Origin of the sequence: Synechococcus sp. J7-Johnson, assembly GCF_024345795.1 — a bacterium.
GTDB lineage: Bacteria > Cyanobacteriota > Cyanobacteriia > PCC-6307 > Cyanobiaceae > Regnicoccus_A.
Genome location: NZ_JAGQBU010000007.1, coordinates 54461 through 109876 on the forward strand (window position 1 = coordinate 54461; position 55416 = coordinate 109876).

Here is a 55416-nt window from a genome sequence, read left to right on the forward strand (position 1 = left end):
GTGCTCGCTCACGAAGCTGATCGGCACCACCACCAACTCCTGGACCCCCTCCTCACCCAGCCGCACCAAGGCTTCATCGGTGTAGGGCTTGAGCCATTCCACAGGGCCCACCCGGCTCTGGTAGGCCAGGGTGTAGGGATTGCCATGGCCAAGCAGTTGCTCCAGTTTGGCCATCACCAGCCTGGAGCAGGCCTCGATCTCCTGCTGATATGGGTCACCGGCATCCTCCACATAGGTCTTGGGCACGCCGTGGGCGCTGAAGAACACGTGGGCGGCGGCTGGTTCCTGGCAGCTGCGCACCCCAGCGGCGATCAGCTCCGCCATCGCCAGCACATAACCGGGATGGTCGTACCAGCTGCGGATGCAGCGGATCGGCAACTTGCTGAAGGCGGGATCGGCCTGGCGCAGGCGCTGCAGTTCACGGAAGCTCGAACCACTGGTGCTGATCGAGAAGTGGGGATATAGCGGCAGCACAACCACCTCATCCACGGCATCAGCCTTGATGTCGCCCACAGCCGATTCGGTGAATGGATGCCAGTAGCGCATCGCCACATAGGTGGTGGCCTGGACGCCCCGCTGGCGCAGCTCACTCTGGAGCTCGCGTGCCTGCTGCTCGGTGATGCGGCGCAGGGGGGAGCCGCCGCCGATGGCGCGGTAGGCCTCCTTGGACTTGTTGCTGCGCAGGGTGCTGATCAACCAGGCCAGGGGTTTCTGCAGCAGGGGCGTGGGCAGCCGGATGATCTCCGGATCAGCGAAAAGGTTGTAGAGAAAGGGGCCAACATCTTCGATCCGCTCAGGCCCGCCGAGGTTCAGCAGCAAGACGCCGACCCTGGCCATAGCTGAACTGATCCACTGAGTGGTTTAGAGCGTAACCCTGCTGGTGCCCGCTGGCGGTAGCCCGAGCTGATCGATATCGTCGGCGCGCCCATCACTGGCTCCAACTCCTCTGACCCAATCCCTTGCCGCGATCGATGCGGAGCTGAGCCAGGAGAACGCCCGACTGGCGGCCAGCGGCCTGGCCCTGCGGCTGGAGCGGCGGGGGGGACGGCTGGCCCTGCGCGGTCCCCTGCCATGCCCGCGGGGCGGTCCCCTGCGGGTGCAGCGCCTGAGCCTGGGCCTGGAAGCCAGTCCCACTGGCCTGATCCAGGCCAGGCGAGAACTGAAACGGGTGAACCAGGCCCTGCGCCAGCAACGCTTCGACTGGGGCGACTGGGGCCGACCCTGCGCAGCGACGTCGGCGCTGGAGCGGCTGAAGGCCTTCGAACAAGCCTTTTTCGCCGATCCCCGCCGGCGGCGCAATCCCGCCGGCAGCCGCACCACCTGGAGCGCCGCCTATCAGCCTTACCTGCGCAAGCTGCGCGACCGGCTGGAGCAGGGGGAGCTTCTTGACAGCGCGCAACTGGTGGAAGTGCTGGAGGCTTACCCCCCCTCCAGCCGCAGCCGTCAGCAGTGCGGCACCGCCCTTGCGGCCCTGGCCCGGCATTTGGAGCTGCCCCTTCCCGATGACTGGCGCGAACGGGCTGCCGGCTATGGCCTGCACCAGGCCCAGTACCGGCGCCTGCCCAACGATGCCCAGTTGCTGGAATGGGTGGAGCGCATTCCAAACCCCCGCTGGCGGCTGGTCTACGGCCTGATGGCCACCTACGGCCTGCGCAACCACGAGGTGTTCTTCGCCGATCTCTCCGCTCTTGCCCCGGGGGGTGACCGGGTGATCCGGGTGCTGCCCACCACCAAGACAGGTGAGCATCAGGTCTGGCCCTTCCAGCCCGAGTGGGTGGACCGCTTCGATCTGGCCATCCTCGGGGAGCACAACGACCGGCTCCCTGCGGTCTGCACCGACCTGAGGCGTACCACCCTGCAGCAGGTGGGCCGGCGGGTGGCGGAGCAGTTCCGCCGTTACGAGCTGCCGTGCACCCCCTACGACCTGCGCCATGCCTGGGCCGTGCGCACCATCCACATCGGCCTGCCCGACACGGTGGCGGCCCGGATGATGGGTCACTCGGTGGCGATCCACACCCGCACATACCACCACTGGATCACCCGCCGCGACCAGCAGCAGGCGGTGGATGCGGCCCTGGCCCGCCAGCGGCTGACCCTCTGAGGCGGCCTGCGCGCCAGAGTGGCCAGCGGTTGTCGCCTTCAGCGTCCATGTCCAACTCTGCTGCGGTCGACCCGCTCGATCAGGTGGCCGCTGAGCTCGGTCCCGGTGGGGACCTCGCCCCTGAGCGTGACGCCGAGGCCTACCGCCGCCGGATGCAACGCCGCCGGGAGGTGCAGCAGCAGCGGGTGGGGGAACGCAGCCTCGAAAAGGGGCTGGTCCTGGTTTTCACAGGCGATGGCAAGGGCAAGACCACGGCCGCCCTGGGGCTGGTGCTGCGCACCCTGGGACATGGCGAGGGGGTGGCGGTGGTGCAGTTCATCAAGGGTGGCTGGCAGCCAGGGGAGGCCCGGGCACTGCAGCTCTTCGGCGATGACCTGGCCTGGCATGCTCTCGGGGAAGGCTTCACCTGGGAGACCCAGGACCGAGAGCGGGACCGGCAGCTGGTCCAGCAGGCCTGGCAACGCTCTCTGGTGTACCTGGCGGATCCCGCCCGCAAGCTGGTGGTGCTCGATGAGGTCAACGTGGCCCTCAAGCTGGGCTATCTCGAGCTGGATCAGGTACTGGAGGGCCTCGATCGCCGCCCGGAGCTCTCCCACGTGGCCCTCACGGGGCGGGGGGCACCCCAGGGCCTGGTAGACCGTGCCGATCTGGTCACCGAGATGAAGCTGGTGCGCCATCCCTTCCGTGAGCAGGGGGTGAAAGCCCAGGCCGGCATCGAGTTCTGAACCGCGTGGCTGGCGCTTCTGCGCTTGCGGGCGCTGTTGCTACTGTGCCGCCGACTGTGTTCGCCGTGCGCTCAATTCCGATGGCTTACCAGCGCGTTCTGCTCAAACTCAGTGGCGAGGCGCTGATGGGGGAGCAGGGCTACGGCATCGATCCCGCCATCGTCCAGGCCATTGCGGCGGATGTTTCGGCTGTGGTGAACGCCGGCAAGGAACTCGCCATCGTGGTGGGGGGAGGCAACATCTTTCGAGGCCTCAAGGGTTCTTCAGCCGGCATGGACCGGGCCACCGCCGACTATGTAGGCATGTTGGCCACTGTGATGAACGCCATCACCCTTCAGGACGCCCTGGAGCGGGTGGGGGTGGCCACCCGGGTTCAGACCGCCATCGCCATGCAGGAGATCGCCGAGCCCTATATCCGGCGCCGCGCCATCCGTCATCTGGAGAAGGGCCGGGTGGTGGTGTTCGGCGCTGGCTGCGGTAATCCCTTCTTCACCACCGACACCACCGCCGCCCTGCGGGCCGCCGAGATCAACGCCGACGTGGTGCTCAAGGCCACCAAGGTGGACGGGGTTTATGACAAGGACCCGGCCCGCCACAGCGACGCCATCCGCTACGACCAGCTCACCTTCCAGGACGTCCTCAGCGGTGAGCTGGCCGTGATGGACAGCACCGCCATCGCGCTGTGCAAGGACAACGCCATCCCGATCGTGGTCTTCGACCTGTTCGGGCCTGGCAACATCGGCCGGGCCATCGCCGGCGAGCCGATCGGCACCCGCATCGTTCCTGCCGGCTGACGCCGCACTATCCCCGCACCGCCCATGGATCTCGACGCCAGCATGCGCAAGTCGCTGGAAGCCACCCAGCGCACCTTCAACACCATCCGCACCGGCCGGGCCAATCCTTCCCTGCTCGACAAGATCACCATCGAGTACTACGGCACCGAAACGCCCCTGCGCTCGGTGGCCAGTCTCTCCACCCCCGATTCCCAGACAATCCAGATCCAGCCTTTCGACACCGCAGCGATGGCGGCCATCGAAAAAGCAATTTCCATGAGTGATCTGGGCCTCACTCCCAACAACGACGGCCGTCTGATCCGCATCAACATTCCTCCACTGACGGCCGAGCGGCGCAAGGAGTTCTGCAAACTCGCCGCCCGCTATGCCGAAGACGGCAAAGTGGCCCTGCGCAACATCCGCCGCGACGCGATCGACAAGGTCAAGAAGCAGGAAAAAGACGGGGAGCTCTCCGAAGATCAGAGCCGTGATGAACAGGAGAAGGTGCAGAAGCTCACCGAGCGCTACATCGTCGAACTGGAGAAAAGCCTCGCAGACAAGGAAGCCGACATCCTCAAGGTGTGAGCGTGGCCAGCGCTGCACCCCGGCCAGCCTGTGATGCCGACGTGGTCGTGGTGGGTGCCGGGGCGGCCGGGGCGGCAACCGCTTACCACCTCGCTGCGCGGGGCTGGCGCGTCAGGATCCTGGATGCTGGCAGTCTGCCCCGGCCGAAACCCTGTGGCGGCGGTATGGCCGCCTCCGTGCAGCGCCTGTTCCCCTTCGATCTCAGTCCTGCCGTCGATCGGGTGATCACCAAGGTGCGTTTCACCTGGTGCCTGGAGGATCCCGTGATCGCCGAGCTGCCTGGGGAGGCACCCTTCTGGATCGTGCGCCGTTCCCGTCTGGATCATCTTCTGGCGGAGCAGGCGGTGGGTTGTGGTGCCGATCTGCTGGAGGCCACCGCCGTGGAGAGAATCACACGGGAAGGGGATCACTGGCGCGTGCACAACTCGGCGGGCGGTTGGATCAGCTGCAGGGCGGTGGTGATCGCCGATGGGGCTCGCTCGGCCTTCGGCCAGCCGCTGGGCCTGGGGTCACCCCAGCCCCGCTACGCCTCCGCAGTGGCGGTGGAGGTGGACGCTGAAGTGCTTGAGCCCAGCACGGCCCATTTCGAATTCGGCCTGGTGCGCCATGGCTTCAGCTGGATTTTCCCGCGCCAGGGTGGCCTCAGCATTGGGGTGGGCAGCTTCATCGGCCGCGAGCCCCTCGAGAGCGAGGCCGTGCTGGCCCGCTTGCTGCCCAGCTTCGGGCTGCCACCCGACAGTGGCGAACGGCGGGTGTCTCCCCTGCGGGTCTGGGACGGGCATCACCGGCTCCACCACGATGCCGGCGTCCTGGTGGTCGGAGACGCGGCCTCACTGGTGGATCCCTTTCTGGCGGAAGGACTGCGTCCCGCGCTACTCAGCGGCACCCGCGCAGCCGAGGCCCTCGACCGCTGGCTGCGCGGTGAGGCCGGCGCTCTGGCTGGCTACAGCGAGCGCATGCGCAGTGAGTGGGGCCAGTCGATGGCCTGGGGACGACGCATCGCCCAGGTGTTCTACCGGTTGCCCCGTGTTGGATATCAACTGGGGGTGAAGCGGCCCACCGCTCCTAGGCGCATCGCCCAGATTCTCTCCGGGGAGATGGGCTACGGCGACATCGCCCAGCGGGTAATCCGCCGACTGATGTTCAACCGCAGTCAGAGCTAGCGGAGGCAATCCTTCAGTTGGCGCAGACGCTGGTCGATCGAACTCAGTAGCTCGATGGCGAACATCGGCGATTCCTGAACGGCGAACAGGAACTTTTCCCGGTTCATCACCAGGATCCTGCAGGGGCTGATGGCCCTGGCATTGCCGAAACGGCGGTGATCAGGGGTGACCAGCGCTCCTGCGCCGAAGACATCGCCTTCCTTGATCTCCTCATGGCCGGCATCACCGTTCCAGCTGAGTTGCACGCTGCCCTGCAGCAATCCGAACATGCAATCGCCGGATTCTCCGGCCTTGAAGATCAGATCGCCGGGTTCATAGTCACGCACCTCGCCCTGGGTGGCCAGGGCACGAAGGGTGTCAAGAGCATTCATGGATCAGGCACCGGCGGCCGTGAGGGCCAGGGGGGCTCCCAGGCCACCACGCACGTCTTCGGGCACCAGCTTGCCGTCATGGTCGGTGTCGAGAGCATCGAAGACCGCATCGCTGCCCAACCATTCCTCCCTGGTGATGCAGCCGTCGCCATCCATGTCGTTGAGCAGGAAGATTTCCTGGGCAGCGTGGGCGAAGGCGGCCTCCCCCTCCAGCTCGGCAAGGCGATGGGCCAACTGGGCCTCAAGGGTCTCAATCGCTTTGCTGAAGCCGCGGATGCCCTCATCGAGCTTTTCGCTGGCCATCCGATCAGCCGCCATGGCGGCGGCATAACTGGAGCTATCCATGCTGAAGCGAGCCTCGGTGGGCGCAGGGTTGAGGGGATCAAGCTTGCGCGGCAGGGGCGCTTCGGTCTGGCGAAGCTGATCGAGAAGCTTGGGAGAGATCGTGAGCAGATCGCAGCCGGCCAGCTCGATGATCTCCTCGATGTTGCGGAAACTGGCCCCCATAACTTCCGTGCGGTAGCCGTAGGTTTTGTAGTAATTGAAGATCTTGGTGACGGAGATCACACCGGGGTCCTCTGGCCCGGGATAGTGATCGCGGCCGGTGTCTTGCTTGTACCAATCGAGGATGCGACCCACGAAGGGGGAGATCAGGGTTACGCCCGCCTCGGCGCAGGCCACGGCCTGGGTGAAGCTGAACAGCAGGGTGAGGTTGCAGTGAATGCCCTCCTTTTCCAGCTCTTCAGCTGCCTTGATGCCCTCCCAGGTGGAAGCGATCTTGATCAGCACCCGCTCCTTGCCGATACCGGCCTCGTGATAAAGGCCAATCAATTTGCGCGCCTTCTCGATCGTGGCCCCGGTGTCGTAACTGAGCCTGGCATCCACCTCAGTGGACACCCGCCCTGGAACGATCTGAAGGATCTCCTTGCCGAAGGTGACGCAGATTTCATCAAGTGCTTCCAGCACCACCTCTTCGGCGGGTGCGGCGGGCCCGATCACCTTCCTGGATGCCTTGAGGGATTCATCGATCAGCCCCTGATACAGCGGTATCTGGGCGGCCGCCAGGATCAGGGAGGGATTGGTGGTGGCGTCGCGAGGGGTGAACTGCTTGATCGCTTCCAGTTCACCGGTGTCAGCGACGACAACCGTCATGGCAGCGAGTTGATCGAGCAGGTTGGGCATGTCCCCATGCATCAGCATCTGCCAGGAGGCTAGCCAGGCTCAGCCGAGCCCACCCGGAGCGTCCTCAACCCCGCACCGTTGGCTGGCTGGCTGGCTTCTTGCCGGAGCTGGGGGGCACTTTCTCCAGCACGAGCAGAGCTTCGATGATCTCCTTGGCTACCGGAACCGCCACGGTGGAGCCGTAGGCACTGCCCCCCTGGGGCTCATCCACCACCACCAGCACCACATAGCGTGGATCGTCAATCGGCAGATGGGCCACAAAGCTGGTGATCCGTGCTCCCGGGATGTAGACCCCATTGAGGGCTTTCTGGGCGGTGCCGGTCTTGCCTCCGATGCGGTAGCCCGGTACCTGAACGCCCTTGCCACTGCCCTTGTCCACCACAGATTCCAGCCAGGCCATCACCTGCCTAGTGACGGAGGGTTGCAACACCTGAAGGCCATTGGCGGCAGGAGCTTGGGCCAAGCTGTCGCCGGAGCGCAGGCCGCGGGTGATGTGGGGGCTCACCAGTCGCCCTCCATTGGCAATCATGGCGTGCAGCTGAAGCAGCTTCAGAGGCGTGAGCGAGAAGCCCTGGCCGAAGGCGGCCGTGGCCGGCTCGATCGGTTGGGTGGTGAACTGCTCGCGGGTCTTGAGCTCGCCAGCCACGGCTCCCGGCAGGTCGGTGTCAGGGACAGTGTCGATGCCGATGCGGCGCATCCACTCCCAGTAGGTGGAGGGCTTGAGGTGACGCATGGCCTGCACCATGCCCACATTGCTCGAGACCTGCAGAACAGTGGCGAAATCCAGAGTGCCGTTGGCCCGCCGGTCGTGGTTGAAGATCGGCCAGCCTCCGATCGTGAGCTGGCCCACGTCGTTGACGGTGCCGTTGGGCTGGATGGCCTTCTCCTGCAGGGCGATCGCCAGATTGATCGGCTTGAAGGTGGAGCCAGGCTCGTAGAGATCCTGCACCGACCACTCGCGGAACAACCCGGGGGAGAACTTCCAGAACCGGTTGGGCTCATAGCTGGGACTGGAGGTGAGCGCCAGCATTTCGCCGTTGCGCACATCCATCACCATGGCGGACCCGCGCTTGGCCTTCCACTGCTTCAGCTGTCTGGCGAGGGCCTGCTGGGCCACTTGCTGCAGACGGGCGTCGAGGGTCAGCTGCAGCCGCAGATCATCGGTGTAGAGAACACCGGACTGGAGGCCGTCGGGCAGGGGCGTGCCGTCGGCGCCGCGGCGCAACTGACGGATGCTTTCCTGGCGGCGCAGGTCTTTGTCGCGACTCTGCTCCAAGCCCGCCTGTGCGACCCGCTCCAGATTTAGGAAGCCAACCACATTGGCGAACAGCTGACCCTGGGGATAGATGCGCTGGGGGTAGGGCTCGAGGTCAAGGCCACTGATGCCAAGTTCGCGCAGGCGACGAGCGGTTTCTGGATCGAGATCAGTGGCGAGTTTGACCCCGGTTTTGCGGCCGTCGATCGTGCTCATCAGATCGGAGGCAGGCACCAACAGCACCTTGGCGAGCTTCTGGGCCGTCTCGGAGCTGCTGCGGATCAGGTTGGGATCGTCACCGGGAAAGTTGAAGTAGCGGGGGTGGGCCCAGAGGGTGAAGCGTTCCTCGTCGATGGCCACCAACCGGCCGTTGCGGTCGACGATCGGCCGACGCTTGCCGATCGGCTTCGTCTTCTGGGTCTGGATTGCCCGGGCCCGCTGTTGCAGCCGATCGCCCTCTTTCACCTGAAGCCAGGCAAGACGTCCGGCCAGACCGACCATGGCCAGGCAGAGGGTGAGATAGACAATGAGCAAACGGCCAGCTGGCACGGGTTGCAGCTGGATCACCCGACGCCGGCTGCTGCGCGGAGTATCTGACTCAGTGGAGCTGGGTCCCCCTCGATGCAGGGGTATGGGGGGTGACCCAGTGGCGGAGCGACGCACCACCCTCAATACCCAGCCCGAACAATCTGGGGGTCGAGGCTGATCCGGCTCAGTTCCCCGCCGAGCGAGCGGGGATCAAGGGATTGAAGGTTGAAAGGCTGGGGCTGAGAAGGGCTCTGATACGGGCCGGCAATGGAGTTTGGCCGGCTCTCCGACACCCTGGCGCTGGGAGAGGGCAGATGGATAAGGCGCTGAAGGCTGGTGGGCACCAGCAGGCCAGGACGGCGGGCCATCTCCAGATGGTGTTGCTCCAGGACCGCCGTGGATTCCTGCAGGCGGTGTTCGAGAACCTGGGTCGACTCCAATCGCTCAAAACTGGTGGTCCACTGTCCCTGCCAGTGCAGGGTGAGGACGGTGAGGCCAAGCATCGAGAGGCCGAGGGCCACTAGCAGGCCATCAGAGGCCCTGTGCAGACCAGCCAGCCAGGGGGCCTGGCGCACCACACGCCTGGCGGAGAAAGAGCCCTGGATCAGCTCAAGAGAACGGCGCCTGAAGAAGGGCTGGGGCGACGGAACGGCGACCACCGGAACCTGACGAATCTCCGCAAGTGAACCATGGGGCGCAAGGGGCAGCAAGGCAACGATCAGCGAGCCAGCAACAGCAGGTTGGTGAAGGTGAGTCCGTTCCAGAGAGCATGTAGCCCCACACAGGTGCTCAGGCGTCCGCTGCTCAGGCGCAGCCAGCCCAGGCCCAGGCCCAGGGTGAACAGGGGAGGAAACTCTCCGAGGCTGAGGTGGGCGATGCCGAAAACCGCGCTGCTGAGCAACACCGCGGACAGGGGGCCGAGCTCCCGTCCCAGCACCGGCAGCAAAACCCCCCGGAAGATGGTTTCCTCGAACAGAGGGGCCAGCACGATCGCCGTGAAGGCGAAACAGGCCAGGGTCAGGCCGTTACCGCTGCGCAGCACCAGCTCCAGCAGAGGATTGCTCCCGCCGATATCGCTCCAGACGAGCTGCTGCAGCCAGCCGACCAACGCAACCAGGGGCAGCACGATCAGCAGATACTTCAGCGACTTGCGCAGGGCTGAACCCAGAGGCCGCCAGCGGAACTGCAGCCAGCCCCCCTGCGGGGCCTCGCCCCTCGAGCGCAGCAGCCAGAAGAGCATCAGCAGCGGCGCGGCCATCAGGCCGAGGTACATGGCGAGAACCGTGACGCCATCAGCGAGGGGAGGCTTGATGGCCAGTGCGGAGAGAGAGGCCTGCAGCAGGGGGCTCAGCAGCACGGGCGTGAGGACTTCCCCCAGCAGCACGAACCCTCCGGCGATCAGCAGGACCACATCGATCACCCCCAGGTCGGGGCCGACCAGCCCAGGCAGCGGTGGTTGCTTGCCGCGCCAGCGCAGCCAGCCTTCCCGCAGCAGCAGCACAAGCCCAACCAGCAGGGCCAGGGCAGGCAGCAGGTTGATGCCCAGGAGCTGGAGCAGGGCGCGCCGCTCGGCGGCAGGCTCGGCGCAGTCGCTGGTGTTCGCCAGCACCTGGCAGCTCAGCCGCCGCACCAGAGGGTCCTCAAGCATGCCCAGCGCCTCGGCGGGCATGGTGCCGGCTTGGGGCAGCATCAGCAGCTGCTCGATCAGGGCCTGATCTTCGGCGCTGGCAAGCCGTTGCAATTGCAGCAGCAGGGGGCGGGCGGCCGCCGGTTGTCCCTGGCGCAACTGCAGCAGCGCCCGCTCCAGCAGGCTGATCCTGGCCTCCCGTTCACCGGAAGCCTGAACGGCCGCTGATGCCGTTGTGCTGTCGCCGCCCTCCTTCGCCTGCTTCTCAAGCTCAGCCAGCAACAGGCCGCCCGAGTCAACGCCCACCAGGAGCGGCTGCAGCGAGGGCGGAATCGCCGGTGCGGCCAGCGCACTCAGCTCCAGTTGCCGCCTGGACAGGTCGTTACCCACCGATGGGCGCTCCAGACTCTCCAGCAGACCGTTGAGCCAGAGCAGCAGGCTCAGCACCAGGCTGACCATGGCCAGCCCCACTTTCAGGGACCCGGCCCGTCCTCGCCCCGCTGTTGCCACCCCAACTCCTCGCACTGGCCCGATTCTCCCTTGAGCCCGACAGGAAGCCGTTAGCGCAGGCAACGATCAACCTCGCAGGAATCCCTCCCATACGATGACGGCGCTTCCAGCTCCAGACCCCGTGCCCCTTCGGCTCCTGCTCGTCCGCCATGGACTCAGCAGCTTCAACACCGAGCGCCGCATCCAGGGCCGGGATGATCTCTCCTCCCTCACCGACGAGGGCCAACGCCAGGCCCGCCTCACTGGCGCAGCGTTGGCGGACCTTCGCCTCGATGCCGTCTACAGCTCCCCCTTGAGCCGTGCCGCCAACACAGCCGTCCAGCTGCTGGAAGCCCATGGGGGTGGGCTCAGCGCCGAGTTTGACGACGACCTGCTGGAGGTGGATCTGGCCCCCTGGTGCGGCCTGCTGGGAAGTGAGGTGAAAGAGCGCTTTCCCGAGGCCTACCGCCTCTGGAGGGAAGCTCCCGATCAGCTGGAGCTGGAACGCTCCGATGGCAGCAGATACCGGCCGATTCCAGAGCTGATGGACCAGGCCCGCCGCTGGCTGGATCGCCTTGAGCGTGAGCATCTGGATCAGCCTGATCAGGCGGGAGAAGATCTGAACACGGTGCTGGTGGTGGCCCACAGCGCCATCCTGCGCTGCCTGGTGCTGCAGTTGCTGGGGCTCCCCGCCAGCCGCTTCCAGGGGCTGCGTCTCGAGAATGCCTCCCTTTCGGTGTTCAACCTGCAGCGTCAGGCCAGCGGCGTGCAGGTGCAGATCGAATCGCTCAATGTCACCGCTCACCTGGGCACCCAACTGCCGCCAAAGGGACCAGGAGCACGCCTGCTGCTGGTGCGCCACGGCGAAACCGACTGGAACCGCCAGGGTCGCTTCCAGGGTCAGATCGACATCCCCCTCAACAACACTGGTCTGGCCCAGGCACGCTCCGCGGCCGACTTCCTCAGCGCCGTGCCGATCCAGAAGGCCTTCACCAGCTCGATGGCCCGGCCCCGCCAGACCGCTGAAGCCATCCTCACCGCCCATCCCGAGGTGACGCTCCACAGCCAGGAGGGCCTGGTGGAGATCGGTCACGGCCGATGGGAGGGGCGCCTGGAGCAGGAGATCTCCCAGGAATGGGGGGAGTTGCTGCAGCAGTGGAAAGACGCTCCCCACACCGTGCAGATGCCCGAAGGTGAGAATCTGCAGGAGGTCTGGGACCGCTCGCTGTCGTGCTGGAGTTCTCTCGCCGCTGGTTTGGAGGCGGGGGAGACCGCCCTGGTAGTGGCCCATGACGCCGTCAACAAAACGATCCTCTGTGCCCTGCTGGGCCTGACCCCAGCCGACATCTGGATGGTCAAGCAGGGCAACGGCGGGGTGAGTGTGATCGACTGGCCGCCGCCGGACAGTGCTGGCGGAACCCTGCCGGTGGTTACCTGCTTGAACCTCACCACCCACCTCGGTGGCGTGATCGACCGCACCGCCACCGGCGCCCTCTGATGACTGCCCACCTGCTGCAGGATGTCCAGCTGCTGCAGGGGCCCGACCAGCCTCTTCTGCGCAGCGATGTGCTGCTCGAGCAGGGGGTGATCACGGCGATTGGCGCCAGCTCGTGGGACGGGGCGGCACGCCTGGGGCTCACCCCCCTGCCAGCTGGCTCCTGGCTGTTGGCGCCGGCCTTGGTGGATCCCCACAGCTTTCTGGAGGAACCCGAAGACGGCCGCGCCGAAACCCTTGAAAGCCTGGTCCGCTCAGCCGCAGCAGCTGGCTACGGCACCGTGGCACTGCTGCCGCGGGCCCGCAACTGGCGTGATCGCCCCGAATGCCTGCGCCTGGCGGTTGAGCCCCCGTTCGAACTGTGTCTTTGGGGGGGGTTCAGCCTCGGTGGCCGCGGCGAAGATCTCTCGGCCCACGCCGATCTGCTGGCCGCCGGTGCCCTCGGACTGGCGGAGGAAGGGGAGCTGCCGCGGCTGCCCCTGCTGGAACGCGGGCTCAGCATCGGCGAATGCGCTGATCGCCCTGTGCTGCTGACACCGCGGAGCGCCAGTCTTGATCATGGTGGCTTCGTGCGCGAGGGGGTGGAAGCCCTGCGGGCCGGCTGGCCCATGGATCCTCCCCTGAGTGAAATCATCCCCCTGCAGAACCTGCTGGCCCTTGGGGCCTTCCTGCCCCAGGTGCGCCTGCGCCTGGCGAATCTCTCCACCGCCGCTGGCGTGAAGCTGCTGCGGGAGGCCGATCCGGCACCGATGGCCACGGTCTGCTGGTGGCATCTGGTAGCCGACAGCGGCAGCCTTGATCCGGTGGCCGAAGGCTGGCGGCTGGTGCCCTCGCTGGGCACTCCTGAAGACCGCCGTGCTCTGGTGGCTGCCCTGGCTGATGGGGTGATATGCGCGGTGGCGGTTCACCATCAACCGCTTGACCCAGAAGAGCAACTGCTGCCTCTGGATCAGCGCCGGCCTGGTCTGGCGGGTCACCGCTACGTGCTGCCGCTGTTGTGGCACCAGTTGGTGCGGGAGCAGGGTTGGAGCCCCGAAGCGCTCTGGCGCGCCCTGTGCTGGGGACCGGCCCGGCTGCTCGATCTGGAGGAACCAGTGCTCCAGTGCGGTTCCAGGCGCTGGATCCTCTTCGACCCGGAGCTGGAGTGGATCCCCAGTGACGATGGCTATGCCTCCAAGGCGGCCAACCAGCCCCTGGGGGGAGAGCTGCTCAGGGGGCGGGTATTGGCGACTGGGCTGCTGCCCCAGCTTTGGCTGGGTCCCCGCTGAGGGGATCCGGATCCCCCAGAGGGCCAATGCGATCCAGCGGCCAAAAGCGGTAGAAGGCCCTGCCGATGATCTCCTTGCGGGGCAGGAAGGGACCACCGGGCCAGAAGCGTCCATCCCAGCTGTTGGCGCGGTTGTCGCCGAGGGCCAGCACGGCTCCAGGGGGCACCACGGTGTCGAGGGTGCGGCAGGGGCTGGTGCCCTGGCTGTCGATCGGGCAGAAGTTCTGGACGTAGGTCTCGCGGATGGTCTGGCCATTGATGCTCAGCTGCCCGCGGGGGTTTACCACCACCCGGTCACCGGGGATAGCCACCACCCGTTTGATGTAGGCATCGCATGCCAGCTCCTGCAGGCCGGGGATCGAGCCGATCAGGGGCAGATTCACCAGCAGGCAGCCCAGGGGGCTGGGACGTCGATTGGCCTGGAGTGCGGGATCGAAGTTGAAGGGGGAGTGGAAGACCACAATTTCGCCCCGCTGGGGGGCACGGCTGCGAAACGAGATCTTCTCCACCAGAAGACGGTCCTGGATCTGCAGGCCGGGCAGCATGGAGCCCGACGGGATGAAGCGGGCCTCCAACAGAAACTGTCGGATTCCCAGGGCCACCGCCAGGGTGAGCAGCACGCTGCGCCAGAAGGCCCAGGCGCTTTCCGTGCTGTGGACCGACTGCTTGTCTTGCTGAGGCCCCTTCTGCGGCTCGGGTTCAGGTGTCCCTGCAGGTGTGTTCGGTGATGGGGAGTCCTCGGCGCTCAATGCTCTCCTGCTGGAGCCGGTCACCTTAGGGCTCCGGAGCCGGGCAATCCCCCTCTCTACCCTTGGTCGATCGACGCTGTTCTCCATGGTGCGGCCACGCTGGCATCTGAGGTCCTCGACAGGCAGCAACCGCCTCGGGCACCACTGGGATCAGTTCGTGGCCCTCTGGGCGGCCCTGAATCTGCTCTGGGTCTGCTTCGACATCACCTACGTGCCCCTGCGCACGTTCTGGCTGCAGCGCAACCTCTATCCCCTGCCCTCGGCGCCACTGGTGCTGCGTCTTGGATTCCTGCCCGACATCACGCCCTTCTACGACCCGGTGAAGGGGATCGAACCCCACCGGGAGACCCAGGCCTATCTTAACGCCTTCGATCAGATGGACCACGCCCTGCTGGCGGGTTCCCCAGCCAGCGACCTGCGCCAGCGACAGGTTGCGCTCACCGATCAGATGATCGATGACAACCCCTTCCTGGCTTCGGGTGGCTCCGGCACGCTGGAGAAGATCAAGAACCGCCTGCGCGAGCGCGCCGACCAGGACTCGGCCAAGCAATCGGCTGAGCTGCTGCTTGGAGACGACTGGCTGAGGCGCCAGCCCTGGAGCGAGGAGCGACTCTTCTGGCAGCAGCAGGTGCTGCCGCTGGTGGCCACCAACTACTGGCGCTCAATCGATGAGAACGGACGTCCAACCGACCAGTTCTGGCGGATTGATCTTCTGCTTTTCCAGAGCGTCTTTCTGGCGGACATCCTGCTGAGGGCAGCACGGCTGCGCCGCCGCCTGCCTGGCCTGAGCTGGGGGGATGCCCTGCTGCGGCGCTGGACCGATCTGCCCCTGCTGCTGCCGTTCTGGCGCTGGCTGCGCCTCATACCGGTGGTGGAAAGGCTGCAGACCAGTGGCCTGGTGAACATGGAGCCCCTGCGAGCCGTTATCAGCCGGGCGGTGGTGGCCCTCCTGGCCGTGGAACTGTTCGAGGTGCTGGCCCTGCAGCTCATGGACGGGGCCCAGGGGTTGATCCGCTCCTCTCAGTGGCCCCAGCGGATCCGCCGCCTGCGCAGCCATCAGAGCGTCTCGATCAATGACGAACGCGAGCTGGTTGAACTGTTGCGCATCTGGGGGCCCCTGCTCCTCAACGAAGTGGGTCCTCGGCTGGCACCCCAGTTCCAGGCCGTGCTGGCCCATGCCCTGCAGCAGACGCTTCAGTCAATGGTGGTGCCACCGGGGCTGCGCCAGCTGCAACTGCTGATGGAGGTGGAGCAGCAGCTGACTCAGCAGCTCGCCTCCGGCATGGTGGACAGCGTGATGGAGCTCTCGCGGGGAGCCGGCGCAAGGCTGCAGCGGCGGGACAACCGTCAGATCGATCTCCTGCGCGACTGTGTCGATCGCTTCTGGGACGAGCTGGCCGAAGCCCTCGAAAGTGGTCCGGTGCTGGAACGCAGCCAGCAACTGGTCTGTGCCCTGCTGGAGGAACTCAAGCTCACCTACCTGGCCCAGATCAACCGCACAGGGATCGATGCTCTGATCCGTGAGCTGGATCAGCTCACGGTGCCGCCGGCTACGGCAGCTGAGAACCAGCCGATGGGAGCAGAGGCTTCAGGACCTGCTTCCACACCTCGGGATCAAAGCCCGTGAGCACCGCAACCCCTTCCGCCAGCAGAAGGGGTCGGCGGATCAACCTGCCATCGGCCGCAAGGGCCGTGATGGCTTCGGAGGGAGACATCGCCTTGACATGGGCGGCGCCGAGGGCTCGGTAGCTGGCACCGCTGGTGTTGAACAGCCGGCGAGGATCAGGCAGGCCGGCCCAGATCTGCTCAAGCTGCTCCCGGGTTGGGGGGGAGAGGGTGATATCCACCAGATCCACCTCAAGGCCCTCCTCTGCTAGCCATTTCAGGGCCCGGCGACAGGTGGAGCACTTCGGGTAGCTGTACAGCCTTGGGCGTCCTTCGCTGAAGGAACCGTCCAGGCTCACTTCAGGCCGACAAGCGATTTCAGGGCGCCCACCAGGCTGTTGGAGCCCTTGCCCACGGCGGCTTCCGGACGGGTTCGGATCGTCACGTCGCCGTTGACGCTGGTGCGGCAGCTGAGGCGGAAGTTGGCAGGGCGATCTGACAGGTAGACCTGCTCGACATCGCTGCGGGGCGAAAGATTCTGGGCGCCCTCAAGCACTTCGACGACGCAGGTGCCGCACTGGCCAAGGCCACCGCAGTTGTTGAGGTTGTTCAAGCCCTTGTAGGGGTTGATGCCGGCATCAAGTGCCACCTGGCGCAGGTTGGCCCCCTCGATGCAACCAACCTTCTGGTCTTCATTATCGAAGCGAATGGTGGGCACTGGTCGCAGCGGCTACTGGCGCGAACCAACTTACCGTCCGGCGGGTCTTGGACGACCAGCCTTGCAATGGATGTTGGCCCGGGCGGTGTGGCGTCGCTGCCTACGATCCATGGGAGCGCGCACAGGTCCATGGCTGCAGCGAACAGCGGCGAACTCTCCGGGTACGACCTGGTGGTGCAGGGCCTGATCCCTGGATACGCCAGCCTCGCCCGGCTCGGTGTGGCCCTGCTGGCGGCTTCCCCCCTGGCCGGCCAGCAAGGAGCTGAGGTGCTGGTGGCCGGTTGCGGCACCGGCGCAGAGCTGGTGGAGGCCATTGCCCAGCGCCCTGACTGGCGCCTGAGCGCGATCGATCCCTCCCAGGCGATGCTCAGCGCCGCCCAGCAGCGGCTGGGCAAGGCGGCGGCAGGCCTCAACTGGCGGCAGAGCACCGTGGAAGACCTGGATCTGGAGGCCGGCTTCGATGGGGCGCTCTCGGTGCTGGTGCTGCAGGCCCTCCCCGATGACGGCAGCAAGCTGGCGTTTCTTTCAGCCCTGGCCCGCTGCCTCCGGCCTGGGGGCCAACTGGTGCTGGTGGATCTGATGCGCCCGGCCCTTCCACTGCTGGAGGACCAGATGGCTGAGGCATGGCTCGGTTTCCAGCGGGCCTCTCAGCTGGAGGCACCCCTTGAACTGCTCGAACCTCTCACGCACGGAGCCCATCCTGTGGGCGTGGCACGGCTCACGGCCCTTGTCAACGCCGCTGGCTTCGGAGATCCGGCACGGGTGTTCCAGGCCCTCGATTACGAGGGCTTCCTGCTGCAGCGCTCCTCCTGATCGGCGCGAGCGGCCTGGATACAGCGCTCCACGAGGGCAGGCACGGCAGGGGCGTCCTCCCAGCCGATGATCTCGACCGCCCGCCCCTCCAGATTTTTGTAGGTGCGAAAAAACTCGGCCACGTCTTCGAGCTGGTTGGCAGCGATCTGACGGATGCTGCGCAGGGCAATCTGTCGGCCGTCGGCCTCGGGCACGCATAACAGCTTCCCGTCACGGGCGCCGCAGTCGATCATGTCGAGATAGCCGATCGGTCGGGCAGTGATCAGGCAGCCGGCGAAGGTGGGCTCTTCCATGATCACCATCGCGTCGAGGGGAGCGCCGTCCTCGGCAAGGGTGTTGGGAACGAAGCCGTAGTCGAAGGGATAGCGGACAGAGGAATGGAGTACCCGATCAAGAGCCATCAGGCCCGCCGCACTGTTGTACTCGTATTTGTTTCGGCTACCGGCGGGAATCTCCACCACCAGGTTCACCAATCCCAGGGATGGCGAGGGGGACAGGCTGCTGATGTCCACGGCTGATGGGAATGGAAAAGCGGGGGTCAGTCCGGAAAGAGCCGCGCTCAAGCAGAACGGCAGCCACTGGAACGATCAGAGCAAGCAGGGCAATCGTGGCCCCCAGCAGCGGTGATCCAGGGTCCAGGAGTCCGTCTGGGCTGTAGGACTCATCCTTGGAGCCTTCGCTGGCTGCGCTTGGAGCCTGCCCTGACTCATCAGCGGCAGTGGTCAGGAGGCTGGGGAGAGCGGCCGGCGCAGTAGCTGAGGAAGTGACTGTGGAGGTGACAGTCGTAGTGCCAGTTGAGGTTGGAGTGGCCGTGGCCGGGCCGGTTCGTGGAGGTTCGGAATCCATGGATAGGGATGAGGGACCAGCTTCAGGGAGCAGCGTTGGATCGGCACTCAGACCGTTCAGAGCGCATGTCCAGGAAGCAGCAGCGGCCGTTCTGCCGGGACGAGAATCACCCCTTGGAAAGTCCGTTACCGAATTCAATATGACACCTTCTGCTTCCTTCTGCCCGAGCCGCTGACGAACCGCTCAGGCAGCGGGGCGCGACTGCTCCAACTGATCCCTCTTGGTGCTGAGCACCGCCGGTGCCTGATCCAATCCCTGCAGGCTGAGCCGAATGGCCTGAAGTTCCTGGAGGATTGAGCTCAGCAGCTGCTGTGAAGCCGTGGAGGGTGAATTGAGCACCTCGACGGTCACCTCCTTGATCCGCAGCACATCACGGGCGAAACGGGCCACCTCGTTGGGGTGAAACAGCAGTGCCTCCTTCTGATCGGTGCGGTATTCCGGGTTGAGCTTGCGCGAGTTGAAGGCTGGGTTGAGGTTGCGGGGATCAGTGTTGGTGTAGCGGTAGACCGAAGCCCTTGAACGGTTGAGCGCCTTCTGCACCTCGTCGATGCCGATCAGACCTTCACCCGATTCGGTGCTGGGATCGGGAAGGCCTGCAGGCCAGGAGGGTGGCACGGTCGGTGGAAGCTCTCCGTTGGAGCCGGCCGTTGGTGCAACCATAAGACTTATCTTGGACGGCTGGGAATTCATGCCGACGCTAGCAGAGGAAGCCTGAACAGCCAGATCGCTGCAGCGACCCGCCCGGTGGCGTGATTAAACCGGCCCAGGCCCCGGTCGGCAAGACCAGCACCGGTTCCCATCTGCCCTGAAAAACCATGGCCCATGCGGTGATAGGTTCCCGGGCTGCTCAGCTTGTGTCTTCCATGCGCGTCTCCCGCCTGATGCTGGTGACGCTGCGGGACGACCCGGCGGAAGCCGAGATCCCGTCCCACAAACTGCTGCTCCGCGGCGGCTACATGCGCCGGGTGGCCTCGGGTGTGTACGCCTATCTGCCCCTGCTCTGGCGGGTGCTCACCAAGATCTCGGCGATCGTGCGCCAGGAGATGGACGCCACCGGCGCCCTGGAAACCCTCCTCCCCGCCCTGCAGCCCGCCAGCCTCTGGGAACGCAGCGGCCGCTGGCAGGGCTACACCGCCGGGGAAGGAATCATGTTTCACCTGGTCGACCGCCAGGAGCGCTCCATGGGGCTCGGTCCGACCCATGAAGAAGTGATCACGGCCCTGGCCGCAGACCTGCTCCGCTCCTATCGGCAACTGCCGGTAAGCCTGTACCAGATCCAGACCAAATTCAGGGATGAGATCAGGCCCCGCTTCGGCCTGATGCGCGGGCGCGAATTCATCATGAAGGATGCCTATTCCTTCCATGCTGACGAGGCCGATCTCAGGCTCACCTATCAGCGCATGGACGAGGCCTACCGTCGCATCTTCAGCCGCTGTGGCCTGCGCACAGTGGCAGTGGAGGCCGACAGCGGCGCCATCGGAGGCTCTGCTAGTCAGGAGTTCATGGTCACCGCCGATGCCGGAGAGGATCTGATCCTCAGCAGTGCGGATGGACGTTATGCCGCCAATCAGGAGCGGGCCTGCTCGTTGCCGGAGCCGGCGGTGCCCCTGGTCACCCCCGGCTCCGGCACGGTGGAGCTCCACACACCAGGGCAGCACAGCATCGAGGCCCTCTGCGCTGCCCAAGGCTTCGAGCCCAGCCAGACGGTGAAGGTGCTGCTCCTGCTGGCCCGCTGCGCCGAAGCAAAACCACAGCCCGTGCTGGTGAGCCTGCGCGGCGATCAGCAGCTCAACCCCACCAAGCTGGCCAACGCCGTCGGCGCGTCGCTGGGGGAAGGGGCCGGGGCCCTGTTGGACCTGGAGCCGATCATGCCGGAGCAGATCCGCTCCGAGGGGCTGCCTGACTGGCCTCTGGGCTGCCTGGGTCCCCATCTTGGCGATGAACTGCTGGCGGGAGCGCGCAGCTGGCAAACCTCGTTTCTGCGCCTGGCGGATGCCACCGCAGCGGAGCTCGAAGCCTTCGTCTGTGGGGCCAACCGCCCGGACACTCACCTGGTGGGAGCACGCTGGTCAGCGATGGTGGGCGGGCGGCCGAGAGTGGCCGACCTGCGCTCAGCCCAGCCGGGGGAGCGCTGCCTGCAGGACCCCAGCCAGCGGCTTGAGGCCAGCCGCGGCATCGAGGTGGGTCACATCTTCCAGCTCGGGCGCAAGTATTCCCAGGCCCTGGAGGCCACCTTCACCAATGAACAGGGTCTGGATGAACCCTTGTGGATGGGCTGCTACGGCATCGGGGTGTCCCGGCTGGCCCAGGCGGCCGTTGAGCAGCACCACGATCACCTGGGCATTCGCTGGCCCGTGGCGATCGCCCCATTCGAGGTGATCGTGGTGGTGGCCAGCGCGCAGGACCCCGTTCAGGTGGCTCTCGGGGAACGGCTTCACGACGAGCTCGAGCGGGCTGGCCTTGAGGTGCTGCTCGATGACCGCGGCGAGCGGGCTGGGGTGAAGTTCAAGGATGCCGATCTAATCGGAATTCCCTGGCGGGTGGTGGTGGGGCGCGGTGCAGCCTCTGGCCATGTGGAGCTGGTGGAGCGCGCTGGCGGAGCCAAGCGAGACGTGGCCGCCCAGCAGGTGGTGACCCTGCTGCAGGAGCACATCGGCGCCGCACGCCTGGGACTGGCGACGGGGAGCTCGTAAGATCGGCCATCGACACGCAGAGACGCTGATGACTGTTGTCTGGAGGTTCTTCTTCCGTTCGACTGGGCCAGCCCTCAGCGCAGCTCTCCAGGCCTGCTCGGCCATGCTGTTCTCCCCGAGCTGGTGGAGCCGCACGCTGACCCCTCTGCTGGCCATCGCGCTCGGACTGAGTCTCACGCTAACCAGCTGCGGCAGTGCCAGCAACAGCCTCAGCGGTTCCTACGTCGAGGACACCATGACGGTGGCTGAATCATTGCTGGGAACGATTGCCCTCAGCCAGGATGATCCGGCCCGCCCCGAGGCTGAAAGCCAGGCCCGCGTCCTGATCAACGACTACATGGCCCTCTACAGGCCGAAAGGGCGGGTGAACGGACTGCCCTCCTTCACCACCATGCAGACCGCCATTAACTCCTTGGCCGGGCACTACACCAGTTACGCCAACCGCCCCCTGCCTGACGCGCTCAAGACCCGCCTGGAAAAAGAATTGAAAAAAGCCGAAACCACCGTTGTCCGGGGCACCTGATTTCCCTCAGGTCCAACGGGCCGGAACTCTCCAGCGCCCAGCCAGCTTGCTTTCAGGCCCCAGGGCTTTGACGAAAGGGCTGGTCATCTGAGACTCTTGACCCTTGTGCTTAGAAGCGGCTACGGGCCGCTGTGTCCTTGGCCAATGTTGTCGTCATCGGTGCACAGTGGGGCGACGAGGGGAAAGGCAAGATCACCGATCTGCTGAGCCGATCCGCCGATGTGGTGGTTCGTTATCAGGGAGGTGTCAATGCCGGCCACACGATCGTGGTCGACGACAAGGTGCTGAAACTTCACCTCATTCCCTCCGGAATTCTCTACCCCGACACCATCTGCCTGATCGGTTCGGGCACGGTGGTCGACCCACGCATCATGCTCGAAGAACTCGACATGCTCGGGGACTACGGCATCGACATCTCCGGACTGAAGCTGGCCTCCACGGCTCACGTCACGATGCCGTACCACCGCCTGCTCGATCTGGCGATGGAAAAGCGCCGCGGTGATCGGCGCATCGGCACCACTGGCCGGGGCATCGGTCCCACCTACGCCGACAAGTCAGATCGCAACGGCATCCGGGTGATCGACCTGTTGGATCCCGAGCGCCTGCGCGAGCGCCTGATGGGGCCACTGGCCGAAAAGAATCTGATCCTGGAGCGGATTTACGGCATTGAGCCGCTTGATCCCGAGGCGGTGCTAACGGAATACCTCGCCTACGGCGAGCGTCTTGCCCCGCATGTGGTCGATTGCACCCGCACGATCCACCAGGCGGCCCGGGCCCGGCAGAACATCCTCTTCGAGGGCGCCCAGGGAACCCTGCTTGATCTCGACCACGGCACCTACCCCTACGTCACCTCGTCGAATCCCGTCTCCGGCGGCGCCTGCATCGGCGCCGGCGTGGGCCCCACCCTTATCGACCGGGTCATCGGGGTCGCCAAGGCCTACACCACCCGGGTGGGAGAGGGTCCCTTCCCCACGGAACTTCAGGGCAGCATCAACGACCACCTCTGCGACCGGGGCGGGGAGTACGGCACCACCACGGGGCGCCGTCGCCGCTGCGGCTGGTTCGATGGGGTGATCGGTCGGTACGCCGTGGAGGTGAACGGACTGGATTGCCTGGCCATCACCAAACTCGATGTGCTCGATGAACTGGATGAGATCCAGGTCGGCGTGGCCTATGAGCTCGATGGCGAACGCATCGATCACTTCCCCAGCAGCGCCGAGACCTTTGCCCGCTGCCGTCCGATCTTTCAGACCATGCCTGGCTGGCAGTGCTCCACCGCCGAGTGCCGCGCCCTCGAGGATCTGCCCGCCGCCGCCATGGCCTACCTCCGGTTTCTGGCAGAGCTGATGGAGGTGCCGATCGCGATCGTTTCGCTCGGCGCCCAGCGTGATCAGACCATCGTCGTGGAGGATCCGATCCACGGTCCCAAGCGCGCCCTGCTGAACGTATGACGATCCACGCAGGTGGCCGATCCCTCGATGTGGTGGGAATCGGCAACGCGATCGTCGATGTGCTGGTCAGCTCCGACGACGCCTTCCTCGAGGAGCATGGACTGAACAAGGGCGGCATGGCCCTGGTGGATGCCGAGCAGGCCCGGAAGCTCTACGAAGCGGCCGGTCCTGGACTGGAAACCTCCGGAGGCTCGGCCGCCAACACCCTGGCGGGCCTGGCCCAGCTCGGCGCCCGGGCCGGGTTCATCGGCAGGGTGCGTGACGACCAGCTGGGGGCGATCTTCAGCCACGACATCCGCTCGGTGGGGGCTCGCTTCGAGACCCCAGCCGCCAGCACGGGTGCAGCCACCGCCCGTTGCCTGATCCTGGTCACCCCCGATGCCCAGCGCACGATGTGCACCTATCTGGGCGCCTCGGTGGACCTTGAACCAGCCGACCTGGATCTGGATCTGGTGCGCCAGGCGGGGATGCTCTACCTGGAGGGATACCTCTGGGATGGGGAGGCCGCCAAGCGGGCCTTCCTCGCCGCCGCGGAGGTGATGCGTGCCGCCGGTGGCCAGGTGGCCCTCTCGCTCTCCGATGCCTTCTGCGTCGAGCGCCACCGGCAAAGCTTCCAGGAGCTGGTGGATGGCCATGTGGACGTGCTCTTCGCCAACGAAGCCGAGATCACCGCGCTGTACCAGTGCGATGGTTTCGAGGCGGCGATGGAACAGGTGCGCGGTCGCTGCTCCATCGCCGTGCTCACACGCGGTGCCCTTGGGTCGGTGGTGCTCGGGAACGGGCAGGTCCATCGGATCGATCCCTGGGTGCTCGGCCCCCTGGTCGACACCACCGGAGCGGGTGATCTCTATGCCTCCGGTTTCCTCTACGGACTCACCCGCGGGGAGACGCTGGAGCGCTGCGGCCAACTGGGATCTCTCTGTGCCGGCCAGGTGATCACCCAGCTGGGGCCCCGCCCACGGGCTTCACTGCCGCAGTTGGTGGCCGAGCACCTGGGCTGATTCCGCCCCCCAGTGGGCTTCAGGCCGTCCCACCTGTGCCAGCAACTCCTCCAGAGGCCACAGACCCGACTCAGGCAGCGGTTCCGCCGGTCGCCTGAGCAGCAGCAGTGTCAGCCCCAGCTCGGCGCAGAGCTGCTGCCAGAGCTGTTCGGTCGGGCCGCCCGACTGGCGGCATAGCACCGCCGAGATGCTCCAGTGCTCCAGCAGAGCTCGCTCGATCGAACCGGCCGTTGACGCCGGTGGCTCCGTGCCGGGACGGTGGCAGGCAAGGGCACCATCACCAAGCCCCGCCGCCAGGGCCTGCCGCAGGCTTGTCGGGTTGGGCAGGATGCGGGCGAAGCAGGCAGAGGTTCTGGCCAGCGCCACGGCTCTCGCCAGATGGCGGGCGCCGATGGCCAGCAGCAGGCGCTCCCCTGCCAGGTCGATTCCGGCCAGATCCTCCAGCTGATCGAGCAGGATCAGCCTGGTCCCAGGCCGCTGGGGGACCGGTGGGCGCCAGAGGCGAAGCAGGGGTTGACCGCCGCGGGTGCAGACCGCCGCCAGATCGGCGCTGATGAGGGCAGCGAAGGGGTGGCTTGCATCGATCACCCAACGGAAAGGGGCAAGGGGAGCATCAAGCAGTTCGGCTTCGATCGCCCCGGGGCCGGCCAGTGCTCCCAGGCGACTCTGCAGCCGGGAGTGGGAGGGATAGGCCCGCAGAGCGTCCTCGCTCACCAGAGATATCTGCACACTCCAACCGGCGGCCAGCAGCCGGCTGACGATCAGGGGCCCTTCTCCGGTGCCGCCCAGCAGCCAGATCGATGGCCGCCGTCCTGGTGCTGCAGCGGCGTCCGCCGCCTCAGATCCGGCGATCAAGGGTTGGCTCCGTGCATCAAGATGGGGCCCACTGTCGTGGAGGGGGTCGTGAACCACTGTTTGCTGGAGGTGGTGGTGCTGGAGGCGCCCCAGGTGCGCTACACCCAGGACAACCAGACACCGGTGGCGGAGATGGCCGTCGAGCTCGACGGTCTCCGCCCCGATGATCCCCCGGGGCAATTGAAGGTGGTGGGCTGGGGCAATCTCGCCCAGGATCTTCAGAACCGGGTGCAGGTGGGTCAGCGGCTGATGATCGAGGGGCGCCTGCGCATGAGCACCGTCTCCCGCGCCGATGGCACCAAGGAAAAGCGCGCCGAATTCACCCTCGCCCGCCTTCACCCACTCACGGCCCAGGCTTCCACTGCGGCTCCATCGGCGGTGCCGTCGATGGCAGCAGCGATGGCTCAGGACGCTCCAGTGCGCACGATTCCACGGCCGGCGGCTGCCGCGCCCCGGCCCGTCACTCCGGCACCGCGCCCTGCTGCGGCGGAGCCACCGCCTCCCACCTGGAACACCTCTCCGCTGGTGCCTGATCTGGCCGACGACGACGACGAAATCCCCTTCTGAGGAGATCCCCTTCTGAGAAGTTGATCAGCCCGGATCGAGCCGCTGGCGGGCCTGGTCGAGCAGCTGACCGAGCTCCCGCTCCAGCGCAGCGAGATCCAGCCTCAGATCGTGCCAGCGGCCGCCGTCGATCTGCTGCAGCAGCCAGAGGCGATCTTCGGCGAGCTGGTCCAACAGCTTCAGGGTGCTGGGGTCGTTGAACGGGATCTCGGGGGTGGACGAAGGCGTAGCGGGATCGGCAGCGGGGCTGGGGTGATCCATGGCCGGAGGAACTCCTGGGCAACGATCGCCATCCTGGACCGCGCTGCAGGAAGATGGCGCCATGGAAGCACTCACATCGCCCGGCAGCCTGCTGACCATCCTCGGTGCGGCGCTCACCGTGATCGGCTCAATCGCCTACGTCACCGACAGCCCCAACATCAGCCTGGCGGGAGTGTTCTACGGCGTTCCGGTGCTGCTGGGAGGCCTGGCCCTGAAGTCGTCGGAGCTGCCTCCAGCCCAGCGGCTCACACCGACAGCGGAGCTGCGACAGCTGCGCGAGCAGCCCGAGAGCGAGCCCCTGCGCAAGCTTCTCAAAGACGTGACCCGCTGGCGTTATGGCCAGAAGGCCCACCTCGAGAGCTCCCTCGAAGCCCTCAAGCTCTGGAACGAGGACGCCCCGCCGGAGCTGCTGAGCGTGGCAGAGCGAGATGTGGAGGGCGGCTATGGCCTGGTGCTCCACTTCCGCTGCCATGGAGTTCCGCCGGAACGATGGCAGGCCAAGCAGGAGCGGCTGGGTCGCTTCTTCGGGCCTGGACTGCGCGCTGAGCTGCGTCTGATCTCAGCTACCGAGCTGGAACTGAGCCTGCTGCCCGGCGCTGATCTAGTCGAGTCCGCTCCAGCTGCCTGAGCCCCGGCGGTTGCCGGTCCCCACGCCCACCCTCTCACCTTCCCCTCTTGAGCCAGGACCCCGTCATCAGCGCTGAGGACACCCTGAGGGTGTCCGTGCTCAGTGAGGCGCTGCCTTATATCCAGCGCTTCGCCGGACGCCGCGTGGTGGTGAAGTACGGCGGTGCGGCGATGGTGCGTGAAGATCTGCGCGAGGCAGTCTTCCGCGACCTGGCTCTGCTGGCCTGCGTGGGGGTACAGCCGGTGGTGGTGCACGGCGGCGGACCGGAGATCAACCAGTGGCTGAAGAAGCTGGAAATCCCAGCCCAATTCCGTGATGGGCTGCGGGTCACCGACCTCGACACCATGGATGTGGTGGAAATGGTGCTGGTGGGTCGGGTCAACAAACAGATCGTCAACGGTCTCAACCGGGTTGGCGGCCGTGCCGTGGGGCTCTCCGGCAGCGATGGGGCCCTGGTGGAGGCTCGCACCTGGGGCGAGGGTTCCCACGGACTGGTGGGAGAGGTGGCGGCGGTCAACCCCGATGTGCTCGCACCTCTGCTGCAGAGCGGCTACATCCCGGTGATCTCGAGTGTGGCTGCCGATCCCAGTGGCCAGGCTCACAACATCAATGCCGACACGGTGGCCGGGGAGCTGGCCGCTGCCCTTCAGGCCGAGAAGCTGATCCTGCTCACCGATACCCCGGGCATCCTGCAGGACCGGGAGGATCCCTCCAGCCTCTTGCGCCAGATCACCTTGCCCGAGGCCCGGGAGCTGATCCGCAGCGGCGTCGTCAACGCGGGGATGACACCCAAGACTGAATGCTGCATCCGGGCCCTGGCCCAGGGGGTCGGCGCGGCCCACATCATCGATGGCCGAGTCCCCCATGCCCTGCTGCTGGAGGTGTTCACCGATGCCGGCGTCGGCACGATGGTGGTCGGCAGCAGCCGCGCCGCCGCCCGAGCGAGTGCCCAGCGGCGTGGCTGAGGATCCACTGGCTCCGGCTCGGGCCGCGCTCGATTGCGGTGAATACGGCCGCTGCCTGCGCTTGCTGGAGCCGATCGTGGCGGCCCATGCCATCACGGTGTCCCTGGGCGGACGGGCCCGGATGCTGATGGCCACGGCGCTGATCGGCCAGGGGGAGTCTGAGAGGGCGGCCAGCTGTGTGCGCGGTCTCCAGGCCTGCGTTGATCCCGACCTGCGCCGGCAGGCCCGGGACCTCAGCTTGATTCTCGAGGCCCCCAGCCTCAAGCGGCCGGAGAACTGGTCAATCACCTTGCCGCCGATCGGCGGGGTGGAGTCGCTGCAGCAACGGGTGATGCCCCTGGCCCAGGCCCGCCCAGGCCGCGCCAGAGCGGAGCCAGCGCCACCGCCACCGGTGGGTCCAACCCGGGCTCCCCTGGGCTTTGCGATCGTCGTACTGGCTGTGCTGCTGCTGCTCACGGGGCTGCTGGGGGGCTGCCTGCGCGTCGACACCGAGCTCAGCCTGCCGGCACCGGGTCGGCTCGAGTTGAGTCAGAGCCTCAGCAGCTTCAGCGGCAGCTGGATGCCCTGGCAGAGGCAGTTCGCCAGCACCCTCTCAGCCGACCCTGATCTCACTCGCTTCAAGCTCTCCCTGGATCCGGATCGGGGCCGCCTCAGCCTCAGCAGCGGCGTGGTGTCGGCGGCGGAAGCCTCCGGCCTGTTGCAACGCCTTGCTCTCGATGCCGGCGCGCTCACGGGGCAGGCACTGCCTGCCCCGCAGCTGAGCCTGCAGGAGCGCAACTGGCTGCTCGGTGTTCGTCAGCAGCTCGACTTCGAGCTCGACCTGCGCCAGGTGCAGCCCCTGCCGGGTCTGAGCTTCACCCTGAGACTCCGCTCCCTGGGAGTCGGGACGGTACGAATGGCCCAGCCGCTGGCCGTGGAGCCCCGGCCCGAAGGGCTGAACTGGCCCCTGCAGCTGGGGGCCATCAACCGGCTGGAGGTGAGCGCCTGGCGCTGGAGCCGCCTCGGCCTGGGCAGCCTGCTGATCACCCTGTTGCTGGTGCTCAGCCTGGTGTTGCAGCGGTTGCGGCGACAGGCGGGTTTCGGCTGGCCTGAGTTGCCCTCTCCGTAGGGGTTCCCTCAAAGCTCGATCGGATCGGGATCAATCGAGAGGCTCACGCTGCGGGCCAGGCCGGAGCGCAGCTCGGCTTCTGGAGGCAGGGGCAGGTCGGCGCCGGCGGGGCCGTGCAGCAGCAGTTGCCAGCGGTAGCGGCCCGCCACCCGCGCCACAGCGGCAGGCGCGGGGCCGATCATCTGCCAGCCGGCCTGCTCCACCTGGGGGCGAAGCTGCTCGGCCAGGGCGGCGGCGGCCGTGGCGGTGGCCGCTCCGGATGGGCCAGCCAGGCGCAGCAGACAGGCCCGGCTGAAGGGCACCAGCTGGGCCTGACGGCGCAGCTGCAGTTCCGCCTCGAGAAAGATGTCATAGCGGCCGTCGATCAGATGCTGGATCACGGGGTGATCCGGCAGGTAGGTCTGCACGATCACCTCCCCGGGACGCTCCCCCCTGCCGGCCCTGCCCGCCAGCTGCAGCAGCAGCTGCAGGCAGTGCTCCGAGGCGCGCAGATCAGGCCGGTGCAGGAGACCATCGGCTGCCAACACCGCCGCCAGGGTGACCCGGGGCAGATCCATGCCCTTGGCCAGCATCTGGGTGCCCACGAGCACATCGGCCTCCCCGGCCGCGAAGCGTTCCAGCAGGCCTCGGTGCCCATCCCGGCCCCGGGTGCTGTCCCGGTCGAAGCGCAACAGGCGCAGACCCGAGAGTTCCTGCTCCAACTGCTCCATCACCCGCTGGGTGCCGGCGCCGAAGGGCTTGAAGGCGGTGGAACCGCAGGCCCCGCAGCGTGAGGTCAGGGGCTGGCGGTGGCCGCACCAGTGGCAGCGCAGGGTCTGACTGCCATCGCGCAGCCGGTGGACCGTGAGCGACACATCGCAATGGGGGCACTGAACCACCTCACCGCAACTGCGGCAGCTCAGAAAACTGCTGTAGCCGCGGCGGGGCACCAGCACCACGGCCTGCTCCCCCCGCTCCTGGAGCCGCTCCATCCGCTCCATCAGGGCCCGGCTGATCAGGCGGCGGTGGCCTTCCGCCAGCTCCTGACGCAGGTCCACCACCCGCACCGGCGCTGCCTCCTGACCGCTGATGCGGCGGCTGAGGCGCAGCAGGGTGGCCGTGTGCTGGGGACGCCTGCAGGCCAACCACGACTCCAGGGAGGGGGTGGCGCTCCCCAACAGCAGCCGGGCGCCCGCGGCAGTGCAGCGCAGGCGGGCCACCTCCCTGGCGTGGTAACAGGGCATCGGACTTTCCTGCTTGTAAGAACTGTCGTGCTCCTCATCAAGCACGACCAGTCCCAGGGTCGCCAGCGGCAGGAACACCGCCGAGCGAGTGCCCACGGCGATCAGCGGCTCCGTGGAGCCGGCCTGCAGACAGCGGCGCCAGGCGGCGATGCGCGCCCGCTCCGAGAGGCCGCTGTGGAACTCGAGGATGCGGCCGCCGAAGCGGGCACGGCAGCGGTCGAGCAACTGGGGGATCAGTCCGATCTCAGGAGTGAGGATCAGGGCACTGCGGCCGGAAGCCAGGCAGGCCGCCGCCGCCTGCAGATACACCTCCGTCTTGCCTGAGCCGGTCACTCCCCAGAGCAGGAACTCCTGGCCGCTGGATCCCGCGAGGATCTGCTCGAGAGCTGCCTGTTGCTCCGGATTAAGGGGGCGTGGTGACTCAAGCGGCCCGCCGGCCAGATCAGGAGACTGCTGGACGGCGCCTGGCTGAGGCGCACCGCCGCCAGAGAGCACCTGTCTGCTGCTGCGCAACCAGCCTTTGGCCACCAGGGCCTGCACCAGTGAACAGCTGAAGCCCCACGCCATGACCGTGGTCTGGGAAGCCGCAAAGCCTGCGCTTTCCCGCAGGCGATCGATCAGCTGGCACTGGCGGCTGGTGAGTGGCTGGTGGCTCTCCACCAGCTCCAACCAGATCTGGGTACGCAGCTGGGGCTGGGCCCGTCCCGGCCGCTGTCCCAGCCAGCCTGGAGGCAAGGCTGTCTTGAGGGTTCGAAACAGGCTGGTGTGGCACTGACGGGACACCTCCTGCAGCAGCGCCTGCCAGTGGGGATCCACGGCTGCGGCCTGGTGAAGACCTTCCACCGACTGGATCACCGCTGGATCGAGATCAGCCGGAGCCTCAGCCAGGGTGTCGACCACCAGGCCGATCTGGGGACGTCCCCTCAGTCGCACGCTCACCAGATCCCCGACCGCCAGGCCAAGGGCCGGTGCTGCGGCGTAGGTGAAGATTCGCCCCTCCCGACCGGCCTCCACCCAGACCTGAACCCAGAGCGGGGGCAAGGACATCTCCAACACGGTCGAGATTCGCCTTGCAAACCCCATAGGGGTTTCTTAAGATAATGGAGTTGAGCAGCTCAACTGGCTGCTGTCGGAACCAGGCAGAGTTCCGTCCAGTGGGAAGACCTGAAGTGCAGGCTGCTTGGAGACCCCCTCCAGCGCGCCTCCCGGTCTGCGAACACCCCTGACAGCACTGCCTGGCCTCCGGGTCGTTCCATGTCGTCAGGTCTTTGTTTCCTCCGCTTCCACCCGGCGCCTGATGGGGCCTGTTTTTGATCCTGGTCGGCCAACGGCTGCACTGGGATGCTGAAGAAACGTTTTGTGTCGTGATGTTGTCATCGCGCCCAATTGGCTTGGCTGAATTTCCGGCCTGAACTTGTCGGCCCAATTGTTTTCACTTGACCATTCCGTCACCCCGTCGCAGTCCCGCTATGAGCCCAGTGTCCGCCGCCAGCCCCAAGCCGGGCGTTCCTCAGATCCTGATGGTGGCCGCTCCATCGGGAGAGGAAGTGGCGGTGAAGCTCAAACCGAAGGCCAGCGCCACCAAGGCCAAAGCCTCCCCCAAGTCATCCGCCAAGGCAAAGGTCGACCTTGCTGCTCCTGACGCCGCTGACAAGGGCGAAGCCCTGACGGCAGCCAACACCGTCACCAGGACCCGCAAGCCCGCCGCGAAGGCGGCTGCTAAGAGCACCACCGTCAAAGCCAGCTCAGCAGCCGCCAAGGCGGGCGCCACCAAAGCGAAAGCAACCATCGCCAAAGCGGCGGCCAAGCCCAAGGCTGAAACGGTCAGCACCGACCTCAGCGCGGCGGCCGACGAGCTGCTCGAGGCAGCCGACGGTGCCAAGGACAAGAAGAGCTCGGCCAAGGAAAAGGCCCTGGCCAGCATCAAGGTGGGTCCCAAGGGGGTTTACACCGAAGATTCGATCCGGGTCTACCTGCAGGAGATCGGCAGGATTCGCCTGCTCCGCCCCGATGAGGAAATCGAGCTGGCGCGCAAGATCGCTGATCTGCTGCTGCTGGAAGAGCTGGCCACCCAGTTCGAGCAGGACAACGGCCACTATCCCGACAACAAGGAATGGGCCGTGCTGGTGGACATGCCACCGCTCAAATTCCGTCGGCGCCTGATGCTGGGCCGCCGTGCCAAGGAAAAGATGGTGCAGTCGAATCTGCGCCTGGTGGTTTCGATCGCCAAGAAGTACATGAACCGTGGACTCTCCTTCCAGGACCTGATTCAGGAAGGCAGCCTCGGCCTGATCCGTGCCGCTGAGAAGTTCGACCACGAGAAAGGCTACAAATTCTCCACCTACGCCACCTGGTGGATCCGTCAGGCGATCACCCGCGCCATCGCCGATCAGAGCCGCACGATCCGCCTGCCGGTGCACCTCTACGAAACGATCTCCCGCATCAAGAAAACCACCAAGGTGCTCTCCCAGGAGTTCGGCCGCAAGCCCACCGAGGAAGAGATCGCCGAGAGCATGGAGATGACGATCGAGAAGCTGCGCTTCATCGCCAAGTCGGCACAGCTGCCCATTTCGCTGGAAACCCCGATCGGCAAGGAGGAAGATTCCCGTCTGGGCGACTTCATCGAAGCCGACATCGAGAATCCTGAGCAGGACGTGGCCAAGAATCTGCTGCGCGAAGATCTCGAAGGCGTGCTCGCCACTCTCAGCCCCCGCGAGCGGGATGTGCTGCGTCTGCGCTACGGCCTCGACGACGGCCGCATGAAGACCCTTGAAGAGATCGGGCAGATCTTTGATGTGACCCGCGAAAGAATCCGCCAGATCGAGGCCAAGGCCCTGCGCAAGCTGCGCCATCCCAACCGCAACGGAGTGCTCAAGGAGTACATCAAGTAGTCCCGATCTCCTGAGGTCTCGCTCCGTAGCTTTTCGGCCCTGAGCGAGGCGATCCGTACGGGCGGCAGCCCGTACTCTGTCCTGTTCCTTGCCGGATGGCGTGTTGATCACTCAGGGATGGATGGCCTGGCTGGAGCGCGATCAGCGCCGGCTCTGGCTGGTTAGCGGCCTCGGCTATCTGCTGCTGTGCTGGCTGGCGTTCTTTCAGAACCTGGGCAGCCTCAGCCTGATGGACAAGACAGAGGCCCTGTTCGTGGAGGTGGGCCACCAGATGGTTGAGCGGGGGGACTGGATCACCCCGATCTGGAATGGCGAACTCTTCTTCGATTACCCCGTCTGGGGGTACTGGATGGTGGGCCTCAGCTTCCGCCTCTTCGGTGTGAACGAGTGGGCCGCCCGCCTGCCGGTGGCCCTCGCGGCCAGTGCCGTGGTGCTGGCTGGTTTCGGCCTGCTGTGGCTCAGCGGCTCTGCTGATGGTGGCCTGCGTCAGCGCTGGCAGAGGGCCGCCTTCGGGTCGGCCCTGCTGGCCCTTAACCCCGGCTGGATCGGCTGGGGCCGCAGTTCCGTCACCGACATGTTCCTGGCCAGTGCCATCTCCCTGAGCCTGTTCGGTTTCTTCCTCAGCTACAGCCAGCCCGCAGGCAGCACGGCACGGCGCCTGGGTTTCGTGGCCATGCCCCTTTTCAGTGCCATCGCTGTGCTGGCCAAGGGACCGGTGGGCCTGGTGCTGCCCGGGCTGGTGGCTCTGGTGTTCCTGATCGCCCAGGGCCAGCTGATCGCCTACGTGCGGCGATTGCCGTTTCTGCCGGTCGTCGGAATCTTCCTGGTGGTGGTGCTGCCCTGGTATGTCCTGGCGGCCCAGGCCCATGGCATGGCCTTTCTGGGGGGGTTCTTCGGGTTCAGCAACATCCAGCGGTTCACCTCGGTGCTCTATCGCCACGCCGGCCCCTGGCACTTCTATCTGCCCTGGGTGCTGCTGCTGCTGCTGCCCTGGTCGTTTCACCTGCCCGTGGCGCTGATGCGTCTGCGGTTCTGGCAGTTGAAGACCTGGCGCCGCCAGCCACCCCAGGCCCAGTTGGCTCTCTTCTGCCTGGTCTGGTTTCTGGTGGTGTTGCTGTTCTTCTCCGCTGCCGCCACCAAGCTGGCCGGCTACATCCTGCCCATGGTGCCGGCCACAGCCCTGCTGCTCGCACTCTACTGGTTTCCTCTCGAGAGTGTCCCGCCTGAGGCCAGTGGCGGCAGCGAGCTGGTGGCTGCACACCAAAGCGACCGGCCCCAGCGTTGGAGCGGCTGGGTCAATGCCCTGGTATTCGCCGCCCTGGCTCCAGCCGCCGCCCTGGCTCCGCGCTGGGCGGCCACGGATCCGGCCTACCCCGGCTTTGCCAGCGCCCTCAGCAGCTCAGGCCTGCCGCTGCAGCTGGCCCTGATCCTGGCGGGAAGTGCCATCGGCCTGATCGTCCTGCTGCTGCGGCCAGGTCGACCCAAGTCCCTCTGGCTGCCGGATCTGGCCGCCATGCTGCTGCTGATGGCGGTGGTGGTGCCCCCCCTGGCACCGCTGATGGAAACCCAGCGGCAGCGGCCGGTGCGGGAGCTGGCGGAGCGGGCCGGGCAGCTGGCAAACCCCGGCGAACCGCTCTGGGTGGTGGGCTACAAGCGCTACAGCGTGGTGTTCTACAGCGGCCGTGAGGCCGTCTTCCTCGACAGCCCGGAGGGTGCCCGGGAGGCCCTGAGGGAACCCCCGGCGCCGGGTTCAGCAGCCCGCAGCGTGCTGATCTTTGGAGAGGAATTCCGCCTCAGGGACCTGCCAGAGACCTTGCCGGGGGCCGAGCTGCTGGAGAGCCGTGCCGGCCACCAGCTCTGGCGTGTTCCGCGCACTAGCTGAAGCGATGATCGGGCACCATGAGTGACCCAGAACACCAACGAACCGATCGGCTGATCACTTGATCCAAACCCAATCCCCGATTTTCTCCGCGCCGACCCCCACCGCAATCCGCCGCTGGTTTCGGTTGTTCGGCCCAGTGAGGCTGCTGCTCTGCGGCCTGGCGGCCCTGGTGGTGATCTGGATCGAGCAGGTGGTGCTGAGTCAGCAGGAGCCGGCGTTCGATGAGGCCGTGCTGGTCTGGCTGGGAGATCGCATCCCCGAGAGCATCGGTCGCTTTCTGGTGATCGTTTATCAGGTGAGCGGCACCCGCTTCACGGCGATGCTGGTGCTGGCGGCACTGATCTTCCTGTTGATCAAGCGATCGTGGAACCAACTGATCTGGGTCGCCATCGGCACCAGCGGCATCCTCCTGATCGTGGATCGCTGGTTGAAGCCCCAATTCGATCGTGCTCGGCCCCTGGGCCGTCTGGTGGAGGTGATCGGCCGCAGTTTTCCCAGCGGCCATGCCGCCGGAGCCGTGGTCTTCTATTTCCTGATGTGCACGATCCTGGCGGAGCGTTACCCACAGCTGCGCCGCCCCCTGGTGCTTGGTTCCTCCCTCTGGGTGGGCCTGATCTGGGTGAGCACCCTCTATTGCCGGGTGCACTGGCTAACCGACATCATCGCGGGGGCAGCCGTGGGCTTCATCTGGCTGAGCATCTGCCTGACCAGCCTGCGCTTCTGCGCTGAGCGTCAGAGTGGCTGAGCCCGAACCGGCCGTCATGAACGCCAGCAGCAGCGCAACCTCCAGTGATCTCACCAGCCTGATGGGCCTGCGCAGCGCCCCCAGCCTGGATGCTGCCCAGCGTCTGGCCCAGGGCCAGGAGCTGAAGCAGCGCCTGGCGGCCTGTGACTGGTTCACGATCGGCGTGATGGCCCCATCGGCCCAGGCGGCCCTGACCGCCCTGCGGGCCTGCGAGGCCGCCCAGGGCTGGAGCCCGCTGCAGGGCGAGAGTGAGGAGCTTGTGGAGGGGCCCGTATTCCTGAAGGGGAATCAGCGCACGGGCCGCTTCCTGCTGCGGGCCGAGAGCGGCCTGGGGGAGGGGCTGCTGATCGGCGGTCAGAGCGACAGCCATCCGGAGGCCACCGGCACCTGGGGGCCCCTGCCCCTCGACTTTTTCGGCTGATCACGGTGCAGCCTGCGCTGGCCTTCAGCTGGCCGGCCAGTCCTTAGGCTTGACCGCTGTTCTACGGCCACGCGGCCGGGCTGAGGAATCGATTGATGGCTGGCACCACTCTGCGAATCGCCTCCCGCCGCAGCCAGCTGGCGATGGTGCAGACCCACTGGGTGCGCGATGAACTGACCAGGGCCCATCCGGACCTGGAGATCAGCATCGAAGCGATGGCAACCCAGGGCGACAAGATCCTGGATGTGGCTCTCGCCAAAATCGGCGACAAGGGCCTGTTCACCAAGGAACTGGAGGCCCAGATGCTGGTGGATCAAGCCGACATCGCCGTGCACAGTCTCAAGGACCTGCCCACCAACCTCCCCGAAGGCCTGATGCTCGGCTGCATCACCGAGCGTGAAGATCCCGCCGATGCCCTGGTGCTGCACGAGCGCCACCGGGGCTGCAGCCTTGAAACCCTGCCGGAGGGCAGCGTGGTGGGCACAAGCTCGCTGCGGCGCCTTGCCCAGCTGCGCCACCACTTCCCCCACTTCCAGTTCAAGGACGTGCGCGGCAATGTGATCACCCGCATCGAGAAGCTCGATGGCGGCGGCTACGACTGCCTGATCCTGGCGGCCGCCGGCCTGGGACGCCTCGGCCTTGGCCACCGCATCGACGCCCTGATCGATCCCTCAATTTCTCTGCATGCGGTGGGCCAGGGGGCCCTGGGAATCGAATGCCGCCTCGGCGACAGCGCGGTTCTTGAGCAGATCAAGGTGCTGGAGCACACCCCCACCGCCCGCCGCTGTCTGGCGGAGCGGGCCTTCCTGCGCCAGCTCGAGGGAGGTTGCCAGGTGCCGATCGGTGTGAACAGCCGCTTCGAGGGGGAGGAACTGGTGCTCACGGGCATGGTTGCCAGCCTGGATGGCCTGCGCCTGATCCGGGATGAGGCGCGGGGCCCCCAGCAGGACCCTGAAGCGATCGGCATCAGCCTCGCCCAGCTGCTGCGCAGCCAGGGCGCCGGTGAAATTCTGGAGGAGATCTTTGCAGCTGTCAGGCCCGAAGCCTGAGGCAGGCTCCGCCGCACCTCTGGAGGGCGACACCCGCGGGCTTCCCTTCCAGTGGAGCCTGCTGGCCTGGGCCGCGCTGGTGGGGATCCTCACCGGTGTGGCCGTGGTGGGCTTCCACTACCTGCTGGGATTCATCAACAATTTTCTGTTCGGCACCCTGGTGGAGTGGGTGCTCGATCTGGTGAGTTCTCAGCAGCTGGACACCACCACGGTGGAGGTGTTCAGCGCGCCGGATCCCGACTCCGGCACACCCCTTAAGGCACTGCTGCAGCTCGGTCTGGGTGGGGTTGGCTTTCTGCCGCCACCACCGCCGCCCCTGCCGGAGCCCACCCCCCTCCCGCCGATCGGACCCAGCGGTTGGCTGGCTTCCTGGCCGGTGGTCATCGCCCCCCTGCTGGGCGGCGTGGCGGTTGGGTTGTTGCGCCAGGTGGGCCGCGACCTCGGCCCCAGCCTGCCCAGCCTGATGGCGATGGCCGACGGGGCGGCTCCTGCCCTGCCGCGCCTGCCGGGACTGCGGCTGGTGGCTGCATCCCTGAGCCTGGGCAGTGGCGCTTCGCTGGGCCCCGAGGGGCCGAGCGTGGAGAGCGGCGGCAACCTTGGCCTGTGGGTGGCGCTACGGGGACGACTGCCGCCCGAATCCCAGAAGGCCCTGGTGGCCGCGGGTGTGGCAGCGGGACTGGCGGCCGGCTTCAAGGCACCGATCGCCGGGGTGTTCTTTGCCTTCGAAGGTGCCTACAGCGCAATTCCCGGGCGGCCGAGTCTGCGGGCGGTGCTGGTGGCTGCGGTGGCGTCTTCGCTGGTGACCCAGCTGTGCCTCGGTGATGAGCCGATCTTCCGCCTGCCGGTCTATGAGGTTCGCTCACCCCTGGAGTTGCCGCTCTACCTGGGTCTGGGGCTGGTGGCCAGCCTGATGTCGTGGGCGTTGGTGAGTCTGCTGGCGGCCGGGCGCAGTGAGCCGGTGCAACAACGGTTTGCCCGTCTGCCCCTGTGGCTGCTCAATGGGCTCGGTGGCCTGGGCGTGGGTGTGATGGCCCTTGGCTTCCCCCAGGTGCTGGGAGTGGGCTACGACACGATCGAGGCCCTGCTCGGCAGCGAGGGGGGGGTGGCGCTCACCACCCTGGCGGCCCTGCTGGTGGTGAAGCTGCTGGCCACGGGCCTGAGCAATGCCACGGGGTTCGTTGGCGGCGGCTTTGCACCCGCCCTGTTTCTGGGGGCCGTGCTCGGCAATCTCTACGGCCAGCTGCTGGGGGACAGCGGTTTCGGTCTGCCGGTGGCGGAACCGCCGGCCTACGCCATGGTGGGCATGGCGGCAGTGCTTGCCGGCAGTGCCAGAGCGCCGCTGACGGCGCTGCTGTTGCTGTTCGAGCTCACCCACGACATTCGCATCGTGCTGCCGCTGATGGCAGCCACCGGCCTCAGCGCCGTGCTGGTGGAACGCTGGCAGGGACTGGCGGACCCAGGCATGCTCGGGCCGGATCCAGCCGAAGAGGAACGGCGACAAGGGCTGGCTGCCCTGCCGGTGATCGAGGCCCTTGAGGCGGAGGCCCCGCTGGTGCTGAAGGCCGACATCCCCGCCAGGGCGGCCCTGGGGCTGCTGATCGAAGCCCACGGCCACTGCCTGGTGGTGGAGCGCGACGGCTGGGTGATCGGTGTCGTGACCCTGATCGACCTGCAACGGGCGATCAGCGCCGGCCACGGGGGTGAAGGGCTGCCGCTGGAGGAGTGCCGCCGCTCCGATCTGCTCTGGCTGCCGGCTCAGGCGAACCTAGCCCAGCTGGAGGACCAGCTGGTGCCCAATGGGCTGCGCCAGGTGCCGGTCTTCGATCTCGACGGTCCTGGACTGGCCCAGCTACCTGCCGGCTTGCCGAACAGCGGCTTGCCGGCTCATGCCCTGCTGGGCCTGGCCAGCCGTGATGGCATGGCCAGGGCCCTCGCCCGCAAGCTTCGGATCTGAGCTCAGCGCACCACCACCACGGGCGTGCCCACCTCCACCATCTCGAACAGCTTGCGCACATGCTCATGGAACATGCGCACGCAGCCATTAGTCACGGCGGCGCGGGAGCTCACGGTCCAGGCCCAGGCGTTGGGGGTGCCGTGGATGCCGAACTGATTGGGTCCCTTGGTCTTGAAGCCGATCCAGCGGTCGCCGAGGGGACCATTGGGGCCGAGCACACCTTTCTTCTGGCCTGAGCTGGTGCTCACGTACTGAGGATTGATCACCTTGTTGGTGACATTGAAGGTGCCGGTGGGTGTGGGGGTGGCGGGATCACCGATCGCCACCGGCCAGGGGCCATAGACCTTGCCGTCGCGCTCGAGGCGGATCTCCCGCTTGCCCAGGGCCAGCAGGATCCTGGAGCTGTTGACCGGAGCCGCCTGGGGAGCAACCGGAGCGCCAGCCGGAGCCGGGGAAGCAGCGGGGGGCGCAGGGGGAGGGTCAGCCTGGAGCACCGCTGCCGGGCTGCCGATCGCCGGAGTGCTGGGGATCGGAGCTGTGGGGGTGATGATGCCGCCGCTGCTGGCCAGGGCCATGGGGGAGCCGGCGACCCAGAGGCTGGCGAAACCTGTGAACAGGCCTGCTGCAACCCGGGCGGGAGCCAGCGATGAACGGGAGTGGGTGAAGCGCATGCGGTTAATAGAGGCTTTGGACAGAAAAGGCGACCGTAGGGGGCGGTTCAGTTCACCAGTTTGGCGTCAATCTGCTCGAGATAGCGCGCCTCGCACTCCTTGATGATCCGAACAGCCTCCTGGGTGTTGAGAAAGTCATTGACTTTGCAGGTGCCGGGCTTCTTCAGGTCCTTGTAGTGCTCCCAGTAGTACTGGGTTTCCTTGAGCCAGTGGGCGCCGAGCTGCTCGTAGCTGGTGATGTGATCCATCCGCTTGTCATCGGCCAGTACGGCGATCACCTTGTCGTCCACCTCACCGCCGTCATCGAAGGTCATGATGCCGATGATTCGGGCCTCCACCAGGCTGCCGGGCACCAGGGGTTCGGTGACGCCCACGATCTCAATGTCGAGCGGATCGCCGTCCTCATCCCAGGTGCGGGGGATACAGCCGTAGGCGAAGGGGTAGGAAAGCGAGGAGTAGCCCACCCGATCAAGCTTGAGATGGCCGGTTTCGGTGATCAGCTCGTATTTATTGATGGTCATCGAGTTGAGCTCGACGATCGCATTCAGCCGCAGTTCCTCTTCATCGGCGAACGCTGGCAGCACATGCAGCAGGTTGAGCATGGTGCGGCTGGGGGCGTGGTCGATGTTCGCCATGGGGCGTCGCGAAGCGGCTGCGGCGGCATCTTACGGACGCCGGGCTGAGCTGATGCCAGGCCCGACTCAACTGGTCTCGAGCAGCCGGTCGACCTTGCCGCTGAGGTAACGCAGGAACGGGCTGGCGCTCAGGGGCGCCCCGGTGACCTGGGCCACCAGCTCCTCTCCATTGACAGAGCGGCCCAGGGGCCAGACGTTCTCACTCAGCCAGTGCTGAAGCCGTGATTCCTCAGCCGCGCCCACCACCGACTCAATCGGCCCGAGCTCGCGCTCCATCGACTCGGCCAGCTGGGCACTGATCAGGTGGCCGAGGGCATAGGAGGGGAAGTAGCCGAACAGGCCTTCGGCCCAGTGGATGTCCTGCAGGCAACCTTCGGCATCACGCTCCGGCCTGATCCCCAGCAGCTCACCCATGCGCCGATTCCAGAGCTCGGGCAGCTCCGACACCGGCAACCCCTGCTCCACCAGGGCCAGCTCCAGCTCGAAGCGGAGCACGATGTGGAGGCAATAGGTCAGCTCGTCGGCTTCCACCCGGATCAGCCCCGGCCGCATCGGGTTGAGCCCTCGCCAGAAGGATTGGCTGCCGCCCCAGGGATCGCTGCCCAGTGCCCCGCTGAAGCGGCCATGCCAGCGGCTGGCAAAGGCCTGGCTGCGCGCCACCCGGCACTCCCAGAACAACGACTGCGACTCATGGACCCCCATCGAGGTGGCCTCCCCCAGGGGCCAGGGGAAGTAGTGGTCGTCGCCGCGGGGCAGCCCCTGCTCATAGAGGGAGTGGCCCCATTCATGGGCGGTGGCCAGGAATGCTGAAAAGGGTTGATCCGGCACCACCCGGCTGGTGATGCGGTAATCGGCCGGGCCCAGGGTGCAGGAGAAGGGATGGGCCGAGCGGGAGCGCTGGCAGCGGCTGGGGTCGTAGCCCCAGCTCTCGAGCAGCTCGGCGCAGAGGGTCTCCTGCAGCTCCTCCGGGATTGCGGCAGCAGCAGGCGATGAGGCCCGCACCCGCTCCAGCAGCGGCGGGATCCCTTCAGAGAGGGGCGTGAACAGCTCCTGGAGGCGGTCCTTGCTGACATCGGGCTCGAAGGGCTGGGCCAGGATCTCCCAGGGGCTGCGCCCGGCTGGTTCGATCGGCGTCAGCTGGGCGGCCTGCTCACGACGCAGTTGCAGCAGCTCCTCGAGCGCCGGTGCAAAGACCGCGAAGTCGTTGCTGCGCCTGGCTTCCTGCCAGACGGCATTGCCCCGGGACTGGGCTGCGGCAAGGCGGGCCACCAGCTGGGGATCCAGGCTGCGCTGCCGCTCCAGTTCCTGCCTCAGCAGCTGCAGATTCCGCCGCGTGGAGGCGGGGGCGTAGTGATCAACCTCGGCCTCGGCCGCCGCCACCAGGCCCGCGTAGGTCTCGCTGCTCTGCCGCTCGTGCAGCTGGCTCGCCAGCAGGGACAGCTGCTGACCCCGCCAGTCGGCGCCAGCGGGTGGCATCACCGTGTTCTGGTCGTAGTAGAGCGCGCTGCTGATGGAACCCAGGAGCCGGGTCTGATGCAGATGCTCACGGAGGCGCACAAGGGCCTGACCCGGCTGGGGCATGGGACGGGAGCAGGGTGACGGCCCCAAGCATGGCGCTGAGTATCAACCAGCCGTTGGCCTGAGCGTCTCCCAGTGCAGGTCCATCGCCACCGAGCCCTCGAGGCTGCGTTTGACAGGGCAACCCTCGGCAGCGCGCTGCAGCAGACGGATCTGATCGTCGCCCAGGCCTGCCGGCAGGGACACCCAGACCGTGAGCCGCTCGATCTGGCGGACTCCGCCGCTGGTCATTGTTTTCTCCACCCGGGCCGTGCAGCCCTGGAGCGGGATGGTGTGGCGTTCCGCCACGATGCCCATGATCGTCAGGATTCAGGTCGCCAGGGCGGTGGCCACCAGGTCGGTGGGCGAGAACCGTTCCCCCAGCCCCTGGTTGTCCGTGGGGGCGTCGGTGCTGAGATCCGAGCCGGAAGGACCATGGCTGGCCGTGCAGCGCAGTGCCCCCTCGTACTGGCACAGGATCGTGGTCATCAACTCAGGAGCGGCTGGATCGCTACCCAGCATCATGTGATTCTGACGGCGCGGCGGCGGGTCGTTGATGTTCTGGCCGGCCTCGGTAGTTTGTGCGTCGAGGGCCTTGATCCAGGCCTCACGGACGGGCCCCATGCTGCTGGCCGAGATTCTGACCAACCGCAGCCTCAGCGATGAATCGGCTGTGGTGGGCCTCTCCAAAGCGATCCAGCTCTCGGTGGCGCCGGTGTTCCTGCTCACCAGCCTCACCGGCCTGCTGGGGATGTTCACCACAAGGCTGGCGCGGATAATCGATCGCACCCGCTTCATCCAGGAGGCGTATGAGCGCAGCGACCTGGCTCAGGCCAAGCGCCTGCGGGAAACCCTGGAGATGCAGCGCCGCCGCACCTTCCTGATCAACCGCGCCATCCTCCGCACCACCATCACGGCCTTGCTGGTGTCAGGGGTGGTGGCGGTGATGTTCATCAGTGCCGTGGCCGCACTCGACCTGGCGGCCATCGTGGTGCCGGTGTTCGTGCTGGCGATGTCCGCGCTGATCGTGGGGCTGGTGCTGTTTCTGCTGGAAGTGCAGCTGGCCATCGGCCAGAACCCCCGCCGTTACTACTGAAAGCAAGGGGCAGCATGGATTCCGGCGGATTCATTGAGCGACAGGCGCAGTCGCGCCGGGAGGTGATGGCCATGCTGGAGAGCAGGAGCCTGATGGTGGTCAGCGGCCGCCGGCTGGTGATCTCTCTGCTCACCGGGTTGATCGCCGATCGCTGCCAGTGGTTCGGCTCCGCCACAAGTGAAGCTGAGGCGCTGGAGCTGATGAGCGAGCGGCAGCCGCACTTGCTGTTCGTGACCCACCCTTTGCGTCCCGGCAGTGGCCTTGAGCTGGTTCGCCGTGCCAAGGCTCTGCACCCGACGCTGCCCTGCCTGCTCTTGCTGGAAGATGAATCCCCGCCACTGGTGCGCGCCGCGCTGGAAGTCCACTGCGACGGCATCTGTGCCGATCGGGGCGTGGGATTCGGCAATCTGGTGGCGGCCACCAGGGCCGTGCTAGGCGGCGGCTTCTACATGGACCCCCAACTGAGGGATCTGCTCACCCAGGCCTGCCGCAGCAGCCGTGCTCCGGCGGGGCCGGGCCTGAGTGAGCGGGAACAGGAGGTACTCGAGTTGGTGGTGCGGGGATATCAGAATCCCCAGATCGCATCCCGGTTACACCTCTCGGTTGAAACGGTGCGCAGTCATCTGAAATCAGCGTTTCAGAAGCTGGGGGCCGCCGGACGCACCCAGGCGGCGGTGATGGCGGTCCGTCAGGGGCTGGTGAGCTGGCACCTGCATGAGCTGCCTGATCCGGGCCGAAGTAAGTGAACCGGCTCACTTGCGTCAGCTCACTTCCGCCTGCAGTAGCCGCCGCCCACGTTCATCCAGCCGGAGGGGCAGGCCTCACGGTTGCTGGGAGCAACCGTATAGGTGGTGACCCCGAGGGTGCTGCACTTGCCGTTGAACAGATCCACATAGCCAAGTGGACACATCTCCCTGAGCTTGGGAACCACCTTCTGGGCCTGGGCCGGGACCTCCATGCACGCGATCGTCAGCGGGATGGCGAGGCTCAGCAGCAGCAACCGATGAAGCCGGCGTGAGGGAGGCGGGGCAGGGGGCATCGGTGCGGGGCTGGAAACTCAGCACGAGCCTAGGTTTGATGCGCTTTCTCAGGGGTCTGGCGAGCGGCTGTCTGTGCAACAAGACGCGACTCAGATGCAACAGCCCTGCAACCCGCCGACCTTTTTGCCCCCTTCAACCCTGATGCTGCGTCAGCACCTCGACCGGCTTGAACTCACCACCACTGGGGAGGGCTTCCATGACCTGACGGCCCGGCTCAAGACCTGCCTTGCGGCCACCGGCCTGGAGCTGGGGGTGTTGCACCTGAGCGTGCTTCACACAAGCTGCAGCCTCACCATCAACGAAAACGCCGATCCGCGGGTGCTGGTGGATCTGGCTGCCTATCTGAGAGCACTGGTGCCCGAGGAGGGGGTGCGTCCCATCAGCGGGGCTGGCCCCCTGCACGCCTGGGTCCACGACGACGAAGGGGCCGATGACATGCCGGCCCACATCCGCACCGCCCTGACCGCCACCAGCCTCAGCCTGTCCTTTGAACGGGGCCGCTTGCTGATCGGGACCTGGCAGGCGATTTACCTGTGGGAGCACCGTCGCCGCCCCCACCGGCGCCAGTTGTGCGCCCACTGGATCGGCAGTTGAGATCGGCTTCAGCAGCTCGCTCCCAGCACTCCCATAGCTCCATCAGCACCATCGACTCGTCGAGGCCTTGGTGGGAGTGCACCACCAGGCTGCGCAGCTGCTCGGCGGAGCTGAGCGGTTCGGCCGTGCGCCGCTGCTCCAGCAGCACCGCCAGGTCGGCGTCGCTGGGGTCGTCATCCAGGCGCTCTCGCCGCTCCAGCCGCTGCTGGAGCAGGGCCTGATCGGCCCGCACCTCCAGCAGCAGGGGCACCGCCCCCACGCGCCGGGCCAGCTGGATGGCTCGCTCCCGGCTGCCGGCCCTCAGGTGGGTGGCATCGAGCAGCACCCATCGGCCCTGCCGCAGGCTGGCCTCGGCAGCTGCCAGCAGGGCGTCTTCTGTGCGCTGGTGGGCATCGGGGCTGTAGATCCTGTGGCGCTGCTCGCCGCTGGGGCGCTGCAGGGGAGTCAGGCCGTAAAGGCGCTTGCGGATCAGGTCACTGCGCTGGTGGTCGGCCAGCAGCCAGGGGGCGAGGCGGGCGGCCAGGTGGCTCTTGCCGCTGCCGGACAGCCCATGGAGCAGGATCAGGGCCGGCGGCCCCAGCCCACAGCCGACGTAGGCCAGGGCCAGGCTCAGGTAGCGACGCGCCATCGCCCTGGCGGCCTGGCGCTGCTGGACAGGGATCTCCTGTTCGCCACTGGTGGCCGCTTCCACCTTCGCTCTGACATGGGCGCGGTAGGCGCAGAAAAGCTGGAGCACAGCCGGCTCGATCGCCTGTCCATAGCCGGCCAGGAGGGCCTCGACGCGGTCGCCATGACCGGCCGCCTGCAGGTCCATCACCAGAAAGGCCAGATCCGAGGCCCGATCCACCTGGCGCAGATCGGCGTTGAACTCCACCCCATCCACCACTGCCAGCTGTGGCTCCAGCAGCACGTGCTCAAGGCGCAGATCACCGTGGCCATCCACCGCCTGCCCCGCCGCCAGTCGCTGGCGCAGGCGGAATCTGGAGCGGCGCAGGGCCAGGGCCAGGCCACTCACCAGCAGCCCATGCACCCCTGGGGGAAACAGCTCCGGCACCGAGCGGCGGGTGGCGCGCACGTTGTTGCGCAACACCGCCGCAAAACGCATCTCGGCGCCAAAGGCCAGCTCCGGCGCCAGGGGGTACTGATTGTGAAAACGGGCGATGAACCGCCCCAGTTGCTCCAGCTGCATGTCGCTGACGCGATCGGCCGCAAGGTGAGCCGCGAGGGTGGCGGCGGCGGCGAAGCGGTGCATCACCACCACGTGCTCGCCCCCCTCCAGCTCCTCGCCAAGAGGAGAAAGACGCACCTCACCGCTGGCGAGCTGGAGCACGGCAGCCACACCGAGATAGAGATCAGGCGCCAGGCGGCTGTTGAGGCGCACCTCCTCGCGGCACCAGTGCAAGCGCCGCTCGGCGCTGCCGTAGTCGAGCAGACCCCAGAAGCGCAGGGGCTTCTTGAGCTTGAAGGCGCGGCAGCTGGTGAGAAAGACCACGCTGATGTGGGTCTGGATCAGCTCCACCCGGCGTTGATCGGCCGGCTCCTCCCCCCAGGCCTCGTCGGGGTAGGCGCCGGGGCGGGAGAGGGCGCTGATCAGGGCGGCCAGCTCCAGCGGCGTTGATGAGCCGGGCTCTGAGCCTGGTGAAAGATCGGGGGTAGCGGATGTCACATCAGGTGGAAGCAATTGAACGCAGGACCGCCCACCTGACTCCGTACGTTGCCTGGACGACATCTCTTCGCCCGTGACCCAGCATCGCCCCCGCCGGCTCCGGTTCCGGGCACTCGCCCTTGGCGCTGCTCTGGGGCTGGCATTGCTGACGGGCTGCAGCAATGCCCGTAAACAGGAAGTCAATGTCTATTCGGGGCGTCACTACAACACCGACAAGGAGCTCTACAAGCAGTTCACGGCCCAGACCGGCATCAAGGTGAACCTGCTCGAGGGGAAGGACGATGAACTGATCGTGCGCCTCAAGAGTGAAGGGTCGGGCAGCCCCGCCGATGTGCTCGTGCTCGTGGATGCCGCCCGCATTCAGAGGGCCCGCCAGGAGGAGCTGTTCCAGCCGATCCGCTCCGAGGCCCTCAACCGCGACGTGCCCGCCAACCTGCGCGATCCCGCCGGCAACTGGTTCGCCCTCACCCGCCGGGCCCGGCCGATCATGGTGAATCCGGCCCTGGTGGACCCGGCCAGCCTGGGAACCTACGCCGATCTGACCAGGCCGGAGCTGAAGGGCAAGCTATGCCTGCGCAACCGCGCCAGTGTCTACAACCAGTCGCTGGTGGCCGACATCCTCCAGCAGAAGGGTGCCGCCGCCACCAGAACCTGGATGCAGGGCCTGGTGGCCAATGTGAAAGCACCCTTCTTCACCAGCGACACGCCGATGCTGCGGGCGCTCGGCCGGGGTGAATGCGGCGTGACGGTCGCCAATCAGTACTACCTGGCGAGGATGCTCTCGGATGAGGCCAAGCCGGAGGACCGGGCCCTGGCGCAGAAGATCAAGGTGGTCTTCCCCAGGCCCACCCACGTGAACATCACCGCGGCCGGTGTCACCCGCCATGCCCGCCACAAGGAGGCCGCCACGAAGCTGATTGAATTTCTGGTCTCCCCCAGCTCCGGCAAGGGCTACGCGGCCGCCAACAACGAATACCCCCTGCAGGGATTCGGCGACAACCCGATCCTCAACAGCTTCGGCCGCTTCGAGCCATCGCCTGTGAGTGCCGACCAGCTGGCCCGGGGCAACCGTGAGGCCAGTGCTCTGATGGTGGAAACAGGCTGGAAGTGACCCTGCTCGCCCCCAGGCCGCTTCCGCGCGTCACCCCCTCCAGCCGGCCAGTGCTAACCGCCGTGGTGGTGGTGATAGGTGTGTTCGCCCTGCTGCCGCTGGCGGCCTTGCTGCGCGACGCCGCCTTCCAGCCGGCCATGGCGGGGGGGCTGGGCCTGGGGTTCGATGGGGCCGAGCAGATCCGCGGCACCCTGGTGCTGGTGCTGGGGGAAGGGGTCTGCGGGGCGGTGATGGGCACCGCCATCGGCTGGCTCACGGCCGCGTGCCGCTTCCCCGGCCGGCGCTGGCTGCGGATCGCCCAGCTGCTGCCGCTGGCCTTTCCGGCCTATCTGCTGGCCGCCAGCCTGATCGACTGGGGCAGCAGCCACGGCCTGCGCATCCACGGCATGGGCTGGGCGGTGCTGCTGCTCAGCCTGGCCAACTACACCTATGTGTTCCTGCTGAGCACCGAGAGTTTCTCGATCACCGGTGGCCAGCTGCTGGAGGCCAGCCGCAGCCTGGGGGTGGGCCCCTGGCAGGCGTTCCGCCGCGTGGCCCTGCCGATCGCCCTGCCGGCGATCGGTGCCGGGGTGGCCCTGAGCGCGATGGAGGTGGTGAATGAGCTGGGCGCGGTGCGGCTGCTCGGCGTACCCAGCCTCTCGGCCGGCATCCTCGATCGCTGGCAGGTGGAGGGCGATCCCCGCGGGGCGGCGCTGCTGTCTCTGATTGCGCTGGCGATCGTGGTGCTGCTGGTGGCCGCCGAGCGCTCCCTGCGCCAGCGCAGCCGCCGCTGGAATCTGGGCCATGCCAACGCGGAGGCCCAGGCCTATGTGCTCAGCGGCTGGCGCGCCCTGCTGGCCCAGCTGGTCGTAGCGCTGCCGCCCCTGCTGGCGCTGGCCATTCCCCTGGTGTGGGTGGCGGAGGGCTGGCGCAATCTGCTGCTGGAGCCGCTCGCTGAGCAGCTCACCCTGGCCGGGCGCAGTCTCGGTCTGGCCCTGGTGGCCACCCTGCTCACGGCGGTGGCGGCATTGCTGCTGTCGATCATCCGGCGCTGGAGCCCCCAGCTGGTGGTGCGCCAGCTCAGTTTCCTGGCGGGGATGGGCTACGCCGTTCCGGGCAGCGTCATGGCCCTCGGGCTGATGCTGATCGGGGGCCCCTGGGCACTGAGCCCGCTGCTGCTGCTGATCTGGGGCTACGGGGTGCGCTTCATGGCCGTGTCGAAGCAGGGCCTCGATGCCGGCCTGGAGCGTATCCCTCCCAGCATCGATGAATCGGCCACCAGCCTGGGCTGCAGCTGGACCCAGGTGCTCAGGCGGGTGCACCTGCCGCTGCTGCGCGGGCCGGTGCTGGTGGGTGCGCTGATGGTGTTCGTGGATGTGGTGAAGGAGCTGCCGCTGACGCTCTCCCTGCGCCCGTTCGATTTCGACACCCTGGCCGTGCGCGTGTTCCAGTACGCCAGTGATGAGCGGGTGGGGGCGGCGATGGCACCGGCCCTGGTGATCATGGCCCTGGGAATGGTGGCCTCACTGGCCCTGATCCCCACCCTCGAGAGCCGCGACTGAACCGCTGCTGCTGATGCTGCTGGTGCTGGTACTGCTGTTGCTGCAGCCGGCCAGCCGGCGCGGGGCGAGGCGGGCCAGGCGGTTGGCCTGCAGCGGATTGAAGTTGTCGTCGCTCACCAGAAGCAGGGTGGGACGACCATCGGGAAGGGGAGCCCCCAGGGCCAGTCCCTCCCAGTTGTCGGGGGGGAGACCGGCGGCCAGCAGGTCCCAGCGCGCCAGCGGCGCCTGCAGCGACCCCTCCGGCCCCGGCGGGGACAAATGCAGCAGCTGGGCCCACCAGCTGGCGGGCGGCTCGAAGCCCCGCACCAGACCCAGCAGGCCACCGCCCGGGGGAGCGAGCAACTCGGTGAGCCCCCAGTAGGGGGCGGGCAACAACAGCTGCAGGGAACCCACGGGCCTGAAGCCCCCTGGTCCGTGCTCCAGCAGACGCAGCTGATCGGGGGGATCCTGCAGCAAGGGGCGCTCGGCCGCCAGCAGCAGGGTGAGGGGTGAGCCCGGCAGACGGGTGAGCGACTCGGGCCCCTGGTTGACAGCCAGGCCCTGGCCGGGGGCGGCTCTCCATGGCTGGGGCAGAGGCTGGGCCTGGAGCAGGTGGCCGCTGCGCCAATCGAAGCGCAGCAGCTGGGCGGGGCGATCAGCGCTGCGGCGCTCCTCCGTCACGATCCAGAGCTCGTTGCCCTCCAGCACCAGGCCCTCGGCATCGAGGGGGGCCGGGAAGGGTTCGCCCGTGGCGTTGCGCAGGGGCAGCCGCTCACCCAGGCGCAAGGGGCGCCGGCCAAGAGCTTCCAGATCCCAGATCGGAACCAGCTCGGGTTCTTCGCGGTCGCTCAGCAGCCAGAGACGCCCATCACTGGGATCGCTGGCGATGGCGGAGAAGCCTCCGAGGCTGCGGCCATCGCGGCCTTTGGCAGGAAGCACGCCGTGGGCCACCAGCTCCCAGCCAGCCGAAAGCGGGCAAGGCAGCAGGGCAGAAGGCTGTGGTGGCGGTGGCGCGGGAAGGGAAATCAGGCGGCGGCCAGGGGTGCGGATTCCACCAGGGAGGGCGCCAGGCGCAGCCCGGGTTCGCCAGCCGGGGCTTCCAGCAGCTCAGCCTGGCGGATCCTTGAGATCAAGCGGGTGGTGGTGACCCGGGTGGTGCCGATCAGCTCACCGATGCGCTCGTGGGTGAGGCGGAAGGGCAGATCGCACCACGGACCGCAACGGCGGCCGAGGCGGCGCACCAGCAGACCGAAGAGGGCATGCAGGCGCTGCTCGGCGGAGCCGAGATGGCGAATGCGCAGCAGTTGCAGGGTCCATTCGTTGACCGGATCGAAGCCGCTGCCGTCGCTGGCTTCGGCTTCGGAGCGGAAGCAGAGGGGGGTGAGGGCCTCCACGCAGACGCCTTCACTGCAGAGGCGGTCGGTGCGCAGCTGATCGCCGGGCTGGAGGAAGGCCAGGGTCATGCCTTCTGTTTCCTCGCAGGGGCAGTAAACGCGGGCGATGCCTTCAAGCACCTGGATCGAGGTGCCGCCGGGGCGGAGAGCGGGATCGAGCAGCACGGTCTGGCCGGTCGGCATCCGCACGCAGGAGAGGGGCTGATCGGGCAGGAAACGGAAGCTCACGTGACCGTCGCTATTGCGAATGACTCGCAATCTAAACAGCAAGTCTGCCCTTTTGCAATCGGTTCTCAATAACGAGCTTTGTTGCAAGCCCGGCCCCTGCTCCCGCCCGTCGCCGAAGGGCCATTGGCCTGTGCCTTTTCACTCCCCCATCGGTGACCGTTGGGCCCGGTGCTCCAACGCGCTGGGCCCAGCCTTGGGATCGTTCTCGCACCTCAGCCATGCTCAGGCTCCACGGCGATCGCGCCACCCTGCTCGCTGCCCTCAGCGCCCACTGGGCCGCCGTTCAGGCGGATTCGCCGGCCGCGCAACGAGGACACAGGGCCCGCACGTTGAGCACGCATTCGATCAGGCGAAAGCCATGGCTGCCGGCGGCCTGGCGGCCCTCGGCCAGCACCACGGCACTTTCGAACTCCTCGGTGCGACCGCAGCCCACACAGACCAGGTGGTGGTGATCGCGATGGGCGTCGCTGGCCAGCTCGAAGCGGCGGCCCCCTTCCGGCAACTCCAGTTCCCGCAGCAGCTCCATCGAGCTGAGCAGGCGCAGGGTGCGGTACACCGTGGCCAGGGAGACCCGCTCGTCGGCCCGCAGCAGGCGTTGATGCACCTCCTCGGCACTGAGGTGGCTGCCTTCGCCGATGCGCTCGAACAGGGAAAGCACCTTCTGGCGCTGGGGGGTGAGCCGCTGGCCTCGCCCATGCAGGCTGGAGCGCAGTTCAGTGGCCGGCGGCGTGGAGGCCGTCGAAGCTTCCGGCAATCGGGATGGCACTGGATCACCCCGAACGTCAAAGCCACTGTAACCGCTGTTCTCAACAGGTCCAGCAATTGCGAAGAGGAGAGGCTCCTCAGGCTTGGGCCCAGAGGTTTCTGCCTCAGGCTTCGGCCTGAGTTCCGGCCTGAGTTCCGGCCAGGGTTCCAACCCGGTTTCCTGGCAGTCGCGGCTGGTCGATGGCCCCATCCAGCCGGGCGGTGAGGGCTGCCAGCAGATCAGCCGCCGTGACCACCAGGCGGTAGCTGAGCGCCACGGCCAGCAGCGGAGCTTCCGCCACCTGCCCGCCTAGCTGCAGCAGCAGCACCGCCTCGAACACCCCAATGCCGCCGGGGGCGCCGGGCACCACGAGGCCCGCTGTCCAGGCCAGAGCGAAGCCCAGCAGCCAGCCGACCCAGGGCAGGGACAGCTGCTGATCAAAGGCCAGCACGCAGGCCGCAAACCCCCCGAAGCGCAGCAGCACGAACAGCGCCAGCGCCAGCAGCGGCAGCAACGGGTAGCCGGGCAGCACGAAACCGGCTGATTCCGGGCTGGTTGTAGCCGCCGGCTCCGCTTCAGCGGACCGCTGGGCCCGGGCCAGCTGGCGCTCGCGCGAGCGCTCGAGACGCTGGAGCAGGGGCTGGAACCAGCGCGGCACAAGCAGCAGCAGGGGCAACAGGCCCAGCAGGGGCCAGCCAGCCGTCCAGCCCACTGCCGCTGCGAGCGCCATGGCTGCGCTGGCAGCCAGCAGCGGATCCAGCAGGGTGGCCGCCAGGGCCAGGGGAGCGGCCACCGAAGATTGAGGGCCATCGAGCAGGCGCCCGTCCTGGCCGAGCAAGCGCACCCGCTCCGCCAGGTGCCAGATGCCGCCGGGCAGGTACTTGAGCAGGTTGGTGCTCATGTAGGCACGCACACTCAGGCCCCAGCGGGGCCTGAGCCGGAACCAGCGCAGGCACACAGCCCAGGCCAGGCCATTGATCACGAGGCTGAGCAGGCTCACCCCCACCCCGATCACCAGCCAGAGCCAGCCCTGGGGATCGAGGCGCAGGGCCAGCAGCTGCTCGCCGTTGCCCTTGAGCGCCGCCAGCAGGAAGCCCAGGCTCAGCAGCGTCACCCACAGGCGTGCACCGCCCGGCAGGGGTGGCAGGGGCGGCAGGCGGGCGGTCAGCGCTGACCACAGCTGCTGGGGGGACTTCATCAGCTGGTGGGTGGTTGAACCCAGGCATTGTCCCCGGCCGCGGCCTCGTCCACCACCTGGCGAACCTGGGCGAGGCTGAGGCCATGGCGGCGGGCGAGGGCCGCCAGGTCGTCGTGTTCGGCCTTGTAGCGATTGGGGCCGCCGGGAACCTCGGCCTGCTTGACCTGCACCACCCCCAGGCGGGTGCGCAGAGCACGGCTCAAACGAGGCAGGACCCAGCGTTGCTGCAGCTGCTCGCGCACCCCGAGGCTGCTGCCGTGGCACCACCAGATCCGGCGCAGCTCTTCGGCCTGATCTGGCCGGGCCAGCACGGTGAGCAGCACCCCCTGGCGACCCTTCTTCATCTGGATGGCAGCGGTGAACACCTCGAGGGCACCGGCACGGCGCAGCTCCTCCACCAGAAAGGCCAGGTCCTCGGGGCTGGCGTCATCGATCTGGGCCTGCTGCTGCACCACCGTTTCCAGCTGGGCAGCATTGGCCGACGTACTGGCCGGCGACTCAGCACCGAAGCCAGTTCCCCCCAGCCAGAGACGGAGCAGGTTGGGGCGATCCAGCACCCGGTGGCCCAGGCCGATCCCCACCTGCTGCGGCACCAGGCTGGGTGCCTGGCCGAAACGCTCGGCCCAGCAGGCCATCAGGGCCAGGCCTGTAGGGGTGGTGAGCTCCCCTGGCGGGAACCCTTCTGCGCTCGCCAGGGGAATGGCGCCGCGCCGGGCAAGCTCCAGCACCGCCGGGGCCGGTAGGGGCAAGCGGCCATGGGCCGTGTTGACGCTGCCATGGCCGGCGGGCGGGGGGGCGCAGATCAGCTGGTCCACCTGAAAGTGCAGCAGGCCGGCGCAGACCCCCACCACATCCACCAGGGCATCGAGGGCCCCCACCTCATGGAAGTGCACCTGCTCGGGGGCGTGGCCGTGCACCGCACCCTCGGCGTCCGCCAGCAGGCTGAACACCGCCAGCACCCGCTCGCGCAGAAGCGGCTCAAGGGCACTGGTGCTGATGGTCTGGCGCAGGCCGCCCCAGGAGCGGTGGGGGGGATCCGGCTCGAGGGTTTCCACCGTGAGCCGGCGCCCGCGCAGGCCGCCACTGCGGCTGTCCTGGTGGTGCAGGCGGTAGCGGCCCTCCAGGCCGAGCAGGGCCAGGGGCTCGTGGATCACGGCCTCAGGCAGGCCCAGATCGAGCAGGGCCGCCAGGAGCATGTCACCGGCCAGGCCGGTGGGGCAATCCAGAAAGGCCAGCACCATGGAGCTCAGGCGCTGGCGCGCAGCAAGCGGGGGGCCGCCAGCACCAGGGCCTCGGCGCGGGCCTCGAGCTCGCTCTGGCGGCGGCGCAGCAGTTGCTCCACCTCACGGCGGGCACGCCTCTGCTCCCGCTGGGCGGTGTCGACATCGAAACCGGAGAGCCCCCAGAGGCGCCCGAGCAGGGCCCGGTCGTCGGCGCCACCACGGGCCTGCTCGTAGAGAAGCCGCTCGGCGAGCATGCCGGCCTGCAGCACCCGGCTCCAGCGGCGCAGGTCGTCGGGGGGGAGCTTGGCGTGCTGGGGGGGCTCGAACTCGATGCTGCCGCTGGCTCCGACGCCAGCCCGCAGGCAGGCCAGGCTGCCCACCAGCACCTGCTTCACCGCCAAGCCTTCCTGCTCTGCCACCAGGGCATGGCCGGCCTCGTGGATGGCGATGCGCCGCAGGCGGGAGAGCCCACCGGGGAGGGTTTCAGCCAGCAGGTGGCCGCCGCGGCCGCCGAAACGGGCCGAATCGACGGTGAGCCCGGCGAGCCCGCCGCCTGCGGCAAGGGCCACCAGCCAGGGAGAGAGGCCCAGGGCAGGGCCCAGAACGGCCAGCAGGGTGCCGCCAGCCACCACGGCACCGACGCGCAGGGCGCCTGAGGAGCCATCACCGCGCTGGGGCCGGGCTTCCATCTCAGTGGGCGGGACGGCTCACGTGCGTGCGGTGGCCGCCCCGTTCCGTGCGTCCCTTGCCGCCGCGGCTGCCGCGCTGGGCCACCGGTCCGATCACCTCAAAGCTCTCCACCTGCAGGTTCTGGCCCTGACGGCGCAGGTCGAGGGCCACGAAGTGACGCAGATGCTCAAGGGGCACCTGGCCGCTGAGGGGCAATTTGAACGGTTGGGGGCGGCTGCCATCAGGCCGGGGGCGCTGGCGCACCTTGACCACCAGCTCGTTTGAGTCGGGGCGGGTGTAGATGAGCTCGCCCCGCACCGAGAAGTAATCGTCGCCTTCGGGGAGAGCGTCGGCTGGTGGCTCCGCTTCGACGCCTGGCAAGGCATCAGCATCAGGATCCGGCTCGCTGAGGGTGCTGGGCTCCCACACGCCCACCATCTGCAGGTGGAGGGAGCCGGCTTCCCGGCAGCGCGGATAGACCACCCAGAGATGGGAGCGGTCCAGGTCGAGGTGGCGACGCACCAGGCTGAGCACACGGCCCAGCACGACCGCGTCGATCTCGCTGCCGTCGTCGGTGCGGATCAGCCCACGGGTGAGCTGCTCTGGGCCGGAGGGGACGTACTGGCCACGCACCACGCCTATGGCCCGGTACTGCAGGGGTTCGGTGACCGGGGAAATGGGATGGTGACGCATCGTCGGTGGGGGCATCCATTGGCCCGGGCCGCAATCTAGCGAGGGCACCAGGGGCCAGACTTGCTGGGCCTGGTTCAGGATCGATGCCCTCCCGCCCCTCCACCGCCGCTCTGGGCTCCCGGCCACGGGCGTTGCTGGTGCTGGGTGCGGCGGCCCTGACGGCCCTTTCCCTGATGGCGGGGTGGTGGTTGGGGCAGCGCAGCCTGGGCAGCCGGCCGCTGGACCGCTCCCGAATCGAGCTGGAGAAGCAGGCGATCAGCCTGCGGGCGGAGGTGAGCCGGGGGCAGGCCAGCGAGGGCCAGCAGCAACGGCTGCTGCAGCTGCTGCTGGCCCTCGACAACAAAGCCGAGGCCACGGCACTGCTGGAGCGCATGGCCGATCAACAGCCCGAGCGCTGGAGCCTGCGGCTGATGCTGGCGGAACTGCGCCGCGACCAGAAGGATCCGAGCGGCGCCGAGCGGGAGCTGCGCCAGCTGCTCAACTTCAGACCCGACCAGATCGAGGCGTTGCAGCTGATGGCGTTGCTGCAGCTGGAGCAGGGCCGGGGATCAGACGCCGAGGCCCTGCTCACCAAGGCCTACCAGAAAGCCAGCCGCGAGAAAGCCACTGAGCAGGCATTGGGGCTGGGGCTGCTGCTGGCCGACCTGCAGCAGCGGCGGGGGCAGACCAAGGCCGCCGATGACCTCTACCGCAAGCTCGCAGCAGCACACCCCGTCGACCCCCGGCCGGTGCTGGGCCAGGCCCTGTTGCGGCAGCAGCAGGGGCAGACCCCCCAGGCCCTGGAATTACTCGATCGAGCCCGGCGCCTGAATCCGAATAAGCCCGATTTGCGCCTCGATGACGTGGCGGCTGCCTGGGGACTGGAGCCGC

At 67.3% G+C, this 55416-nt stretch carries 57 protein-coding genes (2 of these 57 only partly in view); 29 read left to right on the forward strand and 28 right to left on the reverse strand.

Translation table 11 applies throughout. From position 1 onward, the window contains the following. Nucleotides 1–837: the 5' portion of a ferrochelatase gene (gene hemH / locus KBY93_RS05395; protein WP_255093216.1), read on the reverse strand. It extends 339 nt beyond the left edge of the window; the window shows 837 of its 1176 coding nt (coding positions 1–837); it begins with the start codon at nucleotides 835–837; the stop codon falls past the left edge of the window. A gap of 142 nt (nucleotides 838–979) precedes the next feature. On the opposite strand from hemH, the gene KBY93_RS05400 reads away from it, so the two are divergent. From KBY93_RS05400 to KBY93_RS05420, 5 genes are all read left to right on the forward strand, one after another. Next, nucleotides 980–2101, forward strand: a complete 1122-nt coding sequence (locus KBY93_RS05400; RefSeq protein ID WP_255093283.1) for a site-specific integrase — start codon at nucleotides 980–982, stop codon at nucleotides 2099–2101. A 47-nt stretch (nucleotides 2102–2148) separates the two neighbouring features. Beyond that, nucleotides 2149–2826, forward strand: a complete 678-nt coding sequence (gene cobO, locus KBY93_RS05405) for a cob(I)yrinic acid a,c-diamide adenosyltransferase (protein WP_255093217.1) — start codon at nucleotides 2149–2151, stop codon at nucleotides 2824–2826. Between the two features lie 80 nt (nucleotides 2827–2906). Further along, the gene (gene pyrH / locus KBY93_RS05410; RefSeq protein ID WP_255093218.1) at nucleotides 2907–3620 is read left to right on the forward strand and encodes a UMP kinase; all 714 of its coding nucleotides are present in this window, start codon (nucleotides 2907–2909) and stop codon (nucleotides 3618–3620) included. Between the two features lie 24 nt (nucleotides 3621–3644). Next, the gene (frr, locus tag KBY93_RS05415; RefSeq protein ID WP_255093219.1) at nucleotides 3645–4184 is read left to right on the forward strand and encodes a ribosome recycling factor; all 540 of its coding nucleotides are present in this window, start codon (nucleotides 3645–3647) and stop codon (nucleotides 4182–4184) included. Next, complete coding sequence (locus KBY93_RS05420) at nucleotides 4181–5347, forward strand: geranylgeranyl reductase family protein (RefSeq protein ID WP_399222623.1); 1167 nt, start codon at nucleotides 4181–4183, stop codon at nucleotides 5345–5347. The genes frr and KBY93_RS05420 overlap by 4 nt, the downstream gene beginning before the upstream one ends. Here KBY93_RS05420 and KBY93_RS05425 read toward each other — a convergent pair. The 5 genes from KBY93_RS05425 to KBY93_RS05445 all read right to left on the reverse strand — a co-directional run bounded on the left by KBY93_RS05425 (nucleotide 5344) and on the right by KBY93_RS05445 (nucleotide 10769). After that, nucleotides 5344–5718 (reverse strand): Crp/Fnr family transcriptional regulator, encoded by a 375-nt coding sequence (locus tag KBY93_RS05425; protein WP_255093220.1) that lies wholly within the window; start codon nucleotides 5716–5718, stop codon nucleotides 5344–5346. The genes KBY93_RS05420 and KBY93_RS05425 overlap by 4 nt on opposite strands. Before the next feature lie 3 nt (nucleotides 5719–5721). Next, on the reverse strand, nucleotides 5722–6900 hold the full coding sequence (locus KBY93_RS05430) for a transaldolase (protein ID WP_255093221.1): 1179 nt from the start codon (nucleotides 6898–6900) through the stop codon (nucleotides 5722–5724). A gap of 64 nt (nucleotides 6901–6964) precedes the next feature. Continuing rightward, nucleotides 6965–8821: a penicillin-binding protein 2 gene (locus tag KBY93_RS05435; RefSeq protein ID WP_255093222.1), complete on the reverse strand. Its 1857-nt coding sequence runs from the start codon at nucleotides 8819–8821 to the stop codon at nucleotides 6965–6967. 2 nt (nucleotides 8822–8823) lie between these two features. Further along, nucleotides 8824–9393 carry a hypothetical protein gene (locus KBY93_RS05440; RefSeq protein ID WP_255093223.1) on the reverse strand — a complete coding sequence of 190 codons (570 nt, stop codon included), beginning with the start codon at nucleotides 9391–9393 and terminating at the stop codon, nucleotides 8824–8826. Between the two features lie 8 nt (nucleotides 9394–9401). Continuing rightward, nucleotides 9402–10769 (reverse strand): CPBP family intramembrane glutamic endopeptidase, encoded by a 1368-nt coding sequence (locus KBY93_RS05445; protein ID WP_255093224.1) that lies wholly within the window; start codon nucleotides 10767–10769, stop codon nucleotides 9402–9404. Between the two features lie 172 nt (nucleotides 10770–10941). Between KBY93_RS05445 and KBY93_RS05450 the strand changes: the two genes are divergently transcribed. Together KBY93_RS05450 and KBY93_RS05455 are read left to right on the forward strand one after the other, a co-directional pair. Then, entirely contained in the window at nucleotides 10942–12297 is a 1356-nt protein-coding gene (locus KBY93_RS05450; protein ID WP_255093225.1) for a histidine phosphatase family protein, read from the forward strand. Continuing rightward, a complete protein-coding gene (locus KBY93_RS05455; protein WP_255093226.1) occupies nucleotides 12297–13562 on the forward strand; it encodes a dihydroorotase in 1266 nt (421 codons plus the stop codon). The genes KBY93_RS05450 and KBY93_RS05455 overlap by 1 nt, the downstream gene beginning before the upstream one ends. Here the strand turns inward: KBY93_RS05455 and lepB are convergent. Next, complete coding sequence (lepB, locus tag KBY93_RS05460) at nucleotides 13504–14334, reverse strand: signal peptidase I (protein ID WP_399222627.1); 831 nt, start codon at nucleotides 14332–14334, stop codon at nucleotides 13504–13506. The genes KBY93_RS05455 and lepB overlap by 59 nt on opposite strands. Before the next feature lie 61 nt (nucleotides 14335–14395). Between lepB and KBY93_RS05465 the strand changes: the two genes are divergently transcribed. Continuing rightward, a complete protein-coding gene (locus KBY93_RS05465) occupies nucleotides 14396–15937 on the forward strand; it encodes a hypothetical protein (protein WP_255093227.1) in 1542 nt (513 codons plus the stop codon). Here KBY93_RS05465 and KBY93_RS05470 read toward each other — a convergent pair. Both KBY93_RS05470 and KBY93_RS05475 read right to left on the reverse strand, forming a co-directional pair. Continuing rightward, the gene (locus tag KBY93_RS05470; protein ID WP_255093228.1) at nucleotides 15861–16274 is read right to left on the reverse strand and encodes a Spx/MgsR family RNA polymerase-binding regulatory protein; all 414 of its coding nucleotides are present in this window, start codon (nucleotides 16272–16274) and stop codon (nucleotides 15861–15863) included. The two genes, KBY93_RS05465 and KBY93_RS05470, sit on opposite strands and share 77 nt — an antisense overlap. Further along, a complete protein-coding gene (locus KBY93_RS05475; RefSeq protein ID WP_255093229.1) occupies nucleotides 16271–16633 on the reverse strand; it encodes a 2Fe-2S iron-sulfur cluster-binding protein in 363 nt (120 codons plus the stop codon). Before KBY93_RS05475 ends, KBY93_RS05470 begins: the two co-directional genes overlap by 4 nt. Nucleotides 16634–16762: 129 nt before the next feature. Here KBY93_RS05475 and KBY93_RS05480 point away from each other — a divergent pair, with 129 nt between their 5' ends. After that, nucleotides 16763–17446, forward strand: a complete 684-nt coding sequence (locus tag KBY93_RS05480) for a class I SAM-dependent methyltransferase (RefSeq protein ID WP_255093230.1) — start codon at nucleotides 16763–16765, stop codon at nucleotides 17444–17446. Here the strand turns inward: KBY93_RS05480 and KBY93_RS05485 are convergent. Continuing rightward, nucleotides 17413–17958 carry an inorganic diphosphatase gene (locus KBY93_RS05485; protein ID WP_255093231.1) on the reverse strand — a complete coding sequence of 182 codons (546 nt, stop codon included), beginning with the start codon at nucleotides 17956–17958 and terminating at the stop codon, nucleotides 17413–17415. The genes KBY93_RS05480 and KBY93_RS05485 overlap by 34 nt on opposite strands. A 517-nt stretch (nucleotides 17959–18475) precedes the next feature. Continuing rightward, nucleotides 18476–18952 (reverse strand): hypothetical protein, encoded by a 477-nt coding sequence (locus KBY93_RS05490; RefSeq protein ID WP_255093232.1) that lies wholly within the window; start codon nucleotides 18950–18952, stop codon nucleotides 18476–18478. Between the two features lie 203 nt (nucleotides 18953–19155). On the opposite strand from KBY93_RS05490, the gene KBY93_RS05495 reads away from it, so the two are divergent. The 4 genes from KBY93_RS05495 to KBY93_RS05510 all read left to right on the forward strand — a co-directional run bounded on the left by KBY93_RS05495 (nucleotide 19156) and on the right by KBY93_RS05510 (nucleotide 23960). Further along, nucleotides 19156–20985, forward strand: coding sequence for a proline--tRNA ligase (locus KBY93_RS05495; RefSeq protein ID WP_255093233.1), 1830 nt, complete (start codon nucleotides 19156–19158; stop codon nucleotides 20983–20985). A gap of 103 nt (nucleotides 20986–21088) precedes the next feature. Continuing rightward, nucleotides 21089–21508 (forward strand): photosystem II protein Psb27, encoded by a 420-nt coding sequence (gene psb27, locus KBY93_RS05500; protein ID WP_255093234.1) that lies wholly within the window; start codon nucleotides 21089–21091, stop codon nucleotides 21506–21508. Nucleotides 21509–21645: 137 nt separating this feature from the next. Beyond that, on the forward strand, nucleotides 21646–22959 hold the full coding sequence (locus KBY93_RS05505) for an adenylosuccinate synthase (protein WP_255093235.1): 1314 nt from the start codon (nucleotides 21646–21648) through the stop codon (nucleotides 22957–22959). Further along, the gene (locus KBY93_RS05510) at nucleotides 22956–23960 is read left to right on the forward strand and encodes an adenosine kinase (RefSeq protein ID WP_255093236.1); all 1005 of its coding nucleotides are present in this window, start codon (nucleotides 22956–22958) and stop codon (nucleotides 23958–23960) included. The genes KBY93_RS05505 and KBY93_RS05510 overlap by 4 nt, the downstream gene beginning before the upstream one ends. Here the strand turns inward: KBY93_RS05510 and KBY93_RS05515 are convergent. Beyond that, nucleotides 23925–24815: a precorrin-6A/cobalt-precorrin-6A reductase gene (locus tag KBY93_RS05515; RefSeq protein ID WP_255093237.1), complete on the reverse strand. Its 891-nt coding sequence runs from the start codon at nucleotides 24813–24815 to the stop codon at nucleotides 23925–23927. The genes KBY93_RS05510 and KBY93_RS05515 overlap by 36 nt on opposite strands. A gap of 48 nt (nucleotides 24816–24863) precedes the next feature. On the opposite strand from KBY93_RS05515, the gene KBY93_RS05520 reads away from it, so the two are divergent. Continuing rightward, complete coding sequence (locus KBY93_RS05520) at nucleotides 24864–25382, forward strand: single-stranded DNA-binding protein (protein WP_255093286.1); 519 nt, start codon at nucleotides 24864–24866, stop codon at nucleotides 25380–25382. A gap of 24 nt (nucleotides 25383–25406) precedes the next feature. Here KBY93_RS05520 and KBY93_RS05525 read toward each other — a convergent pair whose 3' ends face one another. Then, nucleotides 25407–25640 carry a hypothetical protein gene (locus KBY93_RS05525; RefSeq protein ID WP_255093238.1) on the reverse strand — a complete coding sequence of 78 codons (234 nt, stop codon included), beginning with the start codon at nucleotides 25638–25640 and terminating at the stop codon, nucleotides 25407–25409. Nucleotides 25641–25701: 61 nt separating this feature from the next. Here KBY93_RS05525 and KBY93_RS05530 point away from each other — a divergent pair, with 61 nt between their 5' ends. The 3 genes from KBY93_RS05530 to KBY93_RS05540 are packed head-to-tail and all read left to right on the forward strand — an operon-like array spanning nucleotide 25702 to nucleotide 28341. Next, nucleotides 25702–26268, forward strand: coding sequence for a DUF2854 domain-containing protein (locus KBY93_RS05530; protein WP_255093239.1), 567 nt, complete (start codon nucleotides 25702–25704; stop codon nucleotides 26266–26268). Nucleotides 26269–26315: 47 nt separating this feature from the next. Further along, entirely contained in the window at nucleotides 26316–27233 is a 918-nt protein-coding gene (gene argB, locus KBY93_RS05535; protein WP_255093240.1) for an acetylglutamate kinase, read from the forward strand. Further along, entirely contained in the window at nucleotides 27160–28341 is a 1182-nt protein-coding gene (locus tag KBY93_RS05540; RefSeq protein ID WP_255093241.1) for a DUF3153 domain-containing protein, read from the forward strand. The genes argB and KBY93_RS05540 overlap by 74 nt, the downstream gene beginning before the upstream one ends. 8 nt (nucleotides 28342–28349) lie before the next feature. Here the strand turns inward: KBY93_RS05540 and priA are convergent, their stop codons facing one another. Continuing rightward, a complete protein-coding gene (gene priA, locus KBY93_RS05545; RefSeq protein WP_255093242.1) occupies nucleotides 28350–30611 on the reverse strand; it encodes a primosomal protein N' in 2262 nt (753 codons plus the stop codon). 422 nt (nucleotides 30612–31033) lie between these two features. Between priA and rpoD the strand changes: the two genes are divergently transcribed. The 6 genes from rpoD (at nucleotide 31034) to KBY93_RS05575 (ending at nucleotide 38506) form a co-directional block, all read left to right on the forward strand. Further along, a complete protein-coding gene (gene rpoD, locus KBY93_RS05550; RefSeq protein ID WP_255093243.1) occupies nucleotides 31034–32455 on the forward strand; it encodes an RNA polymerase sigma factor RpoD in 1422 nt (473 codons plus the stop codon). Nucleotides 32456–32555: 100 nt separating this feature from the next. Continuing rightward, nucleotides 32556–34337 carry a glycosyltransferase family 39 protein gene (locus tag KBY93_RS05555; RefSeq protein WP_255093244.1) on the forward strand — a complete coding sequence of 594 codons (1782 nt, stop codon included), beginning with the start codon at nucleotides 32556–32558 and terminating at the stop codon, nucleotides 34335–34337. A gap of 58 nt (nucleotides 34338–34395) precedes the next feature. Then, entirely contained in the window at nucleotides 34396–35082 is a 687-nt protein-coding gene (locus KBY93_RS05560; RefSeq protein ID WP_255093245.1) for a phosphatase PAP2 family protein, read from the forward strand. A 16-nt stretch (nucleotides 35083–35098) separates the two neighbouring features. Then, entirely contained in the window at nucleotides 35099–35503 is a 405-nt protein-coding gene (locus KBY93_RS05565; RefSeq protein ID WP_255093246.1) for a DUF1824 family protein, read from the forward strand. Between the two features lie 95 nt (nucleotides 35504–35598). Beyond that, complete coding sequence (gene hemC / locus KBY93_RS05570) at nucleotides 35599–36552, forward strand: hydroxymethylbilane synthase (protein WP_255093247.1); 954 nt, start codon at nucleotides 35599–35601, stop codon at nucleotides 36550–36552. Then, nucleotides 36527–38506, forward strand: a complete 1980-nt coding sequence (locus KBY93_RS05575; protein ID WP_261355254.1) for a chloride channel protein — start codon at nucleotides 36527–36529, stop codon at nucleotides 38504–38506. Before hemC ends, KBY93_RS05575 begins: the two co-directional genes overlap by 26 nt. A gap of 2 nt (nucleotides 38507–38508) precedes the next feature. Here the strand turns inward: KBY93_RS05575 and KBY93_RS05580 are convergent, their stop codons facing one another. The 5 genes from KBY93_RS05580 to KBY93_RS16265 form a co-directional block, all read right to left on the reverse strand. Continuing rightward, a complete protein-coding gene (locus KBY93_RS05580) occupies nucleotides 38509–39177 on the reverse strand; it encodes a L,D-transpeptidase (RefSeq protein WP_255093249.1) in 669 nt (222 codons plus the stop codon). A 47-nt stretch (nucleotides 39178–39224) separates the two neighbouring features. Further along, nucleotides 39225–39812, reverse strand: coding sequence for an inorganic diphosphatase (locus KBY93_RS05585; RefSeq protein ID WP_255093250.1), 588 nt, complete (start codon nucleotides 39810–39812; stop codon nucleotides 39225–39227). A gap of 66 nt (nucleotides 39813–39878) precedes the next feature. After that, nucleotides 39879–41393, reverse strand: coding sequence for a carboxypeptidase M32 (locus KBY93_RS05590; RefSeq protein WP_255093251.1), 1515 nt, complete (start codon nucleotides 41391–41393; stop codon nucleotides 39879–39881). Between the two features lie 42 nt (nucleotides 41394–41435). Then, nucleotides 41436–41687 (reverse strand): OsmC family protein, encoded by a 252-nt coding sequence (locus tag KBY93_RS16260; protein WP_399222637.1) that lies wholly within the window; start codon nucleotides 41685–41687, stop codon nucleotides 41436–41438. 12 nt (nucleotides 41688–41699) lie between these two features. After that, nucleotides 41700–41993: an OsmC family protein gene (locus tag KBY93_RS16265; protein ID WP_399222639.1), complete on the reverse strand. Its 294-nt coding sequence runs from the start codon at nucleotides 41991–41993 to the stop codon at nucleotides 41700–41702. Between KBY93_RS16265 and KBY93_RS05600 the strand changes: the two genes are divergently transcribed. Together KBY93_RS05600 and KBY93_RS05605 are read left to right on the forward strand one after the other, a co-directional pair. Beyond that, a complete protein-coding gene (locus KBY93_RS05600; RefSeq protein WP_255093252.1) occupies nucleotides 41992–42465 on the forward strand; it encodes a DUF2721 domain-containing protein in 474 nt (157 codons plus the stop codon). The two genes, KBY93_RS16265 and KBY93_RS05600, sit on opposite strands and share 2 nt — an antisense overlap. A gap of 14 nt (nucleotides 42466–42479) precedes the next feature. After that, nucleotides 42480–43211: a response regulator transcription factor gene (locus KBY93_RS05605; protein ID WP_255093253.1), complete on the forward strand. Its 732-nt coding sequence runs from the start codon at nucleotides 42480–42482 to the stop codon at nucleotides 43209–43211. A 20-nt stretch (nucleotides 43212–43231) separates the two neighbouring features. On the opposite strand, the gene KBY93_RS05610 is transcribed toward KBY93_RS05605, so the two are convergent. Next, entirely contained in the window at nucleotides 43232–43504 is a 273-nt protein-coding gene (locus KBY93_RS05610) for a hypothetical protein (protein ID WP_399222642.1), read from the reverse strand. A 142-nt stretch (nucleotides 43505–43646) separates the two neighbouring features. On the opposite strand from KBY93_RS05610, the gene KBY93_RS05615 reads away from it, so the two are divergent. Beyond that, entirely contained in the window at nucleotides 43647–44099 is a 453-nt protein-coding gene (locus KBY93_RS05615; RefSeq protein WP_255093254.1) for a secondary thiamine-phosphate synthase enzyme YjbQ, read from the forward strand. Here the strand turns inward: KBY93_RS05615 and KBY93_RS16130 are convergent. Next, nucleotides 43981–45765, reverse strand: coding sequence for a bifunctional aminoglycoside phosphotransferase/ATP-binding protein (locus KBY93_RS16130; protein WP_255093255.1), 1785 nt, complete (start codon nucleotides 45763–45765; stop codon nucleotides 43981–43983). The genes KBY93_RS05615 and KBY93_RS16130 overlap by 119 nt on opposite strands. 73 nt (nucleotides 45766–45838) lie before the next feature. Between KBY93_RS16130 and KBY93_RS05625 the strand changes: the two genes are divergently transcribed. Together KBY93_RS05625 and KBY93_RS05630 are read left to right on the forward strand one after the other, a co-directional pair. Continuing rightward, on the forward strand, nucleotides 45839–46876 hold the full coding sequence (locus tag KBY93_RS05625) for an extracellular solute-binding protein (RefSeq protein ID WP_255093256.1): 1038 nt from the start codon (nucleotides 45839–45841) through the stop codon (nucleotides 46874–46876). Next, nucleotides 46873–48417, forward strand: coding sequence for an iron ABC transporter permease (locus tag KBY93_RS05630; protein ID WP_255093257.1), 1545 nt, complete (start codon nucleotides 46873–46875; stop codon nucleotides 48415–48417). Before KBY93_RS05625 ends, KBY93_RS05630 begins: the two co-directional genes overlap by 4 nt. Here KBY93_RS05630 and KBY93_RS05635 read toward each other — a convergent pair. The 7 genes from KBY93_RS05635 to KBY93_RS05665 all read right to left on the reverse strand — a co-directional run bounded on the left by KBY93_RS05635 (nucleotide 48379) and on the right by KBY93_RS05665 (nucleotide 54546). Then, nucleotides 48379–49347, reverse strand: coding sequence for an esterase-like activity of phytase family protein (locus tag KBY93_RS05635; RefSeq protein WP_255093258.1), 969 nt, complete (start codon nucleotides 49345–49347; stop codon nucleotides 48379–48381). The genes KBY93_RS05630 and KBY93_RS05635 overlap by 39 nt on opposite strands. A 74-nt stretch (nucleotides 49348–49421) precedes the next feature. Next, on the reverse strand, nucleotides 49422–50018 hold the full coding sequence (locus tag KBY93_RS05640) for a helix-turn-helix domain-containing protein (RefSeq protein ID WP_255093259.1): 597 nt from the start codon (nucleotides 50016–50018) through the stop codon (nucleotides 49422–49424). A gap of 283 nt (nucleotides 50019–50301) precedes the next feature. Next, nucleotides 50302–50772 (reverse strand): Fur family transcriptional regulator, encoded by a 471-nt coding sequence (locus KBY93_RS05645; protein ID WP_255093260.1) that lies wholly within the window; start codon nucleotides 50770–50772, stop codon nucleotides 50302–50304. A 115-nt stretch (nucleotides 50773–50887) separates the two neighbouring features. Continuing rightward, entirely contained in the window at nucleotides 50888–51961 is a 1074-nt protein-coding gene (locus tag KBY93_RS05650; protein WP_255093261.1) for a lysylphosphatidylglycerol synthase domain-containing protein, read from the reverse strand. Beyond that, entirely contained in the window at nucleotides 51961–53202 is a 1242-nt protein-coding gene (larC, locus tag KBY93_RS05655) for a nickel pincer cofactor biosynthesis protein LarC (protein ID WP_255093262.1), read from the reverse strand. Before larC ends, KBY93_RS05650 begins: the two co-directional genes overlap by 1 nt. A 5-nt stretch (nucleotides 53203–53207) precedes the next feature. Continuing rightward, nucleotides 53208–53873, reverse strand: coding sequence for a hypothetical protein (locus KBY93_RS05660; RefSeq protein WP_255093263.1), 666 nt, complete (start codon nucleotides 53871–53873; stop codon nucleotides 53208–53210). Between the two features lies 1 nt (nucleotide 53874). After that, the gene (locus KBY93_RS05665) at nucleotides 53875–54546 is read right to left on the reverse strand and encodes a hypothetical protein (RefSeq protein WP_255093264.1); all 672 of its coding nucleotides are present in this window, start codon (nucleotides 54544–54546) and stop codon (nucleotides 53875–53877) included. Nucleotides 54547–54629: 83 nt separating this feature from the next. Here KBY93_RS05665 and KBY93_RS05670 point away from each other — a divergent pair, with 83 nt between their 5' ends. After that, nucleotides 54630–55416 carry the 5' portion of a lipopolysaccharide assembly protein LapB gene (locus KBY93_RS05670; protein WP_255093265.1) on the forward strand. It continues 101 nt past the right edge of the window, so only the first 787 of its 888 coding nucleotides appear in the window; its start codon is at nucleotides 54630–54632; its stop codon lies beyond the right edge, outside the window.

Coding starts and splice junctions, on each gene's coding strand:
- KBY93_RS05495 (WP_255093233.1), top strand. CDS start 19,156: ATGCGCGTCTCCCGCCTGATGCTGGTGACGCTGCGGGACGACCCGGCG.
- KBY93_RS05665 (WP_255093264.1), bottom strand. CDS start 54,546: ATGCGTCACCATCCCATTTCCCCGGTCACCGAACCCCTGCAGTACCGG.
- KBY93_RS05490 (WP_255093232.1), bottom strand. CDS start 18,952: ATGGTTGCACCAACGGCCGGCTCCAACGGAGAGCTTCCACCGACCGTG.
- KBY93_RS05540 (WP_255093241.1), top strand. CDS start 27,160: ATGCCGGCGTCGGCACGATGGTGGTCGGCAGCAGCCGCGCCGCCGCCC.
- larC (WP_255093262.1), bottom strand. CDS start 53,202: ATGGTGCTGGCCTTTCTGGATTGCCCCACCGGCCTGGCCGGTGACATG.
- priA (WP_255093242.1), bottom strand. CDS start 30,611: ATGTCCTTGCCCCCGCTCTGGGTTCAGGTCTGGGTGGAGGCCGGTCGG.
- KBY93_RS16265 (WP_399222639.1), bottom strand. CDS start 41,993: ATGGGGCCCGTCCGTGAGGCCTGGATCAAGGCCCTCGACGCACAAACT.
- KBY93_RS05480 (WP_255093230.1), top strand. CDS start 16,763: ATGGCTGCAGCGAACAGCGGCGAACTCTCCGGGTACGACCTGGTGGTG.
- KBY93_RS05585 (WP_255093250.1), bottom strand. CDS start 39,812: ATGGCGAACATCGACCACGCCCCCAGCCGCACCATGCTCAACCTGCTG.
- KBY93_RS05590 (WP_255093251.1), bottom strand. CDS start 41,393: ATGCCCCAGCCGGGTCAGGCCCTTGTGCGCCTCCGTGAGCATCTGCAT.
- KBY93_RS16260 (WP_399222637.1), bottom strand. CDS start 41,687: ATGGGCATCGTGGCGGAACGCCACACCATCCCGCTCCAGGGCTGCACG.
- cobO (WP_255093217.1), top strand. CDS start 2,149: ATGTCCAACTCTGCTGCGGTCGACCCGCTCGATCAGGTGGCCGCTGAG.
- KBY93_RS05605 (WP_255093253.1), top strand. CDS start 42,480: ATGGATTCCGGCGGATTCATTGAGCGACAGGCGCAGTCGCGCCGGGAG.
- KBY93_RS05525 (WP_255093238.1), bottom strand. CDS start 25,640: ATGGATCACCCCAGCCCCGCTGCCGATCCCGCTACGCCTTCGTCCACC.
- KBY93_RS05530 (WP_255093239.1), top strand. CDS start 25,702: ATGGAAGCACTCACATCGCCCGGCAGCCTGCTGACCATCCTCGGTGCG.
- psb27 (WP_255093234.1), top strand. CDS start 21,089: ATGCTGTTCTCCCCGAGCTGGTGGAGCCGCACGCTGACCCCTCTGCTG.
- KBY93_RS05445 (WP_255093224.1), bottom strand. CDS start 10,769: ATGGTCAGCCTGGTGCTGAGCCTGCTGCTCTGGCTCAACGGTCTGCTG.
- rpoD (WP_255093243.1), top strand. CDS start 31,034: ATGAGCCCAGTGTCCGCCGCCAGCCCCAAGCCGGGCGTTCCTCAGATC.
- KBY93_RS05610 (WP_399222642.1), bottom strand. CDS start 43,504: ATGCCCCCTGCCCCGCCTCCCTCACGCCGGCTTCATCGGTTGCTGCTG.
- KBY93_RS05465 (WP_255093227.1), top strand. CDS start 14,396: ATGGTGCGGCCACGCTGGCATCTGAGGTCCTCGACAGGCAGCAACCGC.
- pyrH (WP_255093218.1), top strand. CDS start 2,907: ATGGCTTACCAGCGCGTTCTGCTCAAACTCAGTGGCGAGGCGCTGATG.
- hemC (WP_255093247.1), top strand. CDS start 35,599: ATGGCTGGCACCACTCTGCGAATCGCCTCCCGCCGCAGCCAGCTGGCG.
- KBY93_RS05615 (WP_255093254.1), top strand. CDS start 43,647: ATGCTGCGTCAGCACCTCGACCGGCTTGAACTCACCACCACTGGGGAG.
- KBY93_RS05600 (WP_255093252.1), top strand. CDS start 41,992: ATGCTGCTGGCCGAGATTCTGACCAACCGCAGCCTCAGCGATGAATCG.
- KBY93_RS05565 (WP_255093246.1), top strand. CDS start 35,099: ATGAACGCCAGCAGCAGCGCAACCTCCAGTGATCTCACCAGCCTGATG.
- KBY93_RS05510 (WP_255093236.1), top strand. CDS start 22,956: ATGACGATCCACGCAGGTGGCCGATCCCTCGATGTGGTGGGAATCGGC.
- KBY93_RS05455 (WP_255093226.1), top strand. CDS start 12,297: ATGACTGCCCACCTGCTGCAGGATGTCCAGCTGCTGCAGGGGCCCGAC.
- KBY93_RS05430 (WP_255093221.1), bottom strand. CDS start 6,900: ATGCCCAACCTGCTCGATCAACTCGCTGCCATGACGGTTGTCGTCGCT.
- frr (WP_255093219.1), top strand. CDS start 3,645: ATGGATCTCGACGCCAGCATGCGCAAGTCGCTGGAAGCCACCCAGCGC.
- KBY93_RS05425 (WP_255093220.1), bottom strand. CDS start 5,718: ATGAATGCTCTTGACACCCTTCGTGCCCTGGCCACCCAGGGCGAGGTG.
- KBY93_RS05650 (WP_255093261.1), bottom strand. CDS start 51,961: ATGAAGTCCCCCCAGCAGCTGTGGTCAGCGCTGACCGCCCGCCTGCCG.
- KBY93_RS05660 (WP_255093263.1), bottom strand. CDS start 53,873: ATGGAAGCCCGGCCCCAGCGCGGTGATGGCTCCTCAGGCGCCCTGCGC.
- KBY93_RS05580 (WP_255093249.1), bottom strand. CDS start 39,177: ATGCGCTTCACCCACTCCCGTTCATCGCTGGCTCCCGCCCGGGTTGCA.